This is a genomic window from Reichenbachiella faecimaris (assembly GCF_900176375.1).
Classification (GTDB): domain Bacteria; phylum Bacteroidota; class Bacteroidia; order Cytophagales; family Cyclobacteriaceae; genus Reichenbachiella; species Reichenbachiella faecimaris.
Map to the genome: position 1 here is coordinate 346,029 of NZ_FWYF01000004.1, position 57,671 is coordinate 403,699.

Genomic DNA, 57,671 nt, shown 5'->3' on the forward strand with positions numbered 1-57,671 from the left:
TTATTACATTTGCTCCTGAGGCTTTTGAATTTATATTACACCAACTCAAATTCCTCTTCCGCCAACTTTTTGCCGTTCACTAGCACACCAATCTTATGTAATCCTGGATGATGCTTTCGTGTAGTTAAGTCTTTGAACGAAAGTTTCTTTTTAAATACGCTGGGGTCGGAAGAAGCAAATTCTTTTTCTGTGACATGAAAAATCTTATCAGACAAAGTGCCGTTCGCTTTTTGATAAGACACCACAAATCCTACTTTAGCCAAGGCATTCTTCGATTCCAAATTTGATATTTGGAACTCAAAATTGAAGCTATTCCCTATCCCTACTTTTTTAGTGGATAATTTTAATGTCGGAACTTTAAATTTTGCATTGTCATTGAAACCAATAATCTGAAGTGCTTGTTTGTTTCCTGTTTTAAGCAAATTTCTCAACCCATTCTTCACTATCCAATTCGTATGGTCATTGGCGCCATACCATCGTTCGGACAGTTTCAGGGCTATATCTGGATTGTCTTTGGTGATGTCATTGATATTATTGGATACACTTTTCCTTACATATAGCGATTCATCTTCTTTTAGATTTTCTAAAATGGGCAGTAGCAATGTAGGATCCTTTTTAAAAGTGGGCAAGGCCATGGCCCATGGCAGACGTGGTCGACATCCTTCAGAAGCCAGCCTTCGAACATGCTCGTTTTCATCCTTACTCCATTCAAGCATGGCTTTCATGACCTCGTTTTCATAGGCTATGATATAAGGACGAATGGCAAACTCGGATGAGGAGTACCTTGTCAATTGATATAATGCTGCAATGGACTCCTTTGGGTAATCCAAACCATACACTTCGACATAATCAGGAAAAGTCATTCCTAGAAGGCCACCAAATTGAGCTGCAATATCAACTACGATAGACAATTGTTCCAGGTAGTTCAAAGAGGTGTGCGCGTGAATCATATTGGAAATATGCCTCATGCGATCCTTCAATGCTCTGGCCTCCCAGTTTTCATTGATGGTAGAGCGGATGAATCCGTCCAAATTGAAGGATTCGTCCCTTTCAGCCAGGAGATCTCCCAGTTGAGTCACAAAAGCCTCATTGAATTCGTTTTTGAGTGGTTCAGCCATTGGGTGATTTTGAGTTATAGATTTAGAGTAAAAAGTGGAAACTTCAAATTTCGCTCGCATTCAAGCAATCTTACTTAACGGCATAGCGAATAATTGTTTTCAATTTTTCCTCAGGAGTTTTTGTGGGATCCGAAATATAGATCTCATGATGATGTCCATTCATTTGCAAACCGTTTATTTTCATATATTCCATGATCTTATTGATACTTGGCCCTTCCTCATCATAAGATCCTTTGTGCAAGACTTGCACACTTTTTCCTTCATGTATTGGTTTGAGTTGCACTTCGTTGGCAAGCACGATTTGTTTCTTCTTGATCACTTCCTCTACCGCTTGATCCACAGGATCATTGGTTACAAACTCTGGCATTCTGATCATCAGTTGCCAGTGCCAGTCTTCTTGTGGGGTTTCCTCAAAGACCAACCCTTCTTCCACCCACCAAAAGGCTTCTAGCTTAGGGACTACAAAGTCTCTTTGATCCGACGTGGAATATTTTTTGACTGTATAGGCAACTGCATAAAGGGCTCCAATGCTATTTTGGAAGGATGCACCATCAGGTGCCCCAATTCCACTGATGGTTAAACAATTAATTTGCTCTACTTCTATCTCTACTGGATTTCCATTGGCTTTGTAATAAGCAGGATATTCTTTAATTAGATTTATCTTTTCCATTAGGCCACCTGTTTTACATGTAAGAAAAATTTGACTTCTTCGAATGCTGACAAATAAGGCGCGTAGATTTCGTCTTGCTGCATTTCTTTTACTTTCTCAGCAGCAAACTCCGCACATTCCAAGTTTCTCCATACGACTTGGTCGACAAAGAGTCCCTCTTCTTTTACCGCATGGTAGGTTTGATAACTGATCATTCCGTCAAAACTTTTGACAAGTTCTCTAAAATGATGAATGATGTTGGTTTGGTAATTCTCTACCTGATTAGGCTTGATTTTGTAAATCACCAATTCCGTCACTTGATCGGTCATTTGTATAAAGTTTAGTTTTTTGAATTTGTTTTATACAAATGAAATACCATCCACTGACAACCCTATGTCAGTGAAATTTGAGAAATTTAATTTTTATGAAAAAAATTGAATTAGATCAATGAAGCAGTGTAATGGGCAGCCAATTGGTCTATGAGCTGCTGCATTTGATCTTCTAGTTGGGTTGAGTTTAGGATGCGAACAGCGTCCGTGAACATCAACAACCACCTGGCAAAATGATCGCACTCGCCTACCATGAAAGTCATTTCTACACCATCCGTGGTTTTCTGTTCATCAATGAACCCATAGTAATAGCGCTGGTCTCCAATGAGTCTCGCCACATTTTTTTTAAACAGAATCTTGACCTCTCTGACATCCTCTTGCATCTGTCTCACAAAAATATGTTCCTTGAAATCGTCTCTGAGTGAGGGATCAAAGTGCTGATCCAGCACCTGAAGTTTTGTGATACGGTCCGTACGAAAATCCCTGACTCCATTTCTCATGCGACAGTAGGCAATCAGATGCCAGTGGTTGGCATAATGACAAATGCCTAAGGGTTCCACTTCACGTGAAGAAAAGGTATCACTATAATTGGCATAGTATTCAAAAGACAATACCTGATGCGATACCAATGCATTTTTGATATCATTGAGAAACAAGTCAGGAAATGCCTTTTCTACAGGAACTGATGGCGAGACGATTTCTATGTATTTCTCTAGGTTTTGCACGTAGTCCTTTTGCGTATTTTTCAGCACAGCCCTCACCTTGGTCAAAGCACTCTCAAACTCATCTACGAGCGATTTGTCCCCTTGCCTTTCTAGTAGCTTTCCTGCCAGCAAAATAGCGCCTGCCTCCTCCTTGGTAAAAGTCACTGGTGGGATGTAGTACCCCTCAACTATAAAATACCCTTTGTCCTTTTCGAAGCCAATCGGCACACCAGCCTCTCCAAGTGCTTTGATATCTCTAAAAACTGTGCGTTCGCTAATATCAAAATGTTCTGCCACATCGTCTATAGTGACAAATCTTTTGCTTTGGAGCTTTAGCATAATAGCAGTCAGTCGATCTATTCTATTCATGATTTTTGCATCCTTGGCCAGAGCCAAATAAATTTAAGATTAAGGCGAATGATGGAAACGTATACGAGATAAATGTACCCAATTACTCAATTTTAGTTTCAAAAAAACAAAAAAAAGAGGCCAACAGAATTCTAATTCTGTTGGCCTCTTAGTCTAAATTTTTATAATCTATTTAACCAAATTAATGGGTTCTTTCACCTCATTTCCTTCTTTGTCCAGAAGAATCACCTGATCGAAGCCTGTGTTTTTGAACTGCTCCAACTGAGTTTTGGCATCACCTGATACCAGATAAATCATTTGATCTGGTGTGATATACTTTTGAGCCAAGGCCTTGTGCTCATCCAAAGTCATATTTCTAACTACATTTTCTTCGTCCTTGATATAGTCAGGTGCAAAACCGTACTTACTTCTGGTTTCGATCATACCTCTCAATGCACCCAATGTTTCAAATCTTCTGGCATTCGACTTGATCAAGGCATTTTTAGTAAACTCAAGATCTTCCTCACTTACGCCTTCCCGATACTTCTCCATTTCTTCTTTGAAAATCTTCACTGATTCAAAGGTAGTATTGGTTCTTACACTTGAACTCGCCGTGTACTCCCCTGTAGTCTCATCTCCTGAGAAGTTTGTTCTTGCTCCATAAGTATAGCCCTTTTCCTCCCTCAAGATCAGGTTTACATTGCCACTAAAAGAGCCTCCCAATTTATAATTCATTACAGTAGCTGGGTAGAAATCTGGATCAGGTCTCGACATGGATAAGTAACCAATATTGATAACAGACTGCTTAGCATCTGGGAAATCAACAAAATACAAACTTGGCTTTTCAGGGTTTGCAGGTGCCTCGTAAGTAGGTATTTCTACTTCTTTGGCTTTCCATCTAGTTTCCAATCCACTGAGTACTTTTTGAGCGTCTGCTTGTGAAATATCACCTACTACATGAAACGTTGAGATTGTTGGAGAGAAATTATTATCATAAAAAGCCTTTAGGTCATCAATGGTAATATTCTCTACATCTTCTGCTGTTCCTGAAGTACTATATCCACGGATATTTTCAGTACCATAAAGTAGTTTTTTATACACTTTACCAGTAACAGCACCTGGGTCTCCATCTCTTCTTTTGATGATATTTACTGTTCGTGTTTTGATCAGGGTGAATTCGTCCTCATCCCATCTTGGCTCAAGCAGAATTTCCTCCAATAGTGCCATGGCTGCAGGGAAATTTCTCGCCAGAGAATTGACTGTAAATGTGATGGCATCCTCTGAAGTAAACATACCTATCTCAGCACCCAGCAAGGCAATGGCCTCCTCTAATTCTTGAGGTGTCTTATTAGCTGTTCCTTCATTCATTATATCTGTCATCAAATTGGCTACACCAATCTTATCCAGATCATCCATCAAGTGCCCACCTTTAATCACCAAACTGGCATTTACCAATGGCAGTTCCTTTTGTTCTATACCATATACTGCCAGCCCGTTTTCAAGTGTGGTATTCCATTGGGTAGGAATAGTCAACTCTGGCATTGAGCCTATTTCAGGTGCTACCGTTCGATCAAAAGTAGTTTCTGATTTGATTACCTCCTCTACGACTGCAGCCTCATTGTTTTCAGCTACCATTTCCTGGACTACCTCCTCTACGACTGCAGCCTTTTCACAATTCGAAGCACTAAGGTTCATTTGTCCTTTGGGAACAAAACTGGTGAGGATGTATGGCTTGCCTTTGAGGTACGTATTATAAACCCTAAGCACATCTTCTTTAGTCACTGCCTGTATGTTGGCAATATCCTTTTCAATAAATTGAGGATCGCGAGCAAAGGTGTTGTAATAAGCCAATTGAAAGGTTTTGTTGAAAACGCTACTAATTCCATCATAGAATTCTGTTTCAATTTTGGCCTTCACCTGAGCTACATCACTGTCTTTCACTCCTTCTGTTTCGAACAGTTCAAAGGCTTTAGAAATACCGGCCTCTACAGAATCTAATGGAATACCCTGATTCGCATTGATTGAGATCCTAAGCGAGCCTGCCAATTCTTGAGAGCGATTCCACGCGGCCACGGACGACGTGAAGTTTTTCTCTTTTACCAATACCTTGTAAAGTGGCGCCTTTTTGCCATCTGACAGAATCTCAGCCAGAAAATCTAAAGCATAAGCATCTTTGCTGTATTCTTCTACTGTAGGCCAAACCATGTTGAGCTGTGGGGCTGTCGCGAAATTATCTTCGTGATAAAACCTTTTGGACGCATCCAGTTTCACAGGCTGAGGTTCCATTTCTGCTACCTCTCCTCTTTTACCTATGGGACCAAAATACTTTTCAACTAATGGCTTTACTTCTGCATTTTCAAAATCTCCTGCAATGACCAGAGTGGCATTGTTCGGACCATAAAACTGATTGTAAAATTCCTTTACATCTGCCACAGTTGCACTCTGCAAGTCTACCAACTCCCCGATCACCTGCCAGTTGTATGGATGACCTTCCGGGTACATGTTCTTGTCGATCACATAATTGGTATGGCCATAGGGTCTGTTGTCTACACGTTGTCTTTTTTCATTTTGAACCACTTCTTGCTGATTGGCAAAAGCACTTTCAGTGACTGTATTGAGTAAAAAGCCAAGTCGATCAGACTCTAACCAGAGCATCGTTTCTAGTGCGTTTTTTGGGACAATTTCGAAATACATGGTTCCGTCTTTCCAGGTAAAGCCATTGAGTGTTCCGCCTACATTTTGCACGATTTTAAAGAATTGATCTTGAGGCACATTTTCAGATTCCTGAAAAAGCATGTGCTCAAACAAGTGCGCAAAACCTGTGCGCCCAGGCTTCTCTCGATTAGATCCTACGTGGTATAATATGCCCACTGATACCACTGGATCAGATTTATCCTGATGCAAGACCACATCAAGTCCGTTGGCTAGTGTATATTTTTCTGATTCTATAGAGAATCCACTATCTGTCTGTTCCTTGGATGTTTCGCATGATGACGTGAAAATCACAACAACAGCCATGAAGACACTAAAGATTTTATTTAGCATGAATTTCATTGTTTAGGATTAAAATGATTTAATCAACTAAACTAAGAAAAATATCTAACTACTAATACTTGATTTTACTATTTACGAAATGAAAATGATCGACCTGGGTTTGGTGCTCGGAAAGATTCGATATAACCGCGATCTTGGCAAGTCACGTAGCAGGTTTTGCCATCCTTTCCTCCAAAAGCGATATTCGTTGGCTTTTGACCTTTTAGTTTGACTTCATTGATCAATTCACCTTGTGGAGAAACTATGGCAATCACCCTTTTGCCATATCGTGCGATATACAAATTACCTTTTATGTCGGTTCGCATGCCGTCCAGCCCGTGATCTGCAAATTCTATCAAAAGCCTTTTATTAGATAGGGTTCCTGTCTTACTTAAATCATAGACCCACACCTTGCGCTGCACGCTCTCATTGACATAAAGTAAACTATCGCCTGGTGCCACTTCCACGCCATTGGTGGTACCCATATTGGATTCAAGCAAATCAAACTGGCCATCCAAATCCACTCTCCATAGATTACCTGTACTTTCTGCCCAGTTGGGGTCACTGGCATATATCGTTCCGTCTGATGCAATCGCAAGGTCATTGGGTTGGTTCATTGTGCTGTCATGAGCATACACCATGGGTACCTTATATAGAGGGTCAATGGTTAGTATATTATGGTTGATATAGTCTGCCAAATACATCAAACCCTCTGGATCAAAACGAATACCATTAGCCACGCTCCCATTAGGAAGACTGTCGACATAAATCTCTAATTCTCCAGCTATACTTATTTTCCCAATGGTTCCGCTTTTCTTGGGATTGACGAAAAACAAATTACCTTCAGCGTCCACGGCTGGTCCTTCAAGACCCTGGGTAAAATCTCCGACAAAGGCAAAGTCGGAAACGATATACCACTCTGATTTTTGAGTGCAACTAAGAATGAATGCAGCAAGTATTAAGTATGAAAATGAATTTCTCATTGTATTTAATTTTACCAATGATAATTCAATTAGCACACTATATCTTATGTTTTCGCTAGATGGTGAACTATACTTCCCAAATGACTAATCCATCACCTTCACCTCATTATTCAAAGTCTCAATGGTGTCTTTGGCGTCGCCAAAAAGCATCTTGGTTTTGTTGTGGAAGAATAATGGATTTTCAATTCCAGAATAACCTTTGCTCATCCCTCTTTTGAGCACCACCACATTTTTAGCATTCAGAATTTCTAATACAGGCATACCATAGATTGGACTTCCTGGATCATCCAAAGCGGAAGGGTTGACTACATCATTGGCGCCTACTACGAGGCATACATCCGTATCACCAAGCATGCCATTGGCATCATCCAAGTCAATCAATTTATTATAAGGCACATCAGCTTCCGCCAATAGCACATTCATATGCCCTGGCATACGGCCAGCCACTGGGTGGATGGCATAATTCACATTTACTCCCCTGGACGTCAAACTTTTATCGAGCTCTTTACAAGCTTTTTGCGCTTGGGCGACTGCCATACCATAGCCAGGAATCACCATGACATTTTGTGCGTATCGCATCATAATGGCTGTGTCGTTGGCCGTAGTTTCTTTGATGTCACCTTGATCCGTAGCTACTGCTGAGGCAGAAGCACCAAATCCTCCGACCACCACGTTGATCAATGACCGATTCATGGCCTGGCACATAAGAACAGTCAAGATAGCTCCTGAAGATCCTACAAGCACTCCTCCAAGTAGCATGACCATATTGCCATATACCAAACCCGCCAAAGCAGCAGCTATACCTGTCAAAGCATTTAATAGTGAAATGACCACTGGCATGTCTGCACCTCCAATTGGCCAAACAAAAGTCAATCCGTAGATCAAGGAAACGCTCAAAATGATGAGTGGTAAAAATTCATAAGCTGTTGGGTTTGCTACTTGAAATACAATCAAACCAAGACACAGCGCCAACCAAATCAAATTGAAATACGAGGAAATTCCATTTCTCCAATCTTTCACCTTGCCCGCTAATTTGCCATAAGCAATTAAACTACCAGTAAAAGCTACACCACCTATGAACAAGGCCATATAAGTTGTCCCCATCAGGCCAATAGAAGAAGAAGCATCAAACTTATACGCTTCCAAAATCGAAATACAAACGGCACAAGCACCTCCAAATCCATTAAAAACAGAAACCAATTCTGGAATGCCAGTCATCTCCACCTTTTTGGAATAAACCATGCCGATCACTGAACCCATAGCAATAGCTACAAAAATATGGATCAGATTGCCCTGATCATTCGCCATGGGACTAAAAATTGCCACTAAAATGGCGGAACCCATACCCACGGCAGCAATCACGTTTCCATCTCTTGCCGTAGATGGGCTACTCAATTTTCTCAGCCCTATAATCAAAAGGACAGTCGAGACGATATATAATAATTCGATGTACTGCATCTTATTTCTTCTTAAACATTTCCAACATACGATTGGTCACGGCATGACCACCTACTACATTGATAGTGCCCAGCACAATGCCCAAGGCGCCTAATGCGAGTGTTACATAATCATTTGATTCCGCTTGTCTAACCAGTATGATGGCTCCAATGATAACGATACCACTAATCGCATTCGACCCCGACATCAAGGGTGTATGCAATACGGTTGGGACTTTTGAAATCACTTCAAAACCCAGATAAATGGTGATAATTAACAAATTGATCATGAGCACATGATCCTTCAGATAATCTAATATCTCAAACATGGTCTTTAATAATTTAATGGTTGGGGTTATGCTGAAACGGTGGATTCCCTTTCTACTTTCAACAGCGACTGACTTACTATTTCACTGTCATAAGGCAATTTATCCTTACCTTCTTTCAGCACGTATTTCAGGAAGTTGTAGATATTATTGCTATACAACAAACTGGCTTGCTTACCCATTTGATTGTATAATTTCGAATCACCAATGATTTTCACTCCGTCAATATCTACCGTCTGATCGTCTTTCGACAATTCGCAGTTTCCTCCACTTGCTGACGCCATATCTACGATGATGCTGCCTTGTTTCATGGCATTCACTGTGCGATTCTCTATGAGTATGGGCGCCTTTCTACCTGGGATATTGGCCGTTGTGATTACCACATCAGCCTTGACAGATGTTTCGTGAATCAATTCCTTTTGCTTGGCTATATAGGCCTCTGATTGCTCTACGGCATAACCTCCAGCCGCACTATCTTCTTGCGCACCTTCTACCTCGATAAATTTGGCACCCAAACTTTGCACTTCTTCTCTTACTGCAGTTCTAACATCAAAGGCCTCAACTATAGCTCCTAATCTTTTAGCCGTAGCGATAGCCTGCAATCCGGCCACCCCTGCACCCAAAATCAATACCCTGGCTGGCGGAATGGTACCTGCAGAGGTAGTCATCATTGGAAAATAGCCGGCAAATTCGTCAGCAGCAGTCACTACAGCTTTATATCCTGACAGCGAAGCCAAAGAGGATAGCACGTCCATAGATTGTGCAATAGTAGATCGTGGCAACAAATCAAGGCTAAATACTTGCGCCCTAGATGTTTTCAGGTTGGTGATGAGCTCAGACTCAACTCTACCGTTGAATTTACCTACCAACAATGCCTCTGGTTTAATTCGATCAATATCTGTTTTTGGAATGCTCGTACCAGTAAGTATGACGTCAGCTTTTGTAAGCACTTCATTTCTCGTGGAAATGACGGCTCCAGAAGATTCATAGACTTCATCATTATAACCAGATGATTTTCCTGCTCCTGATTCTACGACGACTTGATATTCGTCTTTGATCAACTTGGCCGCAACCTGTGGTACTAAAGCCACGAGATTCTCTGCTGTACATTTCACTACACCAATTACCATATCATGCTTACATTTTATACTTCAATAGAAATACAATTTTGGGTCAGTTGCAACATAGGCGCTAGCGCATTGCAAACGTACTAAGTAATAGGCAATTATTCTGGTATATTTTTTAATAATGCTGGTGTTTTATTGTCAAATTGAAAAAATATCAATCCATAACTACGTAAAAACAAACCGTCCAGCACTTACCTTCGCCCGATATTCAGTCATTTCTGGCTTGCATGAATTACATAAAAAATACTCATTTGGTCATAGGGGTATTCTCCCAAATATTGACTAATCTTTACTTATAAATAATATGTAATGACTTCTATAGCAGAGGAACTAGTTGGTAAAATTGATAAATGTCTAAAAAGCCACTTTCAGGCGAAAGTGGAGGAGCTTTTGGATCAAGAAGTCGATCACATGCTACAGATTGTGGAGCAGGTCAACTCCTACTACGCTTTGCCAGCAAAGAAAAGGTCTTCAGATGCTCAGTTGGCCCAATTCAAGCATAAGTTACTGGATCAAATCGATACGCTTTGGTCCAAGCCTGAGTCTCAAGATTTGGCAGTTTTGCACGAATCTTTCCTACATGAGTTGCAAGGAATTCTAGAAGATGTGTCAATTTATCAGACGGTAGAGCAAAGTCACGACAGATTTATTGCCATCAGCTCAGATCCTGCCTGGGTTAGAATTTTCAAACTTGGCAAAAGGCTCATCTATCATTTGACATGCTTACCCAATGGCATTGCCAATCTTTTCAGAAAGGAAAAAATTCATAAACCCTATTGGAAACATGAGATTCCGCTAAGAAATCTGGCGAAAAAACACTTCTTGGTTCAAGTACTTCTCGACCTCCAAGACGCAACTGAAATGCTATATTCAGGCGTAGCAAGCGAGTACGTAAACCTAAAGGAGTGGGAAGAAAAACTTAGTCATGGTGATACTGAGGCTTCTAAAATTGATGCTGACGATATGCTTAATTTCAAAAATGAATTGGGCAAATCCCTCAAGCGAAAAATAAAAGAAATCACTGGGCCAAAAGCTGTCAAATTTGAATTGGAATATGAGAAGGCCGGCACCTTTGAACTACCCGAAGCCAGACTGAGCAACGAAATAATCTATAACAAAGTAGAATCAGCCAAAAGCCAATGGAGCCTGAATGACCTGGAGTGGCGCAATACCAATTACGCCCTGTTTGAAGAATGGCGTATGGATCTCAACATCAACCTGCTCAAGCACAAAACGCTGGCGAGTTTGTTTGAATTTCAATCAGCACAATTCAAGAAAATCGATGACTACATAGGGCCAGAAATGGATGAAATCAAATCATTCATTGATGAAAGCATTAGCTCATTGAGCAAAGAACATGAATCTATTGCCAAAGAATTGAAACGACTAAATTATCAGGCAGTAAAAAAATTGGATAAGGAAGTGGTTCCACGTTTGTGCGATAAACTTTCAAATCAAACGGTCATTAACCTGATCAATAAATTAGAGGTCAGTATTGCCAATCAGGTAGAAGAGCTGTCTGACGAACGCGTGATTGTAAAAAGTGGTAGCTACAACGCCCCAATCAAATCAGAAGACCTTAACGTAATCTCTCCACACGAATTGATTGCTTTTGAGACTTTACCTATTTTCAAAAAACAAGTAGAACTGATCAAACAAGGTTCTTTCTCTTCGCTAGAGCGAATGGTGGAAAACGTGAAAGATCTCGATCATATCATCACTTTCAGTCTTTCGTCAGGTATTGCTTCTATGGAGCAACAAAGAGACCCACAAGAAGCCATATCTATTGCTGAAGAAGGGCTGAAACGTGCGGTCGCCCGTCTTATAGAAGAGCGCAACCAGCTCAACGAAGCCATGATCGTGAATGGTAATGAACTGGAAACAGTGATCAATACCTTTTGTGATGGTGTGATGGAACTCACTTTCAATGAGAATGTGAGACAGCTGCGGATGCGAATCACCAAGGCCAAGGCAACTCAGCAAGCCAAGGAGGTGCGACAAAGATTGGAAGAAAAAATGACCACTCGCAAAAAGCGTGTGGCCTTGGTACTACTTGGAATCTACAATGATGTCCGTCACAAGCTGAACTCACTGAGTGAGAGCTTTGTACTTACCGCCAAGAAGCCAGAGATATCCAAGCAAGTCTCTGATTTTCTACTGGAATCACAGCAAGCCATAGACAAATTGCCCCTGATTTATAAGCGCCTGTATCAAATCGAGCCACTAGAAGATCTGGAGCTTTTTGAAGGGCGAAAAGATGAGTTTGTCACGTTAAAAAAAGCATTTGAAAGTTGGCAAAAAGGACACTATGCTGCCACTGTAGTACTGGGAGAAAAGTGGGGTGGTTTGACCTCCTTTATCAATTACAGCCTGTCCCATGCCCGTTTTCCATTCACGATCACCAGAATGAAGCTGGAAGGCAATGGATGCAATGAAGATCACTTTATCCAGGTGATGCGTACCACCTTCAAAAATGATACTTTCACACAACTTGAAGAAGTAATCAATTATCTCAACTCCTCATCCAAACGAGTGGTGATATTGGAAGACATTCAAAATCTTTTCCAAAGGAAGGTGAATGGCTTTGAAGCCATGCAAATGCTTTTTCAGATCGTCAACAAAACCTATAAAAATGTATTCTGGATAATAAGTTCCACGGTATACACCTGGTCGTACCTAGAAAAAACCATCAACATCAACGAATACTTCAGCTACGTCATTGAATTAAAAACTATGACGAGCGACCAGATCATCAGCATCATTTGGAAACGCAATCGTATCAGTGGATTCAAAATTCAGTTTGAAACTGATGCAGGTTCTGCAGACGACAAGAAGTTTAAGAAACTGAATGAAGCAGAACAACAACAATGGTTGAAGAAGAAATTCTTTTCAGAACTCAATAGTTTTGCACAAAGCAACATCAGCTTAGCGCTGATCTACTGGCTGCTTTCTACTAAGGAAGTAGACGATAGCTCTATCACTGTCGGAACTTTCAAAAAACCAAACCTCAACTTCCTCACTGTCCTGGCCATGGATAAAATATACGCACTTCATGCGCTGATTTTACATGATGGTCTGACGATCGAGCAATTAGCTCAGGTATTAAATGTGACAGTGAAAAGCTGTGAATTGATATTGTTAGCACTGCTTGAGGATGGTATTTTGGTAAAAACCCATGAAGCTTATATGATTAATCCAATTGTATATAGAAATACCATTAGCTTACTTAAATCAAGAAATTTAATTCACTAATGAATAAGTTAGTCTTCATATCCCTATGGCTGATCACGAGCTTTTCCTCTTATGGGCAAGCTTCTGATAGTCTGAGCCTGGCGAAGATAGATTCTATCGTGGTCGCCAAGGTTGATTCAGTTCACACTTTGGATTCGGCACAATATGCCCAGCAAGCAGTCGAAAAGAAAAAAGTAGATCTCAAGACGCCTCCACAAGTCACAGAATTGATTTCCCTCCCAAATCTGTTTTGGAGTTTGATCTTTATTATCGTAGGCTATTTTGTGATCAAGTTTACTTCCAGAATTCTGGAAATCTTTGCGGAACGTAGTACCAAGTATCGTATCACCATCAAAAGCGTTATTCCTGTAATAAAAATTCTTGGCTGGGTGGTTGTCATCTTTTTGATCGTAGTCGGGATCTATCAGCCGCCTGCATCTACTGTGCTGGCATTCTCTGCTTCCATAGGCGTGGCAGTGGGTTTTGCTTCTCAGGATATTCTCAAAAACATCTTTGGTGGTATCGTAATCCTCTTTGATCGACCATTCAATTCTGGGGACAAAATTCAGGTAGGCGATACCTATGGCGAAGTGGTGGAAATCGGCTTGCGCTCCACCCGTATCGTAACACCCGACGACAATCTTGTCACTATTCCTAACGGAGAGATCATGAACAGCTCCGTGTCCAATGCCAATGCTGGCGAAGCCAACTGTCAGGTAGTAGCAGAAATCTATCTGCCTATTAATGCCGACACTGTACACGTACGAGCCCTAGCCATACAAGCGGCTCAGGTATCCAAATACGTATTCCTCAACAAACCCATTGTGGTCGTATTTTCTAATGAGCATAAGGAACGACAATCCATCATCAAAATGAAAATCAAGGCCTACGTGCTCGACATTCGAGACGAATTCAAGTTCAAAAGTGAAATGACTGAAATCGTAATTAAGAAATTGCTTGAAGAAGGAATATTGACGAAAGATTGAATTTCTTGTTTCATTCTAAATCTCTAAAACTGCTTATTGGATGGATAAACCTACAGGAATGTTTCTCATGATTCATCATATCCTCTAGCTTCGCAATAAATAGGCTCCTATGGCAGGCAAAGACATCCAAGAAGAACTTAAAAACCTACTCGTACTTCTCAAAAAAGAGAAGGAGGCTGACTTGCAGCAATACCGTCAGAAAATGGCTGGCACTTCGCTAAAAGAACGACGCAAACAAGGTGTCTGCTGGTATCCTATCAATTTAGAAAAAACCAAATTCGATGCTGGAGAAAGGTTAATTGTGAAAATATCACGACCTCCAGAGCATACGGATGCACATCTTTTTCAATCTGGAAAACTGATCAGCTTGTTCTCTGCCAATGGAGGGAATGGAGACTATGAAGATGCGGCAAATGGTGTCGTCAATAATGTGACCAAAACCCACATGCACATTACCATGAATGTAGACCATTTACCCGATTGGCTTCACCATGGGCAGATGGGAGTACAGCTACTGTTCGATGAAAATGCCTATCGGGAGATGGAGCGTACGTTGACAGCACTGCTCAATACAAAAGAAGAACGTATAAATGAATTCAAAAAAATACTACTAGGAGATAAAGCCGCACAATTCACTGACCATGAAACCATTCGTGATTTAGGATTGAATGACAGTCAGAATGCAGCACTACATCAAATTCACAATGCCAAGGATGTAGCTATCATTCATGGACCACCTGGCACAGGAAAAACCACCACGGTTGTACAAGCTATTTTGGAAACTTTGAAATCTGAAGACCAGATTTTGGTGTGTGCTCCCAGTAATGCTGCTGTTGATTTATTGGCTGAAAAACTGGGTGATCAAAAAATAGAAGTACTTCGCATCGGGCATCCTGCACGGGTCACTGAAGATATCCTGAATAAAACTTTGGATGCCAAGATTGCCAATCACAAAGATTTTAAGGATCTGAAAGCCTTGCGCAAACAAGCAGATGAGTACTTTGCCATGGCAGGTAAGTTCAAACGTAGTTTTGGTCATAATGAAAAAAAACAGCGAAAAGCGCTAAAGGACGAAGCCAGATCATTGAAAGCCCAAGCAGAACATCTCAACTATTACATTGTCAATGACATCATCAGCAAATCACAGGTTATTGCCTGTACATTAGTAGGTGCCAACAACCAAATGCTGAAAGGTATGACTTTCGAAACGGTATTTATAGATGAGGCCGCACAAGCACTAGAACCTGCCTCTTGGATTCCTATCCTAAAATCTGACAGAGTCATATTCGCTGGAGATCACTGTCAGCTCCCTCCTACCATCAAGTCTTTTGAAGCAGCCAAGGCAGGATTGGAAGTGACGCTTTTCGAAAAAGCCATTCAAAGAAATCAGGCGGACACCATGCTACAGGAGCAATACCGCATGCATGAGCAAATCATGAATTTTAGCAGCCGCTTATTTTACAAAGATCAGCTCATTGCCAATGAAATGGTAAGAAATTGGAGGGTATTTGTTGAAGATCAGACGGTTGAGTTTATTGACACAGCTGGCTGTGGGTACTTTGAGCAGGTCGATCCGGAAACCAGAAGTTCCTTCAACACAGAAGAGGCAGATTTACTTTTCAAGCACCTGACCAATTACCTGATGACTCTGGATGCCATGGGAAAATCGGATGATCTGGCGAGTATTGGAGTCATTTCTCCATACAAAGCACAGGTCATTAATATGCAAGAGCAATTGGCTGCTATGGAGTTGGATGAGATTACAACCAAGAAAGTTGCCGTCAATACTATTGATTCTTTTCAAGGTCAAGAACGTGATGTGATTTATATCAGCTTGGTACGTTCAAATGAAAATGGTGAGATCGGATTCTTATCTGACACCAGAAGAATGAATGTGGCTTTGACCCGAGCACGTAAAAAATTAGTCGTGATCGGAGATAGTGCCACCATAGGTCAGCACCCTTTCTATCAGAAATTTTTGGATTATGTCAATGAGGTGGATGCCTATCATAGCGCTTTTGAGTGGATGGCGTAAGTTGATAATTTAGATTTCCAGTCATCTGAAGCAAGCGTTCCGTTCTGGTAAATCTTCTAAATGCAATATTAAAATTCCATTTCTATCCAAAAACGATTGCATGAGCTCTGCGTTTGCAATGGAAAAACTAAGACTGCAATACTATATTTTGTATTTGCCACTTGTACAAAAAATCACACGCCCCTGACGAATATTCAATAACTCCCTACAAATATTCATCTGCCAATTTTTCATTCTTCAACTGGTTTTGATTTGAGCATAATTATTTAATTCTAATACTTTTTCAAAAAACAAAACCATGAAAAAAAATAACATGCTTTCCCTTGTATTTGGATCTGCACTAATTGCAATGTTCGCTACAAGTTGTGACGAAGACTTAACCAGCACTCCTTTGTCTATAGACTATCTAGATTCAGTTACAGTACGGATTTATCCTAAGACAGATTTAGATTTAACCTCTGCAGGCAATGAATCGGCACCAGCAGGAACCAGCGTTACAATCACTATTCCATACTCACAGTATTCTACTACAGGTACAGGAGGTGGCTCAAATAGCTCAATAGTTGTAGGTGATACGGTAAACGCGAATGGATTTGCAGAATTTACGGTACCTGTAGATGACAATGGCGTTAATGCTACTGTATCCGTAGATGGGTTCGAATTTGATCAAGTACAAGCTGATGGTAGCACTAAAGCTTCTTGGTATAATTTCACTCCAATAACCTATGCTTTAATATTAGGTGGCAAAAGTATCTATAGCCAAAGTTTAGCTACTATTACTGCGATTGATGAATCTTCAACTTTATTACCAGCTACATTGGTAGGCAATGTAACAGGAGAGTTCAACAATCAATCACCAGGTAAGGAATCCGCTCCAGAAGGAACAGTGGTTACGATCACCAAAGTAGACGGAGCAGAGCAGTTCGAAACAGAAACTACACTAGATGCAAACGGTCAATTCTCGATTGAGGTAGAGGTTAATAGAAACGGTGGCGACAGCTTTGAGGTCACTGTCAAAGCATTTAATGCCGAACAAGTTCAAACAGCTGGAGCTTCTCCTGCAACAATTAATGTAGAATTTGCTTCAACAACTGTTGACTACGATGATATTGTTCCAGGTCAAACAAAAATTCAAAATATTGTCCTAGCTGATCCAACAAGTACTGATACTGAAACTTCGGTTGAATTAATAACTATTAGCGGTACTATTTATTCTGAAACAAACGAAGATCAAGAGACTGCTTCAAGGGAGCAATTAGCTAATACTACATTAACTCTATATACAATTTTTGAAGGTGAAGATGAAGACGAAACTACAACAGTGCAGTGGTCTGAAGAAGTAACTACAGATGCCAATGGTAAATATACAGTTGACATTCCTGTAGACAATAATATCTATTTATCAAGTACGGCTCATGTGGATAGAACTTTAGATACTGGAGAAGTAGATGGTGATTTGAACCCTATTTATGAAACTACCACTTTTAGATTAGATATAGCCAGAGTCGCGGATGGAGCTGATACTGACGATACAGATGATGCTTTCCTATTGACAGGTGGATTGACCTTCGATCAAGGCGGTATAGATATAGGTACTGAAGCTGGCGCCGATCAATTTGCTAGTGACTGGGTTGAAGTAACTCAACCATGATTATCAGTAGGTGAATTCCATGCATAATCTGAAATAACTAACAAATTTAAAAGAACATCAAATGAAAAATATAGTAATATATCTGATGGTCGGAGTGATATGCTCCGGCTTTACAGCCCTTGCTCAGGATGGTGCTAGCACAAATAATGCAGCAGATACTGATAGACTGAAACCAAAAGCTGGTGATTTTGGGATAGGGATAAGTGCTATTCCTTACCTTAACTTTCTAGGTAACTTCGACACTGATCTAAACTTAGGAGATCAGACTTTATATGGCAAATATTTCTTGACTGATGCCACTGCGATTCGAGCTGTTTTATCAATGAATAACTATACTCAAATCTCAAATCTATACGCCCAGGATGATGCCGCAATAGCGCTAGATCCTACGAGTACGGCACAGGTAATAGATACACGAAAAATTAAGAGCTATAACATGGGCTTAACTTTAGGGTATGAAATAAGAAAGGACAGAAACAGATTTACCTTTCTCTATGGACCTTATGCGGGGTATCAGTACAGTACATCTAATACAGCATACACGCATGGAAATCCCATCTCAGCACTCAATGTTAATCCCTCCAGTAATTGGGCTGGTTCAGCTAGTGGTAGAACGTTGTCTTCCGATAACGGGATTACTCACACTCTCTCTGGTGGGCTATTTGCAGGAATTGAATTTTTCATCGCAAAGCAGTTTTCTGTGGGAGCGGATTTTACCTTGGCCTATAGTTACGCATGGAGCTCACAAGCAGACGCCAAGTACGAAGCATGGGATGGTACTCAAGTCTACGAATTTGATAGACCCACTAGCCCTGGCAATAAAAGCAGAGCCTTGAGTACTAACCAATATAGTAGCCCTACAGCTGCTGGAGCAATTTATATTCAATTCTATTTTTAGTACTTAAACTCTATGCAATCCTAATTACGAGTTACTGTATTAATGAATAAAATAATTAATAGCACTGGGTTTTGCTCAGTGCTGTTTTTTTATGTCTCAATTTGAATATTCAGTTTGTCCCTAAATAAGGCTACAATAAAACTAACCTTCAAATACTCGAAGAATGAACGTATAGAAGCAATCTTTTTATTCTTATGCATTCACGTTTTTTTCTCTAAACCAAAAGATTAAATTTGCGCTAGTTTTTTAAGGCTGACGGGCCAGCCTACTTATTATCCACAAAGAAAAAATTATGGCAAACAAGTATGATCTTATTGTGATCGGGAGCGGACCAGGTGGTTATGTAGCTGCGATCAGAGCTTCTCAATTAGGAAAAAAAGTAGCAGTAGTAGAAAAAGCCGAAATTGGTGGCATCTGTCTCAACTGGGGATGTATCCCTACCAAAGCCCTACTCAAGAGTGCACAGGTGTTTGATTACCTATCTCATGCACAGGATTATGGAATTACTGTCAAAGACGCAAAGGCTGATTTCTCTGGCATGGTAAAAAGAAGCCGTGGCGTGGCAGATGGGATGAGCAAAGGCATTCAGTTTCTATTCAAGAAAAATAAGATCGATCAATTGCTTGGTTTTGGTAAGCTCGCTGCCAATAAAACAGTAGTAGTCACTGACGATAAGGGCAAATCAGAAAACTATACGGCAGACCACATCATTGTGGCTACTGGTGGGCGTTCTAGAGAATTGCCAAACCTGCCCATTGATGGCAAAAAAATCATCGGCTACAGAGAAGCCATGAACTTGCCCAAGCAGCCTAAAAAAATGGTAATTGTAGGTTCTGGCGCCATTGGCGTTGAGTTTGCTTACTTCTACCACTCGATTGGCACAGAGGTAACTATCGTAGAATACTTACCAAACGTAGTGCCTGTAGAAGACGAAGATATTTCTAAGCAGCTGGCCAGATCATTCAAGAAGTCTGGTATGAAAATCATGACCGGGTCTGAGGTGACTGCTGTGGATACCAAAGGCAAAACCTGCAAGGTGACCGTCAAAACCAAGAAAGGCGAAGAAGTGATCGACGCGGACATCGTACTTTCTGCTGTAGGTGTATCATCTAACATTGAAGGCATTGGCTTGGAAGATGTAGGTGTAATGACAGACAAAGGCAAAATCCTGGTAGACGATTATTACAAAACAAATATCCCAGGTATCTATGCCATTGGTGATATTGTACATGGACCAGCATTGGCGCACGTAGCTTCTGCGGAAGCGATCATCTGTGCTGAAAAAATATGTGGAGAGTCTCCTGAGCCCTTAGACTATGGCAACATACCAGGGTGTACTTACTGTTCTCCAGAGATCGCTTCTGTAGGTATGACCGAAAAGGCTGCTAAAGAAGCTGGGTACGAAATCAAAGTGGGCAAATTCCCGTTCTCTGCTTCTGGTAAGGCACAAGCTGGTGGCAATGCAGAAGGGTTCGTAAAAGTGATTTTCGACGCCAAATATGGCGAATGGTTGGGTTGCCATCTGATTGGCGCCAACGTCACTGAAATGATTGCTGAAGCAGTAGTAGCCAGAAAACTGGAAACTACAGGCCACGAAATCATGAAAGCCGTTCACCCTCACCCTACCATGTCTGAAGCCATCAAAGATGCAGTAGAAGATGCGTATGGTGAAGCAGTTCACTTGTAAGAACAGCATTTAAACTTAGACTCCTTCAAAAATTATCCGTCATTGCGAACGGAGTGAAGCAATCTTATTGTTAGTACCGTATCTAAGATTAAGATCACTTCGTTTCACTCGTGATGACATAATAAAGATTTTTGAAGGAGTCTTTTTTTATACCCTTCCGTATATACACCCTTATGTCTAACAAAACTCCGTTCGCCAACTGGCCTTTTCATCCTGCAAAAACTCCTTTCTATTATGGCTGGGCAATTATCGTTTTGGGTACCTTGGGCATCTGCATGAGTATTCCTGGGCAAACCATGGGAGTATCCACTTTTACGGATAGCCTCATTGAGGCTTTGGGTATGAGCAGAAGTGAATTGGGGTTTGCCTATATGTGTGGCACGATCACCAGCGCCTCTGCATTGACTTGGGTGGGTATCAAATATGATCAACATGGCGTTCGCCCCATTGCCATACTTGCTTCCATTGGCATGGCTCTTACACTGATCTTTCTTAGTCAGACCGAATTGATTCAAAGTTATCTCCCTGGCTTTTTAGAAGGCCGAGTGGGTAATTTTCTGATTATGTATGTGGGATTTGCTTCACTCAGATTTACCGGACAAGGTGCATTGACACTGGTCTCTCGAAACATGATGATGAAATGGTTTGAAAAGCGCAGAGGTTTTGCCATGGGCTTTTCTAATGTGGTGACTTCACTCACCTTTTCTTCTGCTCCTGTGTTTTTCGAAATGCTGATCATGGACTATGGATGGAAAGATGCCTGGATGATCCTCTCAGTTATTGCTGGCTTGGGCTTTCCGCTAATTGTGCTTTTCTTATTTAGAGACGATCCAGAAAAAAGTGGTTTAAGGCCAGATGGTAATTACATAGAAAAAAAATCCAAGACCAGCCGTTTTCCAGTCGTCAAGCAATATAACCTCCATGAGACAATGAGTAGTTTCCCATTTTGGGTATTTGCCATGATGCTCGCCATGCAGGCTTTCTACTGGACGGGCTTCACCTTCAATGTCGTGTCATTATTTGAAACTGCTGACTACTCTAGAAGTACAGCTGTATCCATATTTGTCCCTTCATCTGTGATTGCTGTTTTGGTGACCTTGTCAGTCAGTAGTCTGAGTGATTTTATCAAATTAAAATATCTACTCTACGTCTCTGGTGTTGGGTCACTGATAGCCACTATTGGCATGATATACCTTGATAATTCGCCCTGGATGATCTACGTGATGATTAGTGGAAATGGTATTCTTCTAGGGCTTTATGGTGTATTTCTTTCTGTAGTCTGGCCAAGGTTCTATGGCACTGAGTATCTTGGTGCTATTTCTGGTCGTGCCATGACTTTAGTGGTTCTGGGCAGCTCAGTTGGCCCCATCATTTTTAGCGAATCATTGTCCAGAAACGGTAATTACGATGCTGCTGGGTGGCTCTGCTTTGCTATTTTTCTCTTGCTCACCATTGCCGGATTTTGGGCAGACAATCCACAGGAGAGGTTTAGAACTAAGTAACTCCCCAAGCTCGGTAGCTACTTCTCAAACTCGTGCGGAACTTAGTTCCGTGCGATTCATACCAACCCCGTTCTCAATCTCCCATTAGACAATTGCTTCCGGGTATGTGGCACAAATGTAACTTCTTAGCTGGACTCAGAAAGCAGGATTGGCCATAGAGTATTGTTGTCTCTAATTCCCCAACGGGGATAACTACTCACTCACCGAGTAAAACCGTCAGTTAAACTAAACATCTCATAAAACCCACGCCTCTTTATTAATTATGTAGCATCAGATAGACATAATATATTTATATGGCAACTTTATTGAAATCTACTCAAGCGCGTTTTCTTATCATAATAGCTACAGTACTATTGATCTTGATTGTTGGTCAGATAATCGTGCATCAAAGGATTAGTTTGCAGGCTGCTGATGCTGAGATTATCAATACTTCTGGTAAACAACGCATATTGAGTCAGCAAATAGCCAAGCTAGGACTACTCATGGCACGCACAGACAAACTTTTTGATACACAGGATCAAAAAGTTTCACAATACCTCAATGAACTACTTACCGAATTTAAGTCCAATCACACAAACTTAAACCAGCAGGAAAGCAAACTACACGTCCCTGCGCTGAATTCTCTCTATAGCAAAACAACACCTTCTTACCAGTCTATAATACAATTGGTTCAACGCTTGCAACAAGCTAATGATCTGTTGTCCAGACGGGTAGTATCTGACTCGCTCAACCTAAAAGCAGAGGAATTCCTTATCCACATGGAATTCATAGTAGACGAAAGTGAAAAAATTGCGGTTTCAAGAATAGACGATCTCAGGGCTGTAGAAATGAAACTAGCAGGGATTGCCATAGTCATTTTGATGTTGGAGTTTATTTTCTTGGTTTTTCCTTTATTCAAAGAAAACAAAGATCTATCAGCACTGATACTCGAGCTCAAGGAATCAAAGGCAAAAGTTATTGCTAAGGATGAAGAAAAAAGAAAAGTCGAAGAAATTCTCAGCAAGACCAATGAAGTAGCCCGAATTGGTACATGGGAAGTTGACAACGTCAAAGGAATCATCAGCTGGAGTAAAGTAACCCGAGAAATCCATGAAGTCCCAGAAGATTATACGCCAGAATTGTCCACAGCCATCAACTTCTTCAAAGAAGGGGCAAGCAGAACGGCCATAGAAAAGGCAGTGGAGGAAGCCATGGAAAAAGGAACCCCCTATGACCTGGAGCTTGAATTGGTCACAGCCAAGGGCAATAACGTCTGGGCCAGAGCGATAGGAAAAGCCGAGTTTGAAAATAATCAATGCACAAGACTTTATGGCGTATTTCAAGATATCAGCGCCATCAAAGCATCACAAAAAGCACTACATGCTACTAATGCAGAAATGAGTGCCATATTAAATGCTGGCCCTACTTCCATCATCACTACTGATCTGAATGGCATTATTACGAATTTCAATAAAGGAGCAGAAGATTTACTAAAATATACTGCGACTGAGATAGTGGGTATTCAAACCCCAGCCATCTTTCACCTAGAAGAAGAAGTAATAGAAAGAGGACTACAGCTATCAGAGGAATTTGGTAGAGAAATAGAAGGCTTCGATGTTTTTGTAGAGCATGCTAAGCAAGACACTTTCGAATCCAGAAATTGGACCTATGTAAGAAAAAATGGCTCGAAAATCCAGGTCCAATTAGTCGTCACTGCCTTGAAAGATGAAAACCAGGAAATTTGCGGTTACATAGGCATAGCCACAGACATCTCAGATATGGTAGAACAACAATCTAAACTGCTAGCCGCAAAAAATGATCTGAAAGAATTATCAGAAAGATTAACTTTTCAAAATCAACAATTGGCCAGCTTTGCCCACATTGCTTCTCACAATCTACGATCACCTATCAGCAACTTAAGCTCACTGCTCAACCTTTATAATATGTCAGAGGGAGAAGAAGAGAAGTCTAATATTTTCGGGCATTTCGAAAAAGTGATTGGTCACCTGACAGATACTTTGGAAGTGCTCGTAGAGTCTATCAAAATCAAAGAAGATCTTAATCAGCGTATAGAAACCATCTCTTTCGAGGAAATATTCAATAAAACCAAAGACATGCTCGTAGATGAAGTCTTACATACGGACGCCAAAATATCTTGTGATTTTTCCCAAGCACCCAAAGTATCTTACAACAAACTTTATCTTGAAAGTATCATGATGAACCTGCTGACCAATGCAATTAAATATAGGTCACCAGAAAGAAAGCCTGAGATTTCGCTAATTACTCGCGTGGAGGATGGAAAAATCAGCTTGGAAGTTCATGACAATGGTCTGGGTATAGACTTAGAAAAGCACAATCAAAAATTATTTGGCCTGAACAAAACATTTCATAGAAATCCTGAAGCCAAGGGAGTAGGCCTATACATTACAAAAACACAAGTAGAATCTATGAACGGAACGATCTCCGCCAATAGCAAAGTGAACCAAGGATCAACCTTTACAGTAAAATTTTAATCCCATGAACAAACCATACAAAATCTGCATTATCGACGACGATGAAATTTATAAATTCACCGTCACCAGTACTTTAATGATCAAAAAATTAGCAAGAGAAATATTGGAATTTTCGGATGGCGAAGAGGCGCTGGGCTTCATGACAGCCAATCTGTCCAATCACACACAACTCCCTGACGTCATCCTTCTGGATATCAATATGCCCATCATGGATGGTTTTCAGTTCATAGAGGAGTATATCAAAATCAAACCTAGTGTGAGCAAGAAAATTGCCATTTATATGGTCTCCTCCTCATTGGATCCCATCGATTTGGATAAGGCAAAAACTTACAATGAAATTTCAGATTATATTGTAAAGCCTATCAAACCAACTGAGCTTTTTGAAATTGTAAACCGATTAGAAATGGCTTCGTAAGTGCAAGACCTAACTGCTGCAAAACATGGTTTCAAGTCTTTCAACCCTACTCCGACCTCAGCCCTTCCGTTGGATTGGCTCTCACGGGTCGCATCACGGTAATATAGACTACGAAAAGCGCAAAGGACACAATGCCTAATCCGATCAGTACACTCTGAATCCAGGAGATTTCAATGTAATTCAAATAGATGGTTGACAAGATCGCGTCTGGTAGAAAATAGCCCATCAAAATTCCCAACATAAAAGCTGCTCCAAGAATTTTGATAAATGGTCGATTCACAAATGAAAGGATTTGACTGGCATTGGCTCCTAGCACTTTTCTAATACAGATTTCTTTGGTTCGACGATTGACATGCAAGGAAGCCATGGCCATGATACTAACTATACTGAGCACAAAAGCAATGATAGAAAGCCACATGAAAATATTCGCCAATTGCTCCGAACCCTCAATCATACTACTGTAAGCATAATCATGCTGCCAGTGATAGACCATGGGCCTTTCGAACAACTCCGCCCACACCTCTTCCACCTGAGCATATACCTCGTGATGAGGTTCCCCATTCGTGCGAAGGAAGAAATGATCTTTTTCGATCTCTGGCACGGCAGTGAAAATCAAGAGTGTGGGCTCATAATCACTGTATAACTCATCATCTCTGAAGTTATTGATCACACCGATCACGGTCTTATCCTCTCCATCCACAGTGATTTTCTTGTTCAGTGCTTCTCCCCCTACAAAATATTGCTCAGCAAAATATTGATTGACGATCACGTGGTCAGAAATATCCTGCTGGCTGCTCTCTCGAAAGTCTCTTCCTTCTGCAAAAGTGACGCCCATTTTATTCAGAAAAGCACCTGCGACTTTGTAGTTGTTCACTTCTGTGGCCAATTCATCTATTTTAATATTGGCCTCATGACTGTAGCCGACCAGATAGTGATAAGACCCAAAAGTTTCTTTGGTGAATAGTTTTTCATCCAAAGCGGTTTTCAACTGTGCGTATTCATTACCATCTTTTACGCGGATAATCATCAGGTTTTCTGTATCATATCCATAATCCTGCTCCTTTAGAAAATCAGCATTCTGCATAAAAGTGAGTCCTGCTAGTAGAATAGCAATGGACAAACTATACTGAAAAATCGCCAGTACATAGTGAGTCAGTCCGAAACCCTTGGCTGTCAGTCTGTGATTTAAAATGGTCACGGGCTTGAACTTGTGTGCATACAGCGCAGGTACCAGCCCCGTAATTATTGTGACCGCCAGCATAAAAAGGAAAACAAAAGTAAGCACGCCTGTCATATCCAAATCAGTGAGTAAAAACTGCTGATTTCTGATACTCAAGAATTCTTCGCTAATGATATTGATCAAACTGAGCGAAAACACAAAGGCTAAAATCATGATGATCAATGTCTCGAAAATGAACTGAACGAAGATCATCCGACTCGAAGAGCCTATCGTTTTGCGTACACCAATTTCTTTCACTCGGCTAGAGATGAGTGCCACGTTTGTATTGGCCAGATTAAAGCAAGCTACAATCAAGATCAAAACGGCCATGGTACAGAAAATCAGAAACTCATTCGTTTCCACAGGCATGTTACCATAAGAAATAGTAGTCTCTGCAATCGGATTGTGCAAAGGAGTTAATTCGAATCTTTCAATTTTTTTGTTGGGATTGGCTTCATTATGCGGAGCAAGATATTGCTCCATGAAGTCCTCAACAGGCACTTTTTGATCACTACTAGTCAACTGCACATATTGTCCAAATTGGAAACTATGCATTTCCCAATCAGATCGATCCAATTCAAAATAGGTAAGTAAAGTTTCAATATTGAGTAGGCCTTCGAAAGCAAAACTGGAATTGTTAGGGATTTTTTCAAATACGCCCAATACATGAACATCTGGGAATTTTCGGCCGTAGTAGTAGACTGACAATCGCTTACCCACTGGCATTTCATCGCCGAAAAGTTTGGCAGCATAAGCCTCCGTCAAATAGATTCCATGGAGATCAAAATTCTCTTTAGATCCATACTTGAGCGGCAAGTCAAATACTTTCAAAAAACTAGGCGAAGCAAAAGACAATGCCGAAGGAATGTAGTATTTGCCCTTTCCGATACTTATGTTGGCAGCCAAATAGCTTACTGCATGTTTCACACCAGAGTGATCATTGACCAGTACTTCTTCTAGCGCCAAAGAAGACATTTCCCATCTGTCCAATCCCTCTACTCCTGGTCGCATGGCATGCACGCGATAGATGTTCTCTCCAGTGTACACACTATCGAATTCACGATTGAATCCATAAATCATGTAGGACACAATACAGAAGGCTAGGGCAAAACCCAACCCAAAAACATTGAGTGCCACGTAGCCCTTGTTTTTGGCGATGTGGCGTAACGATAACTTGAAGAATGATTTGATTAATGCGCCTGAAGTATCCATTTTATAATCTGTTTTTCGTGCGTATGATTTACAACAGCGGAGCACATTCCAGCAATACTGTACATTGGCTCGCCACTTACTGCCATTCTCTCGGCGGATTTGATACACCTCCTCAAGGTCACCTGAGAGTTCTTCGAACCGATCCGATCGACAATACCATTTGAAGATTCGGTAGGCCCATTTGGGCGGTTGATAGTCTGGGTCTAGCGGTTCCATTGAAAGGCGATTTCAGGAATTTGTTTTCTCAATTGCTCACGAAGCGTTTGCTGTTCGTCAATGGCTTTTTTCCCTACAGGTGTGATGTAAAAGAGTCGCTTACGTTTGCCACCACGAAGCCCAGAGGCCTCTCCAAGCTTGGACTCCAAGAATCCTTTTTCTTCCAGTCGATACAAAACGGTATGTATCGCACTGATATTGATGCTTTTGCCTGTTTGCTTTTCGTACTCCTCAGCTATCCCTACCGAGTAGGCCGAATCATATCGCATGGCTACAATCAAAATCACCAATTCTTCCAGACTTCCCAACTTATAATTACCCATTGCATATTATTTTATTCACAATTGTAAGTATTATAAATTCAAAAACAAATTTATTATTCACTTTTGTAAGTATTATAACAAAATTGTTTCATTTATGCCGTTTACCAGGCCCAATTGGTAGTTCATTAGCCACGCATGACATTAAGAAATAAGTTCCGTTAATCATGCAAATGTTAGCTCCTAATTAGTGCGTTTGATTTCCACCATTAAATCGGGTAAATTCACATACTATGGCTCAATACAAACTAACCATCAACAATCAAACACATCATGTTGATGTTGCACCTAACACACCTATTCTCTGGGTACTCAGAGATCACGTCAATTTAGTCGGCACGAAGTTCGGATGTGGCATTGGACAATGCGGCGCATGCACCATTCATCTGGACGGAGTAGCCATCAGGTCTTGTTTGCTTCCTATTTCGAGTATTGGTGATCGCTCGATCACCACAATAGAAGGGTTGTCTTCAGAAGGGGATCATCCTGTGCAGAAAGCATGGATAGAGCATGACGTGGCCCAATGTGGCTATTGCCAATCTGGTCAAATCATGAATGCAGCATCACTAATAACTCGCAATGCAAACCCAAGTGATGAAGATATCGAGCAGGCCATGAATGGCAACATTTGTCGCTGCGGAACTTATGTTCGCATCAAAGCGGCCATTAAAACAGCAGCTAAAGAAAGCTAATCTCCCCAATTCAATCCAACAAAATCGTAGATCATGACGCTCATCAAAACAAAATATAATAGACGCTCCTTCTTGAAAGTATCTTCTGCTGCCAGTGGTGGGTTGGTACTTGGGTTCAATTGGTTGGCTTCCTGCACCCCCACTCCAGAGCAAATCAAACAGATGCCCGAGGAATGGTTCAATATGAATGCCTTTCTAAAAATAGGTGACAATGGCATCGTGACCATCCTATCTCCTAACCCAGAGATAGGACAAAATGTGAAAACTTCCATGCCCATGCTAGTGGCAGAAGAGTTGGATGTGAATTGGAAAGATGTGATGGTAGAGCAAGCGGGATTAGATACAAAAAAATACGAACGACAATTAGCAGGTGGTAGCCAATCTATTCGTCATGGTTGGCAAAGTCTACGCATGGCAGGGGCAACAGCAAGAAGAATGCTTTTAGAAGCAGCAGCCAAGCAATGGAATGTACCTGTAGATGAATTGACCACTTCTGAGGGCGTGATCAAGCATCACTCTGGCAAATCAGCTGGCTACGGAGAAGTGGCTTCTACAGCTGCTACCCTAAACATTCCGGAAGAAGTAAACCTGAAAGATCCGAAAGATTTTAAGATTATAGGCACACCTACAAAAAATGTAGATGGCCCTAAATTGATCAAAGGAGAGTCTTTGTTTGGAATAGACTACAAACGAGAAGGCATGCTCATCGCCATGATGGTTCATGCCCCTGCCTTTGGTATGACCGTGAAATCAGTGGACGATACAGAGGCACGCAAGATGCCAGGCATCAAAGGCATCATTACCATCAATACCCTTCCAGATGGCATAGAAAGAGAATGGTCGGACGTCAATGCATTTACCAAGTTAGTCGTTGTAATAGGCAATAGCACTTGGGAAGTTATGAACGCCAAGAAAGCACTAAAAATAGAATGGGAAAAAGTGACTGAAGGTGAAAACACGACAGATCACACCAAAGGCCTGACCGACTTGCTCAAAAAGCCTGAAGAAGGAGATGTAAGAAAAGACGGCGATCCTGATACAGTATTCAAAACTGCAGCTAAAGTTATTACACAAACCTATGGCGCTCCATTCCTTGCTCACAATACCATGGAACCCATGAACTTCTTTGCTGACGTGACAGCAGATGCAGCTGAGTTGGTTGGCCCTATTCAAACCCCCGAATACCTCAGCAAGACTTTATCCAGAGTATTGGAATTGCCCGAAGACAAAATTTCAATCATGATGACTCGGATGGGTGGCGGCTTTGGCAGACGGCTTTATGGCAACTTCGCGGTAGAGGCGGCAGTCATTTCCAAAACAGTGAATGCTCCCATCAAGCTCATATATACCCGTGAGGATGACATGACACAAGGCACCTACCGTCCTGCTTATCAGGTCAAATATGAAGCTGCCCTCAATGATCAGAATGAAATGGTGGGGTTTAAAGTCCGGGCGGCAGGCATACATGCTGCTCCCCTGTTCGAAAATCGTTTTCCGGCTGGCGCGGTCGATAATTATCTAGCCGAAAACAAAGAACTAAACTCCAACATCTCTACTGGAGCTTGGCGTGCCCCCCGCTCCAATTTTATCGCTTTCGCCGAACAATCATTCTTAGATGAAGTGGCGGAAACCATAGGAAAAGATCCGATTGATTTCAGATTGGAGTTATTTGATCGAGCTATTGCTAACCCAGTAGGGTCAAACAATGACTATGATCCAGAGCGATATGCGGGCGTATTGAAATTGGTAAAGGAAAAAGCCAAATGGGGAACTAATCTGCCTGGAATATCAAGAGGTGTCTCTGCCTACTATTGTCACAATTCTTATGTAGCACAAATTGTAGACATCAAGATGGACGATGATTTACCTATCATCCAAAAGGTTTGGTGTGCAATCGACTGTGGTATTGTAGTGAACCCAGAAGGCGCGATCAATCAGGTTGAAGGCGGAATCATAGATGGGATCGGCCATGCCATGTATAGTGCCATGACTTTCACAGGAGGCAAACCAGACCAATCCAATTTCAATAAATACAAATTGATCCGTCATCAGGATGCACCAAAAGCCATAGAGGTTTTCTTTGTGCAAAATGGTATAGACCCTACAGGGCTAGGTGAACCTTCTCTCCCCCCTGTTGCGGCGGCATTGGCGAACGCCATCTATTCAGCTACGGGTAAGCGAATCAGGCAGCAGCCTTTCATAGAGAATTTGGGGTAATCAGTTATTTCTTTGAATAGTTCGACCCAACTGGCATGGAAGCAACTTCCATGAGCACTCGAAACTACAGCGTTTTCAATTCTCTCTCCAACTCCTCCTCCATCTGCTGTTTATCAGTATAGGTAGGTGGTGCCACTCGATTATCACAATCTGTAATGGAGCATCTCTCACAGGTTGTATGCACCGTTTTCTTTCTCAAATCTGGATCTTTGATAAAGTTGAAAGCTCCTTTTAAACCATCAGTCATCAATAGTCCAAGGGTAATACTGCTGGCACCATCACCTTTATAATTGTCTGGTTCGGCCACAGAAATACAGAAATACGAACTATTGGTTTGCCAATATTCTGAAACCTGCGCGTCAATCAAAAAATCCGCCTTTTTGCTTCGGATATTTTTGATTGCACTGATCGAGACCCATCTATGACATAGATGCTCATCCAGTTCCGTGTGATAAGGGTTGTGCAACTGAGACAAGTGAAGCTCTTTGGTGATATCATATTTGATCAGGTCATTCGTACTTTGCAAACGAATAAAGAACAAATCCCTAATATTGAAATGGTGAGGCAATAGATTGGTGAATCGCTGTAGAAGCGTTTCGGGAGTCACCTGATACTTTTGCAAAAGTTTGCCAATCAGACTCGGCTTCCAGACAGTTGATCGCGCGACCAACTCAATATCCTTCACCAGCTCATCTGCATCCATCAGCAGTGCTGCGGCAAAATAGGAAGCCTTAAAATTGCTCAACAATTTCTCAAATGAAGCCTCCTTATTCAATTGTGTTTCAAAAGATCTTTCTTCTGATTTTAAGTATTGAAAACCCAATTCCTTAGAAAGGATAAATGTCTCCTGCGCTTCAGACAAACCTTCATTGATATAGAGAACCTTCTTTTCTGACTGATAATACGATCTGAACTTCCTCAACTTCTTGTTCTTGGCCAGACTTACCCGATCTACAGTAATATCATATTGCAGACGTAGTATATCTGCAAGCACCTCGTATCCATAAGGCACCTTATTCTTGAGTTTCATTTCCTTTTTGAAGGACTGAACGGCCTCTTCCAATTCGGGAAAATAATTGTCGTGCATATCCTGATACGAACGAAGTGCAATCCGATAGAAATGCTCCTTCTCTATCTGATAGCTTCGCACCATTTTTAGAATCGTACTGATAAAAGCACTGATTCGATCAGGCGAGTTACTAAACACATCAATCAGCTTATCAGGACTGATCCCAAATTCATCCAGTGGAAAAAATTTAAAGAACCCTGAGTTCAATAATTCAATGACTGGACGGAGTTTTTTGTCTGCCCTAGTACTGACCAGTTCATCATAATCCAATTGGAAAGCTTGCGCCAACGCACTGATTTTATCTGGCTTGGGATATTTTTTACCCTTTTCTATGTCATTCAAATAAGAAACTGATAGTCCTGTCTGCTTTGACAGCTCCTGATAGGAAACCTTATGCTGCAAGCGCAAATGCTTGATTTTGAAGCCTAGGATAAGTTTTACAATGTCATTATCACTGATCATCTGTCTTTCAATTCTTTGATGAAGCTAAAATAGATTAAAAAAAGGAAATAAATTAATTAGCGGAATTTCCGCTTTTAGATTATTTATATATATTTGAAGAAATATTCGCAACTATGTCACAACTACACATTACACCAGAACGGCTCCTAACCTACCAGGATATCTACACTGACGAGGTTTTGCAAGCCCTAGAAGCACTCGCTCCTCTCAATGCCAAGCAGAAGGTTTTGATGGAGGAAAGAAATCAACGAAGAGCTGAACGTATCGCCAATAAAAGTTTATTGGATTTTTTACCAGAAGATGCCTGCATAGGTCCAGATCATTTAAGGGTGGCTGACATCCGACTGGGTGACTTTGAATGCAGCGCGATTCCCAAAGATTTGCAACGTCAATGGATCCAGGGCACAGGCCCTGCAGCCAAGCCCAATGCTACTTTAGAATCAAGTATCAGAAATGTAGCCTATGCCCTGCTGTCTGGTGCCGATGGTTGGATGTTTGATGGAGAAGATGCCCTGGGCCAAATTCAAGCCATGTCGCTCGATAATCAGCGCAATCTGAAACTGGCGATTCATCGTGATGAAAAATTCATGAACGCTGCTTCACAAGTTTCTGAAGAGATGAACAAATGGGCACAAAGCTTTTTTGGTAAACCCATTATCAAAAATTGGAAGGAACAACTTGATTTTACCACTTTGATTTTTCGTGCACGCGGTCTGCACTTAGACGACAGACACATCACCATGGAAAATGGAGAATCCTTCTCTGCATCCATTACTGACCTGACCTTATTTGTAGTAAACAACCACAAAGCACTGCAAGCCAAAGGTGCTTCTATTGTATTGTATCTACCCAAAATTCAAACTGCGCACGAAGCTGCTTTTTGGAACACCCTGCTTTCTACACTTGAGCAGCACTTAGGTATGGAAAAAGGCACCATCAAGTGTTACGTTTTGGTTGAACAGCTGGAAGCCACTTATCAATTGCTCGAAATTCGAGCAGCATTAGGCCTCCACTTTGTCGGATTCAATACAGGACGATGGGACTACATCAATGCAGTAGCAGATGCCATGTGTGGCATTGATGATTTTATCAATCCAAACATTGAATCTATCACCATGACCTATGCCTATATGGGTGCTTATGAAGATCGTGTGCGCAATGCTGTGAATACCCCTGACCAAAATGGCAATTACAGCCTATGGCAAGGTGGCATGGAACCAAACATTCCTGTTGGCTCTCAAGGAGGTGTAAAAGCCAGCATGGAAAAGGCATTGGCAGGAGCCAAAAGAGAGCAAGCCGCAGGAGCCTCTGGCAAATGGGTCGCCCACTGGAAGATGGTACATATCATTCGTCCCGTTTGGGAAGAAGCTGGTGAAACCAATCAACTGGGAAGAGACTTCGGATCACTGACATACACCAAAGAAGATCAGCAAGCCTTGATCACTCTGGCGGATGCCCCACTCACTATCAGAGGTGGGAGAAACCTCCTGAGCGTGGCCTTGCAGTATGGCAATGCCTTTTTGCAAGGTTTTCAAGCCGCAGCTTTGAAACCAGCAGATTTTTTTGGCAACGACGACATTCTCTACCTCATGGAAGATATGGCGACTGGAGAAATACGACTGAGCGTACTCTGGGAATGGCTACACAAGGGAGCCAGACTCACAGAGGGAGATGACGAGCTTTCGCTCAACAATGGCGCTTTATTCACCAGGGAAATATTTGATCAGATGCTGACCGAAGAATATCAAAAACTGCTGGACGCCGAAGACAAAGACGTGCACAACGATTCGAAAACGACAACGCTACCTATTTCACGAGAGATCGTCCGAACCTACGTCACTTCTGAAACCAAAGGGCCATGGTTTATTGATTTACTGAACCTAAACCTGAATAATGAATCATTGGAAGTCGCAGAAGAGCGAATTGACAGATATTATAACCAGCTGACTGCAACGGGTCAGCGCATCACTGAAAATCTTGATTTACAACCCAATACACATATAAACGCATAATACTATGAAAAACGAGGCACAACTCATCAAAGACAGAACAGCCACAATGGAGGCTTACTTCAACGAGCCCAGGTTCAAGGGCATCAAAAGATTGTATTCTCCAAGACAGGTCGTCGAGCAGCAAGGCACGATTCCGACCAGCTATACTGTGGCTCAAAAATCTGCTGAGGCGTTTTTCAAGCGCTTACGCGAATTGCACAACGAGAAAAAGCAAATCACAACTTTTGGTCCATACACGCCAAGTCAGGCCGTGATGATGAAAAGAGCGGGCATAGAAGGCATCTACCTCGGTGGCTGGGCTACTTCTGCCAAAGGGTCTGCGGACGAAGACCCAGGGGCTGATTTAGCCAGCTATCCATTGAGCCAAGTGCCCAACGAGGCGGCAGGTATCGTGCGCGCACTCATGGCTGCCGACCGCAACCAACATTTTCAACGTATGAAAATGTCTGAGGAACAAAGACAAACTTCTCAAGCGTTCGACTTCCGCCCATTCATTATTGCGGATGCAGATACCGGGCATGGTGGCGACGCCCATGTTAGAAATTTGATTCGAAGATTTGTAGAAGCAGGTGTTACCGGCTACCACATTGAAGATCAGAAGCCAGGCACCAAAAAATGTGGTCATCAAGGCGGTAAAGTTTTGGTATCCAGTGACGAGCAGATCAAAAGAATCAATACGGCAAGACTGCAGCTCGATATCATGGGCGTACCGGGCATCATTGTAGCCAGAACGGATGCGGAAGCCGCTTCTTTATTGGAAAACATTTCAGATGAAAGAGATCAGCCATTTGTTTTGGGTGCCACGAATCTGGAAGTTCCCTCTTACAAGAATGCTTTCCTGGCTTTGCAGCAATGTTTGAGCGAACTAGGTGCCACCCAAATCAAAGGCCATGAGTTGTATCAGGTTGGGAAAGAGGATCAAGAGGCGGCTCGTCAGTGGGTGCTGAATGCTCCCTTTGCTCCAAAAATCAAGGAACTGAAGGAAGATTTGATCAGTGATGATGCGAGTAAATTCGAACCTGCCTATGATCAAATCTCAGCCGAATTTGTGAAATTCTGGGAAGCTGACGCAGGGGTAACCACCTTCAGATGTGCAGTAGCCAATTACCTCGAAGAGTGTAGAAAAGAAGGTGAAGAATTCGAAATGTGTCACCAGGAATGGCTACAGTTTGCATCCGCGGCTTCTTTGAGTCAGGCACGCAAAAAAGCAGAAGAACTAGGTGCTCATGTAAAATGGGACTGTGACTTGGCCCGTACACCAGAAGGGTACTATCAGGCTAAGGGTGGCATTCCGTTTGCGATTGCAAAATCATTGGCCGTGGCTCCCTATGCAGACATACTATGGATGGAAACAAAAACTGCAGACTTGGAGGACGCCAAAAAATTTGCAGAAGCGATTCATGAGCTGTATCCAGACAAGATGTTGGCCTACAATCTGTCGCCATCATTCAACTGGGATACTACTGGCATGACTGAAGAGGAAATGTCTAAGTTTCCAGAGGAGCTAGGCAAGATAGGTTTTGTATTCAACTTCATTACTTATGGTGGCCACCAGATTGACGGATTGGCCTCAGATGAATTTGCAAATTCATTGCAGACGGAAGGCATGCTGGCGCTAGCCAGAGTTCAGCGAAAGCTGAGACTGCTCGACTCGCCGTACAAAACACCACAGTCGCATGTAGGTGGCCCTAGATTGGACAGTGCCTTAGCAGCGAGTTCTGGCAGAACGGCAACCACCAAAGCCATGGGCAAAGGCTCGACACAGTTTCAGCACTTGAAGCAAACGGAATTGCCGACTACGCTGCTGGATCAATGGATTACAGAATGGTCTGAATTTTACAAAATCAAGGACAAGATCCAAGTAAAATTAAAGCCTCACAAACCTGGGTCTACAGTGATGGAGCTGGCCTTGATGATTGGCGAGGAAAAAGCGGCTAACATGGTCTTTACTTCTGTGACAGACAGAAACAAACGTCAGATTCTTTCTATCAGAGATCAGAATATGTTTAGGGATGATCTGAGGCAAAAGCGCCTGATGACATTGATGCATTTGTTCATCATCAACAGATACCAGTGTGATACCGTGCATTATCTCACACCTACGGAAGACAACGCCAAACAGTGTGAAGCGATGCTCAAAATGGAGCTTTATGCGGCATTTACTGATGAGATCGGGCAGATTATCGTAGCGGATATCGCTACGGATGAAGTTCGGGCCTATGTAAATATCGAAGGTCGCATCTCTAGACTCATTCATAAAGAACAACAAACCCAATTGGTAGATGCTTAAGGTCGCTACCGCAGATTTATGGGATCAGCACGGTGCAGACATGCACTGTGTGGATCCCATTTTTCGTTCTTATGGAGCGAAAACCAGTTTCCAAGGCGAAATCACCACACTCAAACTCTACGAAGACAACAGTCTGGTTCGCAAGCAACTAGCAACCCCTGGCAAAGGCAAAGTACTCATAGTAGACGGCGGTGGCAGCTTCCGCTGCGCATTGGTCGGGGATCAACTCGCCGAACTCGCCATCCAAAACGAATGGGAAGGCCTTATCATCTATGGTTGCATCCGAGACTCTGCCGTGATCAATACCTTGCCCATAGGTATCAAAGCCCTCAACACCAGTCCAGTAAAAAGCATCAAGAAAGATCAGGGGGAGATTGATATTTCGGTAAAGTTTGGCTCTACCCTGTTTGTGCCTGGGTATTATGTGTATGCGGATGAGGATGGGGTTTTGGTTTCGCCACACTCCTACTAACTTCATTTCAGTGGCTCAGCCACCATAGTAGCGAGCTCCAAAGCAACTTTAGAACCAAAGAATTATATTTAAAATCATCTCAATTTAAAGGCAAACGGCATCACCATTTCTTCTTTAGCAAGCTTACCATCAATTTTCTTTGCATTCCATTTTCCACATTTTTTAATTGCTTCAATTGTAATTTCATCTAGCCCATAACCCAAACTTTTTCGGATTTCAAAGTCTGACAATGTCCCATTTTCATTCACAATGAACTTAACATGCACTCGACCAGTAATTCTATTCTTTTTAGCCTCATTTGTGTATCTAGCATATGAATACCACTTTTGATAGAAATTAGCATATCCGCCTTTAGGTTCGGCATTAATCGTATCTGTCAAATGCAGAGATTCCTTAAAAACCTCATTGTTATGACTTTTAGCTGCCACTAAAGAACAGAAATAAAAGACTGGAATGAGTAGCGTAATGATAAATTTCATATTGAGTTTTTTTTTGTAAAAAATCATTTAAAAATCAAATAAACCGTCGCCATCAATCCACCAAAGAAAAGCGCCACTCCACCAAAATAAAAAATACTCTTCAATGGCTCAACTACCACCTCTCCGTAGCTAATACCAATAAAGAACCACCCAATGAATAGGACAATGAGCGATATGATGCTGGATTTGGTGGATTTCATATTTAACAACCTGCCCTATCAGCGACAGTTGAAACGGGTTTGAGGTTTTGGGGTGAACGTACGTGCATAGCGAGTGTGCTCATGGTTTAATTAAGACAGAAAGATAGCTGAACCCACTCGACCTACCTTGCGTGATAGCCTTCTTTCCATAGTATGTATTCTGCTCCACGTTTGGTCCGGTTAGCTTCATTGTTAAAATTGTTCAGCATCCATTCCCGTCGGGCCTCTGGAATTTCATTGATCAGCCATAGAAGTGCCTTCGAGGTAAATTTCTTAAAATCTCTAACAGTAGAAACCAGATTGTGACCCGCTGCAGCACTCACAATCAAATGTAAGTGATTTGTCATTATCACGTAAGCATGTACTTGCAACCCTTTCCCTCCTACACAATAATTAAGCGAATCTATTATGCAATCTTTATAGGCTCTTCTTACAAATAAATCCAACCAGCCTATGATGGTAAAAGTAACAAAGTATAATCCTGAATGGTCTCTTATCTTGTATCGGTTGGCATAAATGATAAAGATAGAAAACTCGTATTTCAAATGCTAAACAAGGTTTCAGTCGCAATGCAATTGCGACCGAGCGGATTGACCTAAAATGTTGTTTACTATATGGGTTACATCAGAGCGAGTCTAGTAGATTTTTTTATACCATTAGGGCTTAGAAAACCTTAACTGCAGTACTTCTAGAGCCAGTTTCTCTAGTCCGGACGATTTCAAAATCCACCACACCCAGTACCAAACCTTCTTCTGTAATCACCTCTACCTCCCACTGACCTGGCCTTACCCAGTGTTTGTAAGTATAGCCACGATAGCCGTCCGCTCTGCCGCCTCGTATTTTTATCCCAATGTCTTCTACTACCTCCCAGCTTTCTATTTTGGGGTTATACCATTTCCAACGATGGAAGATGGATTTCTCCAAGTTGGTAGGGGCGAAAATGGAAGTGAAAACATATACATTCTCAGTTGGCCGCCAAAGAAGCTTCAGTCTATGTGTACGCCAAAAGACATACCATTCGTCTTTCTCGTACAAGACAGCGTATTTATCATTTTCATATTTTACCTGATGAGCCACCAGTCCACTATTCAGCGCTAGTGGCACAGGCGGAATGAGGTTGAAAAAATAGAAGACATTGATCAGAGCATAGATGCCAATCACCAAACTTAAGAGTTTACCCAGGTGCACTTCTTTTCTTGTTTGTGCACTGGCACGATAGACTTTCCATATCAAAGCCAAGGTACAGCCCACGCTAATCAAACCCGAAAGGATAAAGACATAGGTATTCATGTACTTGATCCATACCGGAACCATGAAGGTAAAAAAGGTAAAGCTGATGAAACTATAGACGCTAAACTGTAGGTACTTATTGGATATTCTTCTTTTTAAAAATTCATTTGCCACAAATAGAATGACCAAGATGGTAAAGAAAGAGACGGTCTTAGTCAAAGACACGCTTCTTGAAAAATAGATCACATACGCGCTAGATAGCGCTCCAAAGAAAAACTGGATTGCCAATGGAAAGTATGGTTCGAATCGTTTCAAAAAAGTCCCATGCCATCTACCATCACCAACAAGATTGAAAGCATAAATGGTGAAGGTGAGCGAGGTCATGTGAATACAGAGCATGGTCAGGTCATAAGCTCGATCAATACGCCCTAGGGTAAGCGAATCAAAAATAAATCCACCAATAAAGAAGGTAATAGGCGCATACTTCTGATTCCTTTTGAGGTAGGCGCTGAAGGCGCTATTCCTGAACTTGGTTACAGCTCTATTCATTCCATTTTATCATGTTGCCATGGATAGGAGGTTATAATTCGAAGATGAGTTCACCTGATTCAATTGTCAATTGATCTCCTAGATCATTGAACAGTTTGCAATTAAATTTTGCCTTAAAAAAAGTAGTGCCTTCCTGTGAGATCACCTCGTAAATATCAAAAACTGATCCAGTCTGATCTACATCCAAATCTCCACCAAGAGAATTGTTCGAATACCATGTCGTTTGTTGGTCGTCCTCGTATTCCATCACGACCCCAAATCCTCTATATGCTTCAAAGGCTATAAAGAAACTAGCCTCATTAGCCTTGACTTGGTATAAAAAAAGTGAATCCAGGTTCTGAATCCCTTCTTCGACTTCCATGATTTGATAAATTTGAACATTGAAACTTTCATTTTTTAAAGCATCCAATGCAAATACATTCAATCTGCCATACCCAACCGTCTTGACATCTCCCTCTTCTTTTATAGCAATTACTAATTGAGGACTAAACGAATCCTCTCTCATAATCCCTTTCTTGGTATTCTGATCGGTTATATCAAATGAAACAGTCGCTTGCGAAATAACTTCCTCTTTCCTCACATCTTCATCTCGGCAAGAAAATGATATTAGTATGAAAATGAATAAATAAAATCGGATGACGGTTTTATACATGGGAGAATAATTGACTACACTAGCTTATTATTATTGCTTGCAATTTATATGATTTAAGAAATAAGAAAAGGCATATTTCAAAACAGTCAGAAAGCATGCCAAGCATTTCTATGTCAAATCAGAAAAAATTTGGACTCTATTGGATTTGTCCAATTCTACTTACCAGTAAGAGTCAGCTAGAAATAAATATTACTTCTGGCACTGACCAACCTTTAGAGCTACACCTGTAAGTAGACGGTTTCTTACTCCTGCCTCAAAGACTTCACTGGATTGGCTGTAGCTGTTCGGATCGACTGGAAGCTAATCGTCACCAAAACCAAAGCAATCGTTACTAGGCTGGCTATACCAAAATTCCAATAGGAAATATCCACACGATAAGCAAATTCATCCAGCCAGGAATTAGCTAAATAGTAGGCCGCAGGAATGGCAATCAGCATAGCACCAATAGCCAGTAAGACAAAGCGCTGAGAGAGCATCAACACCAATCCAGAAACTGAAGCACCCAAGACTTTGCGAATGCCCACTTCTTTCATTTTTTGCCCTGCTATAAACATGATCATGCCATAAGAACCCAGACAGGAAATGAGAATAGCCAGAATCGAGAAATTACTGATCAAGTGACCCAATTGCTCCTGTTCACCATAGCTCTGAGCCAGTTGTTCGTCCAGAAATTGAGCAGCGAAAGTTTCTGTGGGAAAGTGTTTGTTCCAAATCCCCTCAATCTCACTTAGCGTCTGTGGAATATTCTGATTGTTGATCTTAAATGAAAAATGCGTAAAGGCTGCTACTCGTATATCCACAATCATTGGTCCCATGGCCTGTGACAATGGCATGAAGTTGAAGTCTTGGGTCACACCTATCACCTTGCCAATTTTACCCTCCATATTAATAGATCGACCCAGAGCCTCTTCAGGTGTACCAAAATCGTAGGTGTCAACTGCTGTCTTGTTTATAATAAATGCCGCTTGAGGGTCTGTTTCAAATTCCTTAGAAAAGTCTCGTCCTGCAATTATTTCAATGCCATACGTACTTACAAAATCGTAATCAACAGACAGCACAGGTGCCAACAGGTGATCCTCAGAAGTAAAACCATCTGGTATCACATTTCTATGTGCTACACCACCTCCAGGCACTCCGGCCGACAAGGTACTGGCTGTCACTCCTGGAATACCAGCTAGTTCAGCTTCAAAAGCATCCATGGCTTTACGTTTGTCCTGACTGACCGCCCCGAAAACATTATTGAAATTGGCACTCATCACTGGAGCAGTCACGATATGATCCTTATTCAAACCTAGCGGTTTGTTTTGTAGAAAATTCAATTGATCATACACAATCAGGGTACCCGATATCAGAAGAATAGAGATAGAAAACTGAATCACAATCAATCCTTTTCTGAAAGACAGCCCACCTTTAGCCTGGCTTCCACTTAGTCCTTTTAAGCTATAAATGGGTGAAATACGTGTTGCAAAAAAAGCAGGATACAATCCAGCCAACAAACTGGTCACTAAAAACAATCCAACGAACCCAACAACAATCTCTGGCCTGTACAAAGCTGACAATTCAAGTTCCTTACCTGTCACTTCATTGAGTACTGGCAAGAGAAATACTGATGAAATATATGCAACCACTGCAGCCACTCCCGCCGTTACGAATGATTCACCTAAAAACTGAGCTACCAGACTTCCTCTCCAGGCACCCATTACTTTTCGCATGCCTATTTCTTTCGTTCTTTGAAGCGAACGGGCTGTCGATAAATTGACAAAATTGATACACGCGATCAATAAAGTCAGGGCGCCTACTGCCATGAATACAAAGAGAAAAACACGGCTGCCAGCTGGCTCCAGCTGAGCCCCTACCTCATCATTCAAATGAATATCTAATAAAGGCTGAATTTTGAAGGACTGCCCCTTCTGCATGTTTTCAGGAATTTTCTCGGTTACAAAATCAGCAAAACGGGTATTCACAAATTCTGGATTTGCACCCTCCTTGAGCAATACATAGGTAGGTGAATGAGATACCATCCAATTGAGTTTGAAATTTTGACGTAAGCCTGTGGCTAAAGGCTCTGGTTCCAGATCATACATATTCTGATAAGGTACCAAAGCATTAAAATGAAAATGTGAATTGGTGGGATAGGCTGCAACTACAGCAGACACGCGAAAAGGTTTACCCTCCATTTTAATAATTTGTCCGATTGGAGATTGACTACCAAAATATTTTTCTGCCAACTGTTTGGTGATGATCGCTGTGAAGGGTTCTTGCAGCGGCAATTCTGCAGAACCTTCCAGAAATTGGAAATCAAAAATTTCAAAGGTAGACGAGTCCGTAAAAAAGATATTTTCTTCTTCAAATTTTTTCAATTCACCATCCCGTACATCTACTTGTACACTCACGTCACGCGTGAAAAGCCTGGTTGTTTTTTCCACTTCAGGAAAAAAATCATTCAAATGCTCAGCAAATACAGGTGGTACACTTCCAATATTAAAATCGCTAATGAAATATTGGAGTCTATAAATCCTATCTTTTTTACTCTGAAACTTATCGTAGCTCAACTCATCATTGACAAAGACAAATATGAGCAAGCAGCAAGTAAGTCCACCTGCCAGACCAATGACATTGATCAAACTAAATGTTTTGTGCTTAAATAAATTCCTAATGGCGATTTTGATGTAATTCTTGAGCATGACCGAGTTTTTTTAAGTTGAGTAGGCACTAATTGTTAGTACTAAATAGTCCAATCTTATTACAAATCAAGAATAAGTTTTGAAGAAAGGAATTTTACAGAGACGAGCGGTGAGACAAAACTCCTATTTGTAAGTTTTTTTACTGAATTAACAAAAAAGAAATCCAATTTGTTATGCATGCATACCAATATTTTATATATTTGAATTTGTTATGCATGCATAACAAAAGAAAAGTCATTAACTTTAAGCATTACTAAAGACAAGATATGGAAACCACGGCGGAAAAAAGATCGATTCGAGGAGGGGAATTCCTCATTAAAGAATCACCAGCAGCAGACATCTTCATCAGAGAAGAGTTTTCTGAAGAGCAAAAAATGATGGCTCAGGCTACTCAGGATTTCATTGAAAAAGAAATCAACCCTAACATAGAAAAAATAGAAAAACAAGAAGAAGGTCTAATGCCATCACTTATGGAAAAAGCTGGAGAGCTTGGACTATTGGGTGTGGCTATTCCAGAAGAGTATGGTGGGCTTGGCATGAATTTCAACACATCCATGCTGATTGCTGATGAGATTGGTGCTACAGGTTCATTCTCTACTGCTTATGGCGCACATACAGGCATTGGCACTTTACCCATCCTGTACTATGGCAATGAAGAGCAGAAAAAAGCATACTTGCCCAAATTGGCCAGTGGTGAGTGGAAATCCTGCTACTGCTTGACGGAACCAGATGCTGGATCAGATGCCAATTCGGGAAAAACAAAAGCAAAGCTAACTGCAGATGGTAAGCATTATGTGATCAACGGACAGAAAATGTGGATTTCAAATGGAGGATTCGCGGATTTATTGATCGTTTTCGCCAAGATTGATGACGATAAAAAATTAACAGCCTTTTTGGTAGAAAAAACTTATGGTGGCATCACCATGAACGACGAAGAAGTGAAGTTAGGAATCAAAGGCTCATCTACTCGTCAAATTTTCTTCAATGACTGCAAGGTGCCAGTTGAGAACATGCTTTCTGAAAGAGAGAACGGCTTCAAGATTGCGGTTAACATCTTGAATATTGGAAGAATCAAATTAGGTGCAGGTGTGATTGGTGGATGCAAGCAAGTAATTTCTGAATCGACCAACTACGCCAATGAAAGAAAGCAGTTCAACACACCTATTTCAAGTTTTGGCGCGATCAAGCATAAGCTGGCCGAAATGGCGATCAAAACATGGGTAACTGAATCAGCCGCCTACAGAGCTGGACAAAATATTGATGACAAGATCGAGGACATGATCAGCAGAGGCATTGATCCTGCGGAAGCCAAATTGAAAAGTTTTGAGCAATTCTCTATCGAATGTGCAATTATCAAAATACACGGATCCGAAATGCTGGATTATATCGTAGACCAAGGCGTTCAAATATATGGTGGAATGGGCTTTTCAGAAGATGCCCCAATGGCCAGAGCTTATCGAGATGCACGGATCACAAGAATTTATGAAGGCACCAATGAAATCAACAGGATGTTGATGGTCGGTATGATCATGAAGCGAGCAATGAAAGGAGAATTGAATATTATGGAGCCTGCCATGGCAGTTGCGAAAGAATTGGTTTCGGTGCCTTCTTTCGAAGTTCCAGATTTGTCTAAGCCTTTTGCTGAAGAAAAAGATGTCTTGAAGAAATTGAAAAAGGCAGTTTTGATGGTGGCAGGAAAAGCTGCTCAAACTTTTGGCCCCAAGCTGGAAGAAGAGCAAGAAATCATGATGAATGCAGCTGATATGATGATTGAAATCTACGCTGCTGAATCAGCACTATTGAGAGCTGAAAAACTTGTGCGCATGAATGGTGAGGAAGTGTCAAAAATGCAGGTGAACGCTGCGAAGGTCTACCTGTATGAGGCCGTTGAGAAAATCAACAAGGCAGGTAAAGATGCAATCGCTTCTTTCGCCACTGGTGATGAACAAAAAGTGATGTTGATGGGATTGAAAAGGTTTACCAAAATCAATCCTGTAAACATCAAACAGCTGAGAAGAGAAATCGCTGATCACTTGATTGGCAAAAACCAATACGCTCTTTGATTAAGCGCAACCCAAAATAATCAGGTTCGTCATTGCGATCCCGCTTTTTTATGGGAGAAGCAATTTTATCAATAAGATTGCTTCGTTTCCTCGCGATGACGGATCCAGATTATAAGAAGAAACAATTGTTTGATTTAGTATCTAGAGGCCGTTCTAACGAGAGCGGCCTTTTTCGTTTAACCTAAAACCCATCTCTAAATCTCCTCCCAAGAGGAGACTACATTCACAAGGGGAAGAATTGCCATACTATGAAATCATTTCAAATCCCCACCACCAACTTTCCATGATAAGCATCCGCATCAATCAATCGATCAATTTCCAGCAAATTTTCATTGGTGATTTTACCAGCAGCTATAATGTTCAGTTTGTCTTCGGCAGCTAATATCATTTGCCTGATTACTGGAGCTCCTTCCCTAGCAGTAGGCTTTCCTCCAGAGGTGAGTATGGCTGTAATTCCTGGTATTTCCATTAGTTGTCTCACTCCTTTTACAGGATCGTCCAACTTATCAATGGCTTTGTGAAAAGTGACTTTTATAGGATGAGCCAATTCAACCAGCTTTTCGGTTGAAGGAATGTCAATTTCATTTTTATCCGTGAGTAATCCCAATACAATTTCTTGTACACCCATACTTTTTAAAAACTCAATGGAGACCTCCATGACATTTATCTCCTTTTCTGTATAGACAAAATTCCCCGCTCTTGGTCGCACCATCACCTTCACGTGAATAGAGAGTCCTTTTAATACTTTTTCAACCAAAGACAAATCTGGAGTTATTCCATCCAAATCTAGTCTTCCGCAGAGTTCAATCTGAGATGCACCTAATCTCTCTGCGTTTTTGGCTTCTGTCAAATTTTCAACACAGGCTTCTTTGATCAATAAATCCATTACTTCTTTTTACTCCACTTCAAGAGTGGTATTCTTTCTCCTTTTTCGGCACTTTCTATCAACACTTTCAATCGCCTTTGTCGGGTGACTTCTTGCTTGGCACTGATCACCCACCAAATGGTGGGCTTTTTTATAGATGGAGGTAGTTCGTTAAAAAAAGCCCAAGCCAATTCATTGGCACGGAGCTCATCCTCATATTGCTTTTTGAGCTTGATGTTCTTTTGCTCGAAAGAGGCTTTGTTAGTATTCGTTTTATCCCTCTGCTCATAGATGGCTATGCCTGCTGGGCTCACCAGGTTTTCCGCGAGCAAGTGCTTCATCTTGTCCAAATTCACTGCACTCCAATGACTTTTTGGTTTGCGAGGAGTAAACCTGATTTTATAACTTATTTCATTTATTGATTTTCTCAATCCATCAATCCAGCCATAACAAAGTGCCTGATCGACAGATTCTGACCAAGTCATAGAGGGCTTGCCAGATTTGACTTTGTAGAAGCCAATCCATTGCTCTGTCAGTTTTTGATGATTGGTCTCCAACCAAATTCCGAATTCGTTCGGAGATGAGAAAAATATAGGTTCTTCCATTTTGAAATATTAGCAGCCTAAATGGTCATTTCAAAGGTAGTTAAGCTCTTTGACAAATCTCCCTTGCTCTATTGTTACATATCCCCTTGTCCTGATTTTAAGCTTTAACCTTTATTTGTTTCATCAAAAAAAATCTAAAGTGAACGGTATGAAAGTACAATTGGCCATAGCCATTGTGATGGTAGCTCTATCGGGTTGTGTAAATAACACCTCCCAAATGACGTCAACTCAGGGCCTATACACAGCCCAAGTGGATAGTCTTATTTCACTGATGACGCTAGAAGAAAAAGTTGGTCAGCTTAATCTATATGCTGGGAGTTGGGAGTTCACTGGCCCTGTTCCTAAAGATATAAATAACCAAAAGAAATTCGAGAACATAAAAAGTGGCAAAGTAGGTGCCATGCTCAATGTCATTACTGCTGACGGTACCCGAGAAGCTCAAAAACTAGCTGTAGAGCATAGCAGATTAGGTATACCTCTTCTATTCGGATACGATGTCATTCATGGGTATAAAACGATGATGCCTATACCTATTGGGCAGGCCGCCAGCTGGGATGCGGAAGTAGCTAGGTCTGGTGCTCAGATTGCTGCCAAAGAGGCTTCAGCCTCAGGAATCAACTGGACCTTCGCACCTATGATGGATATTGCTAGAGATGCGAGATGGGGCAGAATGATGGAAAGTGCAGGCGAAGATCCATTTTTAGCCTCCTACATGTCTAAAGCATGGATCGAAGGATATCAAGGAAATGATATGTCTGATGAAGCCACCATTGCAGCTTGCGCCAAGCACTTTGCAGCCTATGGATTTGCAGAAGCTGGTCGTGATTATAATACTGTAGACATCAGTATGCAAACCCTATACAACATGGTCTTGCCCCCATTCAAAGCAGCTAGTGAGGCAGGTGTGGCAACATTTATGAACTCATTCAATGAAATTGGTGGTGTGCCTGCCAATGGAAGCGAATTACTACAGAGGCAACTGCTCAAAGGAGCCTGGAAATATCAAAATGGCTTTGTAGTATCTGACTGGGGATCAATTGGTGAAATGATCACACACGGTTATGCAGCAGATACCTTAGAGGCAGGTTACAAAGCACTTACTGCTGGCAGTGATATGGATATGGAAGCTCATGTGTACGAAAACTCTATTGAAGAGTTGGTAGCTGATGGAAAAATCAGTGAAGACATTTTAAATGATGCGGTAAGAAGAATATTGACGGTCAAGTATCAACTGGGACTATTTGACGACCCATACTTATACTGTGATGCTGATAGAGAAAAAACAGATTTATTGACCAAAGAAAACCTACAAGTCGCTAGAGAGGCAGCTAAAAAGTCAATTGTGCTTTTGAAAAATGAAAATAACTTATTACCACTTTCTAAAGAAGGGCAAAGCATTGCAATTATTGGTTCATTGGCCAGTGATAAGGATGTGCCACTGGGTAGCTGGAGAGCACAAGCTGTGGAGAATAGTGCAGTGTCATTGTTGGAAGGCGTGAAAAACGCAGTCACAGATCAGTCTAACGTTCAATTCGCCAGTGGTTACACATTGACCAAAGGGCGCAGACAATTCATTTATGAATTGGAATTTGTAAGTGGTGATCGATCTGGTTTCAGCAAAGCCATAGCACTGGCTAAAAAGGCAGATGTAGTGGTCTTGGCTATGGGAGAAGACTGCTGGCAAACTGGAGAAGGTCGAAGTCAAACAGATATTGGCCTAAAAGGTGATCAAATGGAACTGATGAATGAATTGCTCAAGGCAAACAAAAAAATAGTGGTGACACTGATGAATGGACGGTCACTGGCTATTCCTAAATTGGATGAAAAAATTCCAGCCATCCTGGAGGTGTGGCATTTGGGCTCTGAAGCTGGCAACGCTATTGCAGACGTACTATTTGGGGACTACAATCCGTCTGGCAAACTACCTGTGAGTTTTCCAAGAAATGTAGGTCAGTGTCCAATTTACTACAATCATAAAAATGGTGGGAGACCTGCCACCAATCCTCATGACGCAGGCATGGTGTTTTGGTCTCATTATACTGACTCGCCTAATTCACCATTGTACCCTTTTGGATATGGGCTGAGCTATACCACATTTGAATATGGAGATCTTTCCCTTTCATCCTCAGAGATGAATCCTGACGGAACAATCACGGCATCCATAAATGTTAAAAATACTGGAAAAATGATAGGCCAAGAGACGGTGCAGCTCTACATCAGAGACTATGTAGGAAGTGTGACGCGTCCTGTCAAAGAATTAAAAGGTTTTGAAAATATTACGCTAAATCCAGGGGAAGAAAGAGAGGTTCTATTTACCATCAATAACGAAACACTCTCCTACTATCGTGCAGACTTATCGTTTGGCTCTGAGCCAGGTCGATTTGCAGTGATGATAGGCGGTGACTCCCAAAAAACATTAACGACTGATTTTAGATTGGTCGATTAATAGATTTTAGCAAAAATTAGTTTTGGGTAAGTGGAGAGGAGTCGAGAGGCTCCTCTTTTTTTAATGCATTCGATCTGGTCGAACTTCGAGATTTTTAAGAATTTCAGCTTCGGCCTCCAAAAACTCAGACCAACGTTTCATGACGTAGTCCTCAGGCTTGAATTGCTTGGCCATATCCAAAAAACTATTGTAGTGGCTTGCCTCCGATACCATCAATTCGAAATAGAACTTGCTCAATTCTTCGTCTTGAATATGCTGATGTAGAATTTTGAATCGTTCGCAACTACGCGCTTCGATCAAGGCATTAAGGAGTAGTTTTTCCACCAGTTGATCTTCTCTGCTCCCACCTCCTTTGAGGATCTTAGAGATCGCCAACACGTACTCATCCTTACGCATTTTATCCAACTTGATACCACGCTTCTTCATCATTTCGAGCACGCGTTCGAAATGACTCCATTCCTCAGCCACCAGGTCTGTCAACATCTCCACCAGCTGTTCATGCTCTGGGTATTGCACAATCAGTGATATGCCTGACGAAGCCGCCTTCTGCTCGCAATAAGCATGATCAATTAAAATTTCTGCTATTGACTTTTCAGCAATATTTACCCATCGTGGATCAGTGGGTAAATTCAATCCTAATGTTGTCTTATTTCGTTCCATCACTATCAATCATAAAAATGCCACCTCAGTCCTAAATCAATCATTTTTCTAGTTGCAGGATAGTAAGGTGTCTCAAAATACCCATCTTCTTTTTTCTGATTGAGGTATTTGAATTTAGCCCAAAGACTCAGCTTTTGGGCTTTCATCACGAAAAACAAATCAGCTGTCCAGAAAGAAGAAGCTTCAAATTCATTTTGGACATAAAACTGTTGGGTTACTGGATCGTAAGCATTGGCAAAATAAGCAGACTGCCAGCGTAAATTAACCCCCAACTGCATTTCCATATAGTTGTTGAAAATAATGTTGTCATAATACCACTTACCCATGTAGTTCCAGTCGGGCGTGCGAATGGCATCTGCGCCATCACCAGCTACATTATTGAAAATCACTTTATTTTCTAGTTTGAAGTGTTTACCCAAAAAGAAATCTGATCTCAATGAATAGTTATTGACCAATGCAACAGCTGAATTTTGAGCAGGTAGTTTGTCCTCTCCGAAATAGACATAGTTGTCAATGGTAGATATTTTCACCTCTGGCTCCAGTCTGACAAAAGAAAACGCATGAAATAGTGAGCCTGAAATGGTGTTTGACAAAATGTCCTCAAAACTATTCGACCATTCATTATGATTGCCAAAATATCGCTCAGACATATAGGAAGGCAAATACTTTCTGGAGGTATATTGTGCTCTCAGAAAGTTGTTTTCATACCTTCCAGAAAAATAATATTGTCCCCCATCCATCACTTCGATTTTTCCGCTTAGTGCATTACTTTTTGTCACATAAAGTTTGATGTCTCCGCCAAGATAATTTTCGGCTGTATGTCCAAAGGTATCGAGGTATCTGTAGTTAAAATCAATGTCACGACGTTTCACATACCCAGAATAGAAAATTCGCTTACCTACTCTTCCTTTCAATCCCGCTTCTACTCGCCACTCATTGAAGAGCGAAGCATCCAAGGTGGAGTCTGTTCTAATTAGAAAGTCGTCATAGTAATACGGGGTACCTTGTGCATCTACAGTGGTCAATTGTGTATCCTCAAAACGATTCTCTATATTGATTCGGCTGGCCACAGCATATACTTCAAAAAACTCTGCAACAGAATATTCCTGATACAGATGAAGTCTCGTTCGTGTATCATAGCTGGCCGCCGTACGCAAAAACACATCAGAATCCTGATACTGAAAAAAATCACGTTCTTCTGCATCATCTTCTACAAAAATTCCACCTGACTCCGTCGCTTTGTGCTCAAACTTATAGGCATGAAACATCAAATGATATTTAGAATTCTTCGAGCTATGGAAGGTATAGAGGTCTACGCCAGTTCCTGAAATTTGTGTCTCTCTCAAAGAGGATGAACCAATCAATTTAAAAGCTGAAATTTTATGAACATCAAACCCGATATTCCATTGGGCATTGATATTTCTTGAAAAGCTGAAATCGACTACATTTCTACCCTTACCACCAAAAGCCACATTGAGTTCCATAAATGGAGATTTGGTATCATAGTACTTAAAATCATTTACCTGCTTCACATAGGGCGTATAAGACTCAAATCCTGTCGTACGCCCTATTGTACTGGACTCAGCATAATAAATGGGTCGCATGGCCGTCCCATTATTTCCCAAATCCTGATAAATCGTTTCTGTTTTGTCCTTAAATTCAAAACGCTCCAGATTGTGAATGGCCGTGTCTATGTGATGATACAGTGTATCACTATGCCTAAGATCCCTTTCAAACATGTATCTGGAAGTAGTGGGGCCATAGACTAGTTCAGTACTGTCATCCAAGATTTGCGACCAACTCTGGGTCGATAAGCATACTAAAACAAAAAAGAGTAATCTATTCACTATCCGGATTTGCGTTTGGCAAGAGGTTCAAAATCGAGAGCTCAAAGTTATCACGATCTGATATAAATTCTATTTTATCAACTGAATTAAATGACTTTAATGATTCCATTGAATTTTTGATGAAATACACTTTGGCTTCTGGCTTTAAATATGGCAGCAAATTCAATTCCATCTTTTGGCAATCTGCCGTCTCAGGTGTTTGACAGACCACTACAACATTCGCAGTTTTAGCAGCAGCTTTGGGTGCCTTGAGGTGCCCCACAGGGAAAAGACTGTCAGCATGAAATGGTCGGCTGTAATTAGTAATCAAAATACGGCATTCAGGCCTGACTTCATTTCGGATGAATTCACCATTCATAACAAAAGCAGAAGTATCTGGATGGTATTGATACCATTCTGATAGTCCCAGCACCTTATGGCTCGAACAAAAAGTCTTATCTCCTGATAGTACAGTGCAATAATTCAATGACTCTTTCTTTTCCAATCCAAATTCGTACAGCTTGTATCTGTTCACATGAAGTGCTCCATCTATCAAGTTTTGAATGTATCTTGAAAATCCTAAGGTAGCCTCTGAAGCCAAAGAACCCACTTGCACAACTGGGACTTCAAACTCCACGGACTTCCAAACTCCGAGATCAAACAATCGATTTCTCAACGCTCCTCTAAACCAGTTGACGGCTGCCAGCGGCAACCATATATATCTCCATTTTGAAATCATTCGCCAAAATTAATGGTGTCCGTAGTAATCTGACCCTCTTGGCTCATTAATTTAGCAAAAGCTAAACGTGACATTTCTTATATTTAAGAATTATGAAGATAAACGAAATCATTGATGAGCTTAATCAATGGGCGCCACCTGCCTATCAGGAATCTTATGACAATGCCAGATTGATCACAGGAAATGTGGATGCTGAACTTACTGGCATAGTGGTGAGCCTGGATTGTACGGAAGCAGTCGTTCAGGAAGCCATAGATAAAAAAGCGAACCTAATTGTGGCGCATCATCCTATCGTTTTTAAAGGTCTCAAATCCTTCACTGGCAAAAACTATGTGGAGCGGACAGTTGTCAAAGCCATCAAAAACGACATTGCTATCTTCAGTATTCATACGAATCTCGATAATGTAAACACGGGAGTCAATAGAAAAATATGTGAGCGCCTAGGACTCTCCAATTGCAAAATTCTTGCACCAAAGTCAGGCCTATTGAGTAAGTTGGTGACTTTTGTTCCTACTGATGATGCCCAATCCGTACTGGATGTGTTATACAAATCTGGTCTCGGGCATATTGGCAATTATGATGAATGTAGCTTTCAAGTCATAGGAACAGGAACCTTCCGACCAAACGATCAAGCCAATCCTACTATAGGAAAAAACAATGTACGCGAGTCAGTAAATGAATCCAGAATAGAGGGAATCTTCCCATCTCATATCAAACACAAAGTTGTGTCTGCATTGAAAAAGGCTCACCCTTATGAAGAAGTAGCGTATTACTTAACTGCTTTAGAAAATGAAAATCAAGAAGTAGGATCTGGCATGGTTGGCGAATTAGAATCACCATTGCCCATAGAGTCCTTGATGCAATTACTCAAAGAAAGGTTCAACTTGAAGGTCATTCGCCACACAGAATTCAATAAAAAAGAAGTCACAAGAATAGCTGTATGTGGTGGCTCAGGAAGCTTCCTTTTGGGTCATGCCAAAGGTGCTGGTGCTGACGTATTTATTACTGCTGATTTTAAGTACCATGAGTTTTTTGACGCTGATCAAAAAATAATCATTGCGGATATCGGACATTATGAAAGTGAGGTATTTACAAAAGAATTGATTTGCAATTTTTTAAAAGAAAAATTCGCTAATATTGCACTCAATTTATCCGAGGTGGATACAAATCCTATAAAATACTTTTAAAATACATGGAAAGTACGGTAGCAAAAAAGCTCGAAGCTCTTACAAAATTACAATCAATAGATTCACAACTAGATGAATTAATAAAAGTCAGAGGGGCTTTGCCTGAGGAAGTGATGGATCTCGAAGATGAGATTACCGGATATGAAACTAGGGTAAACAATCACAACAGTCAAATCGAAGAATTAGAGTTGGCTATTTCTAACAACAAAACTGCTATCAAAGACTCTGAAAAACTCATTACGAAATATGAGGAGCAGCAGATGAATGTTAGAAACAACAGAGAATATGATGCAATTACCAAAGAGGTAGAATTGCAGCAGTTGGAGATTCAAATTCTTGAAAAAAGAATCAAAGAAGCTTATGCTAACATTGAGTCTAAAAATGAGGAGATCGCTGACACGAAAAATGCGCTAGAAGAAAGGAAAAAAGATCTTGATAGTAAGAAGGGTGAATTGGACAATATCACTACTGAGAGTCAAGAAGAAGAAGACAAGCTGCTCAAAGGAAGAGAGAAAGCTTCTAAAGGCATTGAAGAGCGTTTATTACTATCTTATAATAAGATCAGAAAAAATGTAAGAAATGGTCTAGCAGTTGTTCCTGTAAAGAGAGACGCTTGTGGCGGATGCTTCAACATTGTACCTCCTCAAAAGCAAGCTGAGATCAGAGAGAAGAAAAAACTGATCGTGTGTGAGCACTGTGGCAGAGTATTGGCAGATGTAGAGGAAGTAGTGATAGAAGAGAAAAAGCCAACCAGAACAAGAAGAAAGGCAGCAGCAAAGAAATAAGCTGATTTGAAGACACTTCAAAAACATATAAATTTTATAAAGGTGGGCATGTCTCACCTTTTTTTGTTTTTCACCCTTCTTGCCTTCGATCAAGCGCTTGCCCAAAGCATAAAAGACCATCCTGAAATTTATGATGCCTATCACGACGTGCTGCGTCTCAAAATAGAAAGCGGGCGGGCCAAGCTCAATCAGGTGATCCCTAACCACGCGCAACTCGGACACTACCACTATGTAAAAAGCCTGGCAGACGTGGTGGAAATCTTGATTACAGAAGACCCCAAACTCTACAAAAAATACCAGGATAGTGAAGAGGACAACCTGGATGGCCTGAGAGAAATGGAGGAGTCTGATCCTCACTACAGATACTATAATGCCGAAATAAGAATTCAATGGGCCATTGTCAAAATCATGTTTGAGGAAGACATGAAAGCGGGTATGTCGCTAAAAACGGCCTACAACTATGTTGAGAAAAATATTGAGAAACATCCCGATTTCGTGGCCAATTACAAAGCTTATGGCTCACTGCATGTCTTATTTGCAGTAGTGCCCGAAAGCTACCATTGGATATTGCGACTATTTGGGATCAAAGGCAACTCCATCCTAGGCTGGGACGAACTCAATCGAATTCAACCAGATAGCCCTTACTGGCTAGAAACAGGCTTGATAAAAACATTAATTGCTGTCAATATTCTAAATAAAGAAGAACAAACGCTTTCTCTATTGGATGAATTGAAAAAGACACACAAGGATAATCTGATAGTCAACTACTTATACAATACTGCACTGATCAAATACGCCAAGAGTGAGCAGGCACTACCCAATTTGCGCAAGCTTCTATTCACCAGTGCAGAGTATCATCAAATAGATAACGTGTACTATAAGCTTGGTGATATTTATATGCAAAAACAACAATATCCATTAGCTAGATATCATTTGTCCAAATTTTTGAATCAGTATGATGGAAGGAATTATGTAAAGGACACTTGGTTCAAAATCTTCTTGAGTTATTGGCTGGAAGGCAATGAAAAAATGGCTGAAATTCATTGGAACAAAGCACAAGAATCGGGTCGTACATTTGCTTCTGCTGATAGAAATGCAAGTAGCATTCTTGAAGAAGACAAATACCCTAATCCACTTCTGATGAAAGCGAGATTAGCTACAGATGGTGGATATTTTGGACTGGCTAATCAGGCGCTGAAAAACATCCAACAGGGCTCATTGGCGGATAAAAAAGACGAATCTGAGTATTTCTATCGTTACGCCAGATTGTACGACAAAACGGGCAGGAATCAAGATGCCATATTCAACTACCTGAATGCGATCAAAAAAGCGGGCAAGGAAAACTGGTACTTTGCACCATCTGCCTGCTTGTATACGGGCTACATTTATGAATCAAGAAAGGACTACAAAAAAGCAGAGTTTTACTACGAGAAGGCCATGTCCTACAAAAAGCACCCTTATAAGGCGGGTATAGACCACAAAGCCTATGCGGCACTAGAGCTCATACAAGATAAGCTCCCAAGAGAGAGAAAATAGAGTTAGCAACAACCACCTGGGTCACATGCGGCACGCTGATCAAAAAACTGTGAGAAGCTATCAGAAATGGATTCCCACTTTTCAGAATCAATACAATAGCAAGTACTCGTCCCTTCTATGTTGCCTTTGATGATCCCCAGATTTTTCAATTCTTTCAAATGCTGAGAAACTGTAGCCTGTGCCAAACCCAATTCCCCTACAATATCACCACAAATACACGTGTTGGCTTTGAGCAAATACTCCAAAATGGCAATTCTGGCAGGATGTCCCAAAGCCTTGGACATGGTCGCCAATTCGTTCTGATGTTCAGAGAATTTTTCAGTTTTAGATAATCCCATAATCGCAATATTACGACAAAACTATTCAATGGTTTTAAAATCAAGATCTTGAGCAGATTCAATAGCACGTAGAAAGACAATCGCAGACTTGTTCAACTTGCCATAAATATGAGGAAAAAGTGTTCCACGTGAGGGTACTTCATTAATTTTTACCTCTGCTTCTACCTTAGACAAATCAATACCTAACAACACCAGTTGATCATCTGGTTTAAAGTATTGCTCATAGGTAGTTCTCAATTCTGAAAGATATGACGTATGAATAAATCCTTCACTTTCTAAAGATGGATGCTTGTAAAGCGTGCTCTGACCTTGGGCTTCCCAATCTTTTTTTGATGACAAATGAAAACTGATAGATTCTCTCTGAGCAGGTGCTTGATACATGCGCGCTTTGGTGAATTTCAAAAACGTATTGAGCACAAAATGATTGGCTTTAATCAAAAAAACATGACGATCCTTTCCTTCCAATAGTTCCAATCCATCTTTTCCAATAAAGCCGTAATACATCCAGCCAAAAAACAAAAAAACCAAGAGCAGATTGGTTTGATAATGATACCAACCCAAAGACAAGGCCAGCCAGGAAAAGCATGTCCCTATTCCTCCTATGACCAAGGGAATGATCAATTTTTTTCTGCTAATCACCAACCCCTTAATAGAAGACAAAGGGAAGTCTACCCTTTTACCCTTAAATATGACAACCAGTATTCGATCATACAGTACCAGCATGTTTTGAGCATCTCCACCCTTTCCCAGATAACATTTCAATAAAATAGGCTGCATCAATCTGCTTTTAAGAAGCTCATCATTCGCTCTACCAAGACTTGTGTATGTTTCGGAAGATTAGGTTCCGTCCAGGGATGTTTGCCTCCAAAAGTGTGGGCGGCCCCAGCAATCTGCAAAACCTGAACTTCAGGATAAAAACTCTTTAGCATCAATAATGATTCCACTGGCACAGTCTCATCAGCATCTCCATGAATGGCTAGAAAAGGAATCTTTAGCTTGGTCAATTGACTACCTATTCTGAATCGCTCTGAGTTTTGTTCAAAATCGTCTACCATCTGATAATTGAGTGGCATGTCCTGATGGGTGCGGGCATTTTTGATATACTGTACACCCTTCTCTTTCCACTCAACAAGAAACTCATCTGACCAAAACCTTTCTAAATCAGGTACGGCCGCCCAAGTCACTAGTTTTTTGATTCTATCGTCCTCACAAGCTTTTAAGATACTCACTGCTCCTCCTCTGCTATGTCCAGCTAAATAAAGTCTGGTCAAATCAATCTCTGCTGATGCCATATCCAATCCACCACTGGCTATACAATCAATGGCTACACTTATATCATCCAGTTCGATACTGAAATTGTTATTAGCGAAAGCTTCTAAATCAACAAATTCTTGTGGGTGCTCAGGAGTCACCCCATTGTGAGATAAATTTATTTTCATGTAAACAAACCCTGCCTCAGCCATTTGATCAGCAATCATATTGAAATGCATCGCGTCCTTAAATCCCTTGAACCCATGTACAAATAGTATCACTGGCTTGTGATTGCCATCAGGCACATATCTAAAATCTATTGCAAACGGCCTTTCGTGGTGTTTAGAAGTGAGTATAAATTCTTTTTTTATCATCTATTTGATTTTAAGCCTGAGTTCGATGAGTATATCATGCGATATTGCCGTAGCAGGTGCTTTTGCCATTT

The 57,671-nt window shown here is 41.2% G+C and carries 45 protein-coding genes; 19 read left to right on the forward strand and 26 right to left on the reverse strand.

Annotated features, from left to right (window positions below; all coding sequences use genetic code 11):
- Positions 1-35 precede the first annotated feature (35 nt).
- The 9 genes from B9A58_RS18135 to B9A58_RS18175 form a co-directional block, all read right to left on the reverse strand.
- Positions 36-1,118, reverse strand: a complete 1,083-nt coding sequence (locus B9A58_RS18135) for a DNA alkylation repair protein (RefSeq protein WP_176214837.1) — start codon at positions 1,116-1,118, stop codon at positions 36-38.
- A gap of 70 nt (positions 1,119-1,188) precedes the next feature.
- Positions 1,189-1,788: a GyrI-like domain-containing protein gene (locus tag B9A58_RS18140; RefSeq protein WP_084374289.1), complete on the reverse strand. Its 600-nt coding sequence runs from the start codon at positions 1,786-1,788 to the stop codon at positions 1,189-1,191.
- On the reverse strand, positions 1,788-2,096 hold the full coding sequence (locus B9A58_RS18145; RefSeq protein ID WP_084374290.1) for a hypothetical protein: 309 nt from the start codon (positions 2,094-2,096) through the stop codon (positions 1,788-1,790). Before B9A58_RS18145 ends, B9A58_RS18140 begins: the two co-directional genes overlap by 1 nt.
- Positions 2,097-2,206: 110 nt before the next feature.
- Positions 2,207-3,169, reverse strand: a complete 963-nt coding sequence (locus B9A58_RS18150) for a helix-turn-helix transcriptional regulator (RefSeq protein WP_139793972.1) — start codon at positions 3,167-3,169, stop codon at positions 2,207-2,209.
- A gap of 168 nt (positions 3,170-3,337) precedes the next feature.
- Positions 3,338-6,193 carry a M16 family metallopeptidase gene (locus B9A58_RS18155; RefSeq protein ID WP_245827111.1) on the reverse strand — a complete coding sequence of 952 codons (2,856 nt, stop codon included), beginning with the start codon at positions 6,191-6,193 and terminating at the stop codon, positions 3,338-3,340.
- A 77-nt stretch (positions 6,194-6,270) separates the two neighbouring features.
- A complete protein-coding gene (locus B9A58_RS18160) occupies positions 6,271-7,164 on the reverse strand; it encodes an SMP-30/gluconolactonase/LRE family protein (RefSeq protein ID WP_084374293.1) in 894 nt (297 codons plus the stop codon).
- 84 nt (positions 7,165-7,248) lie between these two features.
- On the reverse strand, positions 7,249-8,622 hold the full coding sequence (locus B9A58_RS18165) for an NAD(P)(+) transhydrogenase (Re/Si-specific) subunit beta (RefSeq protein WP_084374294.1): 1,374 nt from the start codon (positions 8,620-8,622) through the stop codon (positions 7,249-7,251).
- Position 8,623: 1 nt separating this feature from the next.
- Positions 8,624-8,929, reverse strand: coding sequence for an NAD(P) transhydrogenase subunit alpha part 2 (locus tag B9A58_RS18170; RefSeq protein ID WP_084374295.1), 306 nt, complete (start codon positions 8,927-8,929; stop codon positions 8,624-8,626).
- A gap of 26 nt (positions 8,930-8,955) precedes the next feature.
- Positions 8,956-10,056 (reverse strand): NAD(P) transhydrogenase subunit alpha, encoded by a 1,101-nt coding sequence (locus B9A58_RS18175; RefSeq protein ID WP_084374296.1) that lies wholly within the window; start codon positions 10,054-10,056, stop codon positions 8,956-8,958.
- Between the two features lie 306 nt (positions 10,057-10,362).
- Between B9A58_RS18175 and B9A58_RS18180 the strand changes: the two genes are divergently transcribed.
- The 9 genes from B9A58_RS18180 (at position 10,363) to B9A58_RS18220 (ending at position 24,950) form a co-directional block, all read left to right on the forward strand.
- The gene (locus B9A58_RS18180; protein ID WP_084374297.1) at positions 10,363-13,305 is read left to right on the forward strand and encodes a hypothetical protein; all 2,943 of its coding nucleotides are present in this window, start codon (positions 10,363-10,365) and stop codon (positions 13,303-13,305) included.
- On the forward strand, positions 13,305-14,270 hold the full coding sequence (locus tag B9A58_RS18185; RefSeq protein ID WP_084374298.1) for a mechanosensitive ion channel family protein: 966 nt from the start codon (positions 13,305-13,307) through the stop codon (positions 14,268-14,270). The genes B9A58_RS18180 and B9A58_RS18185 overlap by 1 nt, the downstream gene beginning before the upstream one ends.
- 109 nt (positions 14,271-14,379) lie before the next feature.
- Complete coding sequence (locus tag B9A58_RS18190) at positions 14,380-16,305, forward strand: AAA domain-containing protein (RefSeq protein ID WP_084374299.1); 1,926 nt, start codon at positions 14,380-14,382, stop codon at positions 16,303-16,305.
- Between the two features lie 298 nt (positions 16,306-16,603).
- Positions 16,604-17,956, forward strand: coding sequence for a hypothetical protein (locus tag B9A58_RS18195; protein ID WP_084374300.1), 1,353 nt, complete (start codon positions 16,604-16,606; stop codon positions 17,954-17,956).
- Between the two features lie 61 nt (positions 17,957-18,017).
- Complete coding sequence (locus B9A58_RS18200; protein ID WP_084374301.1) at positions 18,018-18,854, forward strand: hypothetical protein; 837 nt, start codon at positions 18,018-18,020, stop codon at positions 18,852-18,854.
- A gap of 292 nt (positions 18,855-19,146) precedes the next feature.
- Positions 19,147-20,541, forward strand: a complete 1,395-nt coding sequence (gene lpdA / locus B9A58_RS18205) for a dihydrolipoyl dehydrogenase (protein ID WP_084374302.1) — start codon at positions 19,147-19,149, stop codon at positions 20,539-20,541.
- Positions 20,542-20,714: 173 nt separating this feature from the next.
- Positions 20,715-22,043, forward strand: coding sequence for an MFS transporter (locus tag B9A58_RS18210; RefSeq protein ID WP_084374303.1), 1,329 nt, complete (start codon positions 20,715-20,717; stop codon positions 22,041-22,043).
- A gap of 293 nt (positions 22,044-22,336) precedes the next feature.
- Entirely contained in the window at positions 22,337-24,535 is a 2,199-nt protein-coding gene (locus B9A58_RS18215) for an ATP-binding protein (protein ID WP_084374304.1), read from the forward strand.
- A gap of 4 nt (positions 24,536-24,539) precedes the next feature.
- A complete protein-coding gene (locus B9A58_RS18220; protein WP_084374305.1) occupies positions 24,540-24,950 on the forward strand; it encodes a response regulator in 411 nt (136 codons plus the stop codon).
- A gap of 46 nt (positions 24,951-24,996) precedes the next feature.
- Here the strand turns inward: B9A58_RS18220 and B9A58_RS18225 are convergent, their stop codons facing one another.
- Together B9A58_RS18225 and B9A58_RS18230 are read right to left on the reverse strand one after the other, a co-directional pair.
- A complete protein-coding gene (locus tag B9A58_RS18225) occupies positions 24,997-27,597 on the reverse strand; it encodes an ABC transporter permease (protein ID WP_084374306.1) in 2,601 nt (866 codons plus the stop codon).
- Complete coding sequence (locus B9A58_RS18230; protein ID WP_084374307.1) at positions 27,585-27,920, reverse strand: PadR family transcriptional regulator; 336 nt, start codon at positions 27,918-27,920, stop codon at positions 27,585-27,587. The genes B9A58_RS18225 and B9A58_RS18230 overlap by 13 nt, the downstream gene beginning before the upstream one ends.
- A 230-nt stretch (positions 27,921-28,150) precedes the next feature.
- On the opposite strand from B9A58_RS18230, the gene B9A58_RS18235 reads away from it, so the two are divergent.
- A complete protein-coding gene (locus tag B9A58_RS18235) occupies positions 28,151-28,609 on the forward strand; it encodes a (2Fe-2S)-binding protein (RefSeq protein WP_084374308.1) in 459 nt (152 codons plus the stop codon).
- A gap of 33 nt (positions 28,610-28,642) precedes the next feature.
- Positions 28,643-30,826 (forward strand): xanthine dehydrogenase family protein molybdopterin-binding subunit, encoded by a 2,184-nt coding sequence (locus B9A58_RS18240; RefSeq protein ID WP_084374309.1) that lies wholly within the window; start codon positions 28,643-28,645, stop codon positions 30,824-30,826.
- A 64-nt stretch (positions 30,827-30,890) separates the two neighbouring features.
- Here B9A58_RS18240 and B9A58_RS18245 read toward each other — a convergent pair whose 3' ends face one another.
- Positions 30,891-32,357: a helix-turn-helix domain-containing protein gene (locus B9A58_RS18245; RefSeq protein WP_084374310.1), complete on the reverse strand. Its 1,467-nt coding sequence runs from the start codon at positions 32,355-32,357 to the stop codon at positions 30,891-30,893.
- 113 nt (positions 32,358-32,470) lie between these two features.
- On the opposite strand from B9A58_RS18245, the gene B9A58_RS18250 reads away from it, so the two are divergent.
- From B9A58_RS18250 to rraA, 3 genes are read left to right on the forward strand one after another with little or no spacing between them, the layout of a single operon-like run.
- Entirely contained in the window at positions 32,471-34,369 is a 1,899-nt protein-coding gene (locus tag B9A58_RS18250) for an aldolase/citrate lyase/malate synthase family protein (RefSeq protein WP_084374311.1), read from the forward strand.
- A gap of 4 nt (positions 34,370-34,373) precedes the next feature.
- Positions 34,374-36,659: an isocitrate lyase/phosphoenolpyruvate mutase family protein gene (locus B9A58_RS18255; RefSeq protein WP_084374312.1), complete on the forward strand. Its 2,286-nt coding sequence runs from the start codon at positions 34,374-34,376 to the stop codon at positions 36,657-36,659.
- Positions 36,652-37,131 (forward strand): ribonuclease E activity regulator RraA, encoded by a 480-nt coding sequence (rraA, locus tag B9A58_RS18260; RefSeq protein ID WP_084374313.1) that lies wholly within the window; start codon positions 36,652-36,654, stop codon positions 37,129-37,131. The genes B9A58_RS18255 and rraA overlap by 8 nt, the downstream gene beginning before the upstream one ends.
- Positions 37,132-37,205: 74 nt before the next feature.
- Here the strand turns inward: rraA and B9A58_RS18265 are convergent, their stop codons facing one another.
- The 6 genes from B9A58_RS18265 to B9A58_RS18285 all read right to left on the reverse strand — a co-directional run bounded on the left by B9A58_RS18265 (position 37,206) and on the right by B9A58_RS18285 (position 42,925).
- A complete protein-coding gene (locus tag B9A58_RS18265; protein WP_176214838.1) occupies positions 37,206-37,610 on the reverse strand; it encodes an energy transducer TonB in 405 nt (134 codons plus the stop codon).
- A gap of 23 nt (positions 37,611-37,633) precedes the next feature.
- Positions 37,634-37,810, reverse strand: coding sequence for a hypothetical protein (locus B9A58_RS20435; RefSeq protein WP_176214839.1), 177 nt, complete (start codon positions 37,808-37,810; stop codon positions 37,634-37,636).
- A gap of 122 nt (positions 37,811-37,932) precedes the next feature.
- Positions 37,933-38,157 (reverse strand): hypothetical protein, encoded by a 225-nt coding sequence (locus B9A58_RS20830; protein ID WP_221407880.1) that lies wholly within the window; start codon positions 38,155-38,157, stop codon positions 37,933-37,935.
- A gap of 316 nt (positions 38,158-38,473) precedes the next feature.
- Positions 38,474-39,589 (reverse strand): DUF2914 domain-containing protein, encoded by a 1,116-nt coding sequence (locus tag B9A58_RS18275; RefSeq protein ID WP_084374316.1) that lies wholly within the window; start codon positions 39,587-39,589, stop codon positions 38,474-38,476.
- Positions 39,590-39,620: 31 nt separating this feature from the next.
- Positions 39,621-40,241: a hypothetical protein gene (locus B9A58_RS18280; RefSeq protein WP_084374317.1), complete on the reverse strand. Its 621-nt coding sequence runs from the start codon at positions 40,239-40,241 to the stop codon at positions 39,621-39,623.
- 242 nt (positions 40,242-40,483) lie between these two features.
- Positions 40,484-42,925, reverse strand: coding sequence for an ABC transporter permease (locus tag B9A58_RS18285; protein ID WP_084374318.1), 2,442 nt, complete (start codon positions 42,923-42,925; stop codon positions 40,484-40,486).
- 266 nt (positions 42,926-43,191) lie between these two features.
- Between B9A58_RS18285 and B9A58_RS18290 the strand changes: the two genes are divergently transcribed.
- Entirely contained in the window at positions 43,192-44,988 is a 1,797-nt protein-coding gene (locus B9A58_RS18290) for an acyl-CoA dehydrogenase family protein (RefSeq protein WP_084374319.1), read from the forward strand.
- Between the two features lie 259 nt (positions 44,989-45,247).
- Here the strand turns inward: B9A58_RS18290 and B9A58_RS18295 are convergent, their stop codons facing one another.
- Both B9A58_RS18295 and B9A58_RS18300 read right to left on the reverse strand, forming a co-directional pair.
- Positions 45,248-45,874: a copper homeostasis protein CutC gene (locus B9A58_RS18295; RefSeq protein WP_084374320.1), complete on the reverse strand. Its 627-nt coding sequence runs from the start codon at positions 45,872-45,874 to the stop codon at positions 45,248-45,250.
- Positions 45,874-46,458: a YdeI/OmpD-associated family protein gene (locus B9A58_RS18300; protein WP_084374321.1), complete on the reverse strand. Its 585-nt coding sequence runs from the start codon at positions 46,456-46,458 to the stop codon at positions 45,874-45,876. The genes B9A58_RS18295 and B9A58_RS18300 overlap by 1 nt, the downstream gene beginning before the upstream one ends.
- Before the next feature lie 148 nt (positions 46,459-46,606).
- Between B9A58_RS18300 and bglX the strand changes: the two genes are divergently transcribed.
- The gene (gene bglX, locus B9A58_RS18305; RefSeq protein WP_084374428.1) at positions 46,607-48,904 is read left to right on the forward strand and encodes a beta-glucosidase BglX; all 2,298 of its coding nucleotides are present in this window, start codon (positions 46,607-46,609) and stop codon (positions 48,902-48,904) included.
- 60 nt (positions 48,905-48,964) lie between these two features.
- On the opposite strand, the gene miaE is transcribed toward bglX, so the two are convergent.
- Genes miaE through B9A58_RS18320 form a run of 3 tightly spaced genes read right to left on the reverse strand, consistent with a single transcriptional unit; the run spans position 48,965 to position 52,129 of the window.
- The gene (gene miaE, locus B9A58_RS18310) at positions 48,965-49,564 is read right to left on the reverse strand and encodes a MiaE family protein (RefSeq protein ID WP_084374322.1); all 600 of its coding nucleotides are present in this window, start codon (positions 49,562-49,564) and stop codon (positions 48,965-48,967) included.
- 5 nt (positions 49,565-49,569) lie between these two features.
- Entirely contained in the window at positions 49,570-51,351 is a 1,782-nt protein-coding gene (locus tag B9A58_RS18315) for a putative porin (RefSeq protein ID WP_084374323.1), read from the reverse strand.
- 52 nt (positions 51,352-51,403) lie between these two features.
- The gene (locus B9A58_RS18320) at positions 51,404-52,129 is read right to left on the reverse strand and encodes a hypothetical protein (protein WP_084374324.1); all 726 of its coding nucleotides are present in this window, start codon (positions 52,127-52,129) and stop codon (positions 51,404-51,406) included.
- A 92-nt stretch (positions 52,130-52,221) separates the two neighbouring features.
- Here B9A58_RS18320 and B9A58_RS18325 point away from each other — a divergent pair, with 92 nt between their 5' ends.
- From B9A58_RS18325 to B9A58_RS18335, 3 genes are read left to right on the forward strand one after another with little or no spacing between them, the layout of a single operon-like run.
- Positions 52,222-53,316: a Nif3-like dinuclear metal center hexameric protein gene (locus B9A58_RS18325; protein ID WP_084374325.1), complete on the forward strand. Its 1,095-nt coding sequence runs from the start codon at positions 52,222-52,224 to the stop codon at positions 53,314-53,316.
- A 5-nt stretch (positions 53,317-53,321) separates the two neighbouring features.
- Entirely contained in the window at positions 53,322-54,101 is a 780-nt protein-coding gene (locus tag B9A58_RS18330) for a zinc ribbon domain-containing protein (RefSeq protein WP_084374326.1), read from the forward strand.
- Positions 54,102-54,149: 48 nt separating this feature from the next.
- A complete protein-coding gene (locus B9A58_RS18335; protein ID WP_084374327.1) occupies positions 54,150-55,637 on the forward strand; it encodes a tetratricopeptide repeat protein in 1,488 nt (495 codons plus the stop codon).
- A 2-nt stretch (positions 55,638-55,639) separates the two neighbouring features.
- On the opposite strand, the gene B9A58_RS18340 is transcribed toward B9A58_RS18335, so the two are convergent.
- Genes B9A58_RS18340 through B9A58_RS18350 form a run of 3 tightly spaced genes read right to left on the reverse strand, consistent with a single transcriptional unit; the run spans position 55,640 to position 57,600 of the window.
- Positions 55,640-55,975, reverse strand: a complete 336-nt coding sequence (locus B9A58_RS18340; RefSeq protein ID WP_084374328.1) for an ArsR/SmtB family transcription factor — start codon at positions 55,973-55,975, stop codon at positions 55,640-55,642.
- A 21-nt stretch (positions 55,976-55,996) separates the two neighbouring features.
- Positions 55,997-56,752, reverse strand: coding sequence for a DUF952 domain-containing protein (locus tag B9A58_RS18345; RefSeq protein WP_084374329.1), 756 nt, complete (start codon positions 56,750-56,752; stop codon positions 55,997-55,999).
- Positions 56,752-57,600 (reverse strand): alpha/beta hydrolase family protein, encoded by an 849-nt coding sequence (locus B9A58_RS18350; protein WP_084374330.1) that lies wholly within the window; start codon positions 57,598-57,600, stop codon positions 56,752-56,754. Before B9A58_RS18350 ends, B9A58_RS18345 begins: the two co-directional genes overlap by 1 nt.
- Positions 57,601-57,671 lie beyond the last annotated feature (71 nt).

Bases quoted from the DNA above. Each gene is read 5' to 3' on its own strand.
- B9A58_RS18135 (WP_176214837.1), bottom strand. From the start codon at position 1,118: ATGGCTGAACCACTCAAAAACGAATTCAATGAGGCTTTTGTGACTCAA.
- B9A58_RS18140 (WP_084374289.1), bottom strand. From the start codon at position 1,788: ATGGAAAAGATAAATCTAATTAAAGAATATCCTGCTTATTACAAAGCC.
- B9A58_RS18145 (WP_084374290.1), bottom strand. From the start codon at position 2,096: ATGACCGATCAAGTGACGGAATTGGTGATTTACAAAATCAAGCCTAAT.
- B9A58_RS18150 (WP_139793972.1), bottom strand. From the start codon at position 3,169: ATGAATAGAATAGATCGACTGACTGCTATTATGCTAAAGCTCCAAAGC.
- B9A58_RS18155 (WP_245827111.1), bottom strand. From the start codon at position 6,193: ATGCTAAATAAAATCTTTAGTGTCTTCATGGCTGTTGTTGTGATTTTC.
- B9A58_RS18160 (WP_084374293.1), bottom strand. From the start codon at position 7,164: ATGAGAAATTCATTTTCATACTTAATACTTGCTGCATTCATTCTTAGT.
- B9A58_RS18165 (WP_084374294.1), bottom strand. From the start codon at position 8,622: ATGCAGTACATCGAATTATTATATATCGTCTCGACTGTCCTTTTGATT.
- B9A58_RS18170 (WP_084374295.1), bottom strand. From the start codon at position 8,929: ATGTTTGAGATATTAGATTATCTGAAGGATCATGTGCTCATGATCAAT.
- B9A58_RS18175 (WP_084374296.1), bottom strand. From the start codon at position 10,056: ATGGTAATTGGTGTAGTGAAATGTACAGCAGAGAATCTCGTGGCTTTA.
- B9A58_RS18180 (WP_084374297.1), top strand. From the start codon at position 10,363: ATGACTTCTATAGCAGAGGAACTAGTTGGTAAAATTGATAAATGTCTA.
- B9A58_RS18185 (WP_084374298.1), top strand. From the start codon at position 13,305: ATGAATAAGTTAGTCTTCATATCCCTATGGCTGATCACGAGCTTTTCC.
- B9A58_RS18190 (WP_084374299.1), top strand. From the start codon at position 14,380: ATGGCAGGCAAAGACATCCAAGAAGAACTTAAAAACCTACTCGTACTT.
- B9A58_RS18195 (WP_084374300.1), top strand. From the start codon at position 16,604: ATGAAAAAAAATAACATGCTTTCCCTTGTATTTGGATCTGCACTAATT.
- B9A58_RS18200 (WP_084374301.1), top strand. From the start codon at position 18,018: ATGAAAAATATAGTAATATATCTGATGGTCGGAGTGATATGCTCCGGC.
- lpdA (WP_084374302.1), top strand. From the start codon at position 19,147: ATGGCAAACAAGTATGATCTTATTGTGATCGGGAGCGGACCAGGTGGT.
- B9A58_RS18210 (WP_084374303.1), top strand. From the start codon at position 20,715: ATGTCTAACAAAACTCCGTTCGCCAACTGGCCTTTTCATCCTGCAAAA.
- B9A58_RS18215 (WP_084374304.1), top strand. From the start codon at position 22,337: ATGGCAACTTTATTGAAATCTACTCAAGCGCGTTTTCTTATCATAATA.
- B9A58_RS18220 (WP_084374305.1), top strand. From the start codon at position 24,540: ATGAACAAACCATACAAAATCTGCATTATCGACGACGATGAAATTTAT.
- B9A58_RS18225 (WP_084374306.1), bottom strand. From the start codon at position 27,597: ATGGAACCGCTAGACCCAGACTATCAACCGCCCAAATGGGCCTACCGA.
- B9A58_RS18230 (WP_084374307.1), bottom strand. From the start codon at position 27,920: ATGGGTAATTATAAGTTGGGAAGTCTGGAAGAATTGGTGATTTTGATT.
- B9A58_RS18235 (WP_084374308.1), top strand. From the start codon at position 28,151: ATGGCTCAATACAAACTAACCATCAACAATCAAACACATCATGTTGAT.
- B9A58_RS18240 (WP_084374309.1), top strand. From the start codon at position 28,643: ATGACGCTCATCAAAACAAAATATAATAGACGCTCCTTCTTGAAAGTA.
- B9A58_RS18245 (WP_084374310.1), bottom strand. From the start codon at position 32,357: ATGATCAGTGATAATGACATTGTAAAACTTATCCTAGGCTTCAAAATC.
- B9A58_RS18250 (WP_084374311.1), top strand. From the start codon at position 32,471: ATGTCACAACTACACATTACACCAGAACGGCTCCTAACCTACCAGGAT.
- B9A58_RS18255 (WP_084374312.1), top strand. From the start codon at position 34,374: ATGAAAAACGAGGCACAACTCATCAAAGACAGAACAGCCACAATGGAG.
- rraA (WP_084374313.1), top strand. From the start codon at position 36,652: ATGCTTAAGGTCGCTACCGCAGATTTATGGGATCAGCACGGTGCAGAC.
- B9A58_RS18265 (WP_176214838.1), bottom strand. From the start codon at position 37,610: ATGAAATTTATCATTACGCTACTCATTCCAGTCTTTTATTTCTGTTCT.
- B9A58_RS20435 (WP_176214839.1), bottom strand. From the start codon at position 37,810: ATGAAATCCACCAAATCCAGCATCATATCGCTCATTGTCCTATTCATT.
- B9A58_RS20830 (WP_221407880.1), bottom strand. From the start codon at position 38,157: ATGACAAATCACTTACATTTGATTGTGAGTGCTGCAGCGGGTCACAAT.
- B9A58_RS18275 (WP_084374316.1), bottom strand. From the start codon at position 39,589: ATGAATAGAGCTGTAACCAAGTTCAGGAATAGCGCCTTCAGCGCCTAC.
- B9A58_RS18280 (WP_084374317.1), bottom strand. From the start codon at position 40,241: ATGTATAAAACCGTCATCCGATTTTATTTATTCATTTTCATACTAATA.
- B9A58_RS18285 (WP_084374318.1), bottom strand. From the start codon at position 42,925: ATGCTCAAGAATTACATCAAAATCGCCATTAGGAATTTATTTAAGCAC.
- B9A58_RS18290 (WP_084374319.1), top strand. From the start codon at position 43,192: ATGGAAACCACGGCGGAAAAAAGATCGATTCGAGGAGGGGAATTCCTC.
- B9A58_RS18295 (WP_084374320.1), bottom strand. From the start codon at position 45,874: ATGGATTTATTGATCAAAGAAGCCTGTGTTGAAAATTTGACAGAAGCC.
- B9A58_RS18300 (WP_084374321.1), bottom strand. From the start codon at position 46,458: ATGGAAGAACCTATATTTTTCTCATCTCCGAACGAATTCGGAATTTGG.
- bglX (WP_084374428.1), top strand. From the start codon at position 46,607: ATGAAAGTACAATTGGCCATAGCCATTGTGATGGTAGCTCTATCGGGT.
- miaE (WP_084374322.1), bottom strand. From the start codon at position 49,564: ATGGAACGAAATAAGACAACATTAGGATTGAATTTACCCACTGATCCA.
- B9A58_RS18320 (WP_084374324.1), bottom strand. From the start codon at position 52,129: ATGATTTCAAAATGGAGATATATATGGTTGCCGCTGGCAGCCGTCAAC.
- B9A58_RS18325 (WP_084374325.1), top strand. From the start codon at position 52,222: ATGAAGATAAACGAAATCATTGATGAGCTTAATCAATGGGCGCCACCT.
- B9A58_RS18330 (WP_084374326.1), top strand. From the start codon at position 53,322: ATGGAAAGTACGGTAGCAAAAAAGCTCGAAGCTCTTACAAAATTACAA.
- B9A58_RS18335 (WP_084374327.1), top strand. From the start codon at position 54,150: ATGTCTCACCTTTTTTTGTTTTTCACCCTTCTTGCCTTCGATCAAGCG.
- B9A58_RS18340 (WP_084374328.1), bottom strand. From the start codon at position 55,975: ATGGGATTATCTAAAACTGAAAAATTCTCTGAACATCAGAACGAATTG.
- B9A58_RS18345 (WP_084374329.1), bottom strand. From the start codon at position 56,752: ATGCAGCCTATTTTATTGAAATGTTATCTGGGAAAGGGTGGAGATGCT.
- B9A58_RS18350 (WP_084374330.1), bottom strand. From the start codon at position 57,600: ATGATAAAAAAAGAATTTATACTCACTTCTAAACACCACGAAAGGCCG.